Annotated in this window: 50 protein-coding genes and 1 riboswitch (1 of these 51 running past the window's edge); of the genes, 6 read left to right on the forward strand and 44 right to left on the reverse strand. The window is 37.1% G+C overall.

Features of this window, described 5'->3' with window-relative positions; translation table 11 throughout:
* Positions 1 to 142: 142 nt before the first annotated feature.
* The 6 genes from adhE to F7888_RS18135 form a co-directional block, all read right to left on the reverse strand.
* On the reverse strand, positions 143 to 2,746 hold the full coding sequence (gene adhE / locus F7888_RS18110) for a bifunctional acetaldehyde-CoA/alcohol dehydrogenase (RefSeq protein ID WP_191781946.1): 2,604 nt from the start codon (positions 2,744 to 2,746) through the stop codon (positions 143 to 145).
* Positions 2,747 to 2,944: 198 nt separating this feature from the next.
* Positions 2,945 to 3,172, reverse strand: a complete 228-nt coding sequence (locus tag F7888_RS18115; protein WP_191781948.1) for a hypothetical protein — start codon at positions 3,170 to 3,172, stop codon at positions 2,945 to 2,947.
* A gap of 154 nt (positions 3,173 to 3,326) precedes the next feature.
* Entirely contained in the window at positions 3,327 to 4,052 is a 726-nt protein-coding gene (treR, locus tag F7888_RS18120) for a trehalose operon repressor (protein ID WP_191781950.1), read from the reverse strand.
* A 25-nt stretch (positions 4,053 to 4,077) separates the two neighbouring features.
* A complete protein-coding gene (gene treC, locus F7888_RS18125; protein WP_191781952.1) occupies positions 4,078 to 5,745 on the reverse strand; it encodes an alpha,alpha-phosphotrehalase in 1,668 nt (555 codons plus the stop codon).
* A 77-nt stretch (positions 5,746 to 5,822) separates the two neighbouring features.
* Positions 5,823 to 7,235: a PTS system trehalose-specific EIIBC component gene (gene treP, locus F7888_RS18130; RefSeq protein WP_191781954.1), complete on the reverse strand. Its 1,413-nt coding sequence runs from the start codon at positions 7,233 to 7,235 to the stop codon at positions 5,823 to 5,825.
* Positions 7,236 to 7,450: 215 nt separating this feature from the next.
* A complete protein-coding gene (locus tag F7888_RS18135) occupies positions 7,451 to 7,822 on the reverse strand; it encodes a DnaJ family domain-containing protein (RefSeq protein WP_191781956.1) in 372 nt (123 codons plus the stop codon).
* 187 nt (positions 7,823 to 8,009) lie between these two features.
* Between F7888_RS18135 and F7888_RS18140 the strand changes: the two genes are divergently transcribed.
* Positions 8,010 to 8,531, forward strand: coding sequence for a hypothetical protein (locus F7888_RS18140; RefSeq protein ID WP_191781958.1), 522 nt, complete (start codon positions 8,010 to 8,012; stop codon positions 8,529 to 8,531).
* A 41-nt stretch (positions 8,532 to 8,572) separates the two neighbouring features.
* Positions 8,573 to 9,283 carry a hypothetical protein gene (locus F7888_RS18145; protein ID WP_191781960.1) on the forward strand — a complete coding sequence of 237 codons (711 nt, stop codon included), beginning with the start codon at positions 8,573 to 8,575 and terminating at the stop codon, positions 9,281 to 9,283.
* A gap of 61 nt (positions 9,284 to 9,344) precedes the next feature.
* Here F7888_RS18145 and hutG read toward each other — a convergent pair whose 3' ends face one another.
* Genes hutG through hutH form a run of 4 tightly spaced genes read right to left on the reverse strand, consistent with a single transcriptional unit; the run spans position 9,345 to position 14,768 of the window.
* Positions 9,345 to 10,301: a formimidoylglutamase gene (hutG, locus tag F7888_RS18150; RefSeq protein ID WP_191781962.1), complete on the reverse strand. Its 957-nt coding sequence runs from the start codon at positions 10,299 to 10,301 to the stop codon at positions 9,345 to 9,347.
* Positions 10,298 to 11,560, reverse strand: a complete 1,263-nt coding sequence (gene hutI, locus F7888_RS18155; protein ID WP_191781964.1) for an imidazolonepropionase — start codon at positions 11,558 to 11,560, stop codon at positions 10,298 to 10,300. The genes hutG and hutI overlap by 4 nt, the downstream gene beginning before the upstream one ends.
* Complete coding sequence (gene hutU / locus F7888_RS18160; protein ID WP_191781966.1) at positions 11,557 to 13,239, reverse strand: urocanate hydratase; 1,683 nt, start codon at positions 13,237 to 13,239, stop codon at positions 11,557 to 11,559. The genes hutI and hutU overlap by 4 nt, the downstream gene beginning before the upstream one ends.
* Positions 13,236 to 14,768: a histidine ammonia-lyase gene (gene hutH / locus F7888_RS18165; protein ID WP_191781967.1), complete on the reverse strand. Its 1,533-nt coding sequence runs from the start codon at positions 14,766 to 14,768 to the stop codon at positions 13,236 to 13,238. The genes hutU and hutH overlap by 4 nt, the downstream gene beginning before the upstream one ends.
* 915 nt (positions 14,769 to 15,683) lie before the next feature.
* Between hutH and mreBH the strand changes: the two genes are divergently transcribed.
* Positions 15,684 to 16,685 (forward strand): rod-share determining protein MreBH, encoded by a 1,002-nt coding sequence (mreBH, locus tag F7888_RS18170; protein ID WP_191782074.1) that lies wholly within the window; start codon positions 15,684 to 15,686, stop codon positions 16,683 to 16,685.
* Positions 16,686 to 17,067: 382 nt separating this feature from the next.
* Here the strand turns inward: mreBH and ilvA are convergent, their stop codons facing one another.
* The 6 genes from ilvA to F7888_RS18200 form a co-directional block, all read right to left on the reverse strand.
* Positions 17,068 to 18,276 (reverse strand): threonine ammonia-lyase, encoded by a 1,209-nt coding sequence (gene ilvA, locus F7888_RS18175; protein WP_191781970.1) that lies wholly within the window; start codon positions 18,274 to 18,276, stop codon positions 17,068 to 17,070.
* Positions 18,277 to 18,397: 121 nt separating this feature from the next.
* Entirely contained in the window at positions 18,398 to 19,117 is a 720-nt protein-coding gene (locus F7888_RS18180) for a TerC family protein (protein ID WP_191781972.1), read from the reverse strand.
* 97 nt (positions 19,118 to 19,214) lie between these two features.
* Positions 19,215 to 20,123, reverse strand: a complete 909-nt coding sequence (locus F7888_RS18185; RefSeq protein WP_191781974.1) for an ATP-binding protein — start codon at positions 20,121 to 20,123, stop codon at positions 19,215 to 19,217.
* Positions 20,124 to 20,243: 120 nt separating this feature from the next.
* Complete coding sequence (locus F7888_RS18190; protein ID WP_191781976.1) at positions 20,244 to 20,924, reverse strand: Na-translocating system protein MpsC family protein; 681 nt, start codon at positions 20,922 to 20,924, stop codon at positions 20,244 to 20,246.
* Between the two features lie 177 nt (positions 20,925 to 21,101).
* Complete coding sequence (locus tag F7888_RS18195) at positions 21,102 to 21,800, reverse strand: Na-translocating system protein MpsC family protein (RefSeq protein ID WP_191781978.1); 699 nt, start codon at positions 21,798 to 21,800, stop codon at positions 21,102 to 21,104.
* Positions 21,801 to 22,069: 269 nt separating this feature from the next.
* On the reverse strand, positions 22,070 to 23,398 hold the full coding sequence (locus F7888_RS18200; protein ID WP_191781980.1) for a polysaccharide biosynthesis protein: 1,329 nt from the start codon (positions 23,396 to 23,398) through the stop codon (positions 22,070 to 22,072).
* Between the two features lie 426 nt (positions 23,399 to 23,824).
* Between F7888_RS18200 and F7888_RS18205 the strand changes: the two genes are divergently transcribed.
* Positions 23,825 to 25,381, forward strand: coding sequence for an ABC-F family ATP-binding cassette domain-containing protein (locus F7888_RS18205; protein WP_191781982.1), 1,557 nt, complete (start codon positions 23,825 to 23,827; stop codon positions 25,379 to 25,381).
* A gap of 95 nt (positions 25,382 to 25,476) precedes the next feature.
* On the opposite strand, the gene desB is transcribed toward F7888_RS18205, so the two are convergent.
* From desB to F7888_RS18285, 16 genes are all read right to left on the reverse strand, one after another.
* A complete protein-coding gene (gene desB / locus F7888_RS18210; RefSeq protein ID WP_191781984.1) occupies positions 25,477 to 26,589 on the reverse strand; it encodes a Delta(10) desaturase DesB in 1,113 nt (370 codons plus the stop codon).
* A gap of 78 nt (positions 26,590 to 26,667) precedes the next feature.
* Positions 26,668 to 27,435: a sirohydrochlorin chelatase gene (locus tag F7888_RS18215; RefSeq protein WP_191781986.1), complete on the reverse strand. Its 768-nt coding sequence runs from the start codon at positions 27,433 to 27,435 to the stop codon at positions 26,668 to 26,670.
* 282 nt (positions 27,436 to 27,717) lie between these two features.
* Complete coding sequence (locus F7888_RS18220) at positions 27,718 to 28,932, reverse strand: DEAD/DEAH box helicase (RefSeq protein WP_191781988.1); 1,215 nt, start codon at positions 28,930 to 28,932, stop codon at positions 27,718 to 27,720.
* Positions 28,933 to 29,169: 237 nt separating this feature from the next.
* Positions 29,170 to 31,008 carry an ABC transporter ATP-binding protein gene (locus F7888_RS18225; RefSeq protein ID WP_191781990.1) on the reverse strand — a complete coding sequence of 613 codons (1,839 nt, stop codon included), beginning with the start codon at positions 31,006 to 31,008 and terminating at the stop codon, positions 29,170 to 29,172.
* A gap of 3 nt (positions 31,009 to 31,011) precedes the next feature.
* A complete protein-coding gene (locus F7888_RS18230; protein WP_191781992.1) occupies positions 31,012 to 32,733 on the reverse strand; it encodes an ABC transporter ATP-binding protein in 1,722 nt (573 codons plus the stop codon).
* A gap of 331 nt (positions 32,734 to 33,064) precedes the next feature.
* Positions 33,065 to 33,694 (reverse strand): response regulator transcription factor, encoded by a 630-nt coding sequence (locus F7888_RS18235; RefSeq protein WP_191781994.1) that lies wholly within the window; start codon positions 33,692 to 33,694, stop codon positions 33,065 to 33,067.
* Positions 33,695 to 33,703: 9 nt separating this feature from the next.
* Positions 33,704 to 34,735 (reverse strand): sensor histidine kinase, encoded by a 1,032-nt coding sequence (locus F7888_RS18240; protein WP_191781996.1) that lies wholly within the window; start codon positions 34,733 to 34,735, stop codon positions 33,704 to 33,706.
* Positions 34,732 to 35,463, reverse strand: coding sequence for a cell wall-active antibiotics response protein LiaF (gene liaF, locus F7888_RS18245; RefSeq protein ID WP_225228881.1), 732 nt, complete (start codon positions 35,461 to 35,463; stop codon positions 34,732 to 34,734). The genes F7888_RS18240 and liaF overlap by 4 nt, the downstream gene beginning before the upstream one ends.
* Before the next feature lie 121 nt (positions 35,464 to 35,584).
* The gene (locus tag F7888_RS18250) at positions 35,585 to 36,202 is read right to left on the reverse strand and encodes a PspA/IM30 family protein (RefSeq protein ID WP_191781998.1); all 618 of its coding nucleotides are present in this window, start codon (positions 36,200 to 36,202) and stop codon (positions 35,585 to 35,587) included.
* A 22-nt stretch (positions 36,203 to 36,224) separates the two neighbouring features.
* Complete coding sequence (locus tag F7888_RS18255; protein WP_191782000.1) at positions 36,225 to 36,572, reverse strand: lmo0954 family membrane protein; 348 nt, start codon at positions 36,570 to 36,572, stop codon at positions 36,225 to 36,227.
* A 162-nt stretch (positions 36,573 to 36,734) separates the two neighbouring features.
* On the reverse strand, positions 36,735 to 37,850 hold the full coding sequence (locus tag F7888_RS18260) for an alanine racemase (protein WP_191782002.1): 1,116 nt from the start codon (positions 37,848 to 37,850) through the stop codon (positions 36,735 to 36,737).
* Positions 37,851 to 37,960: 110 nt separating this feature from the next.
* Positions 37,961 to 38,914 carry a siderophore ABC transporter substrate-binding protein gene (locus F7888_RS18265; RefSeq protein ID WP_191782004.1) on the reverse strand — a complete coding sequence of 318 codons (954 nt, stop codon included), beginning with the start codon at positions 38,912 to 38,914 and terminating at the stop codon, positions 37,961 to 37,963.
* Between the two features lie 261 nt (positions 38,915 to 39,175).
* Positions 39,176 to 39,931, reverse strand: a complete 756-nt coding sequence (locus F7888_RS18270; RefSeq protein ID WP_191782006.1) for an iron ABC transporter ATP-binding protein — start codon at positions 39,929 to 39,931, stop codon at positions 39,176 to 39,178.
* Entirely contained in the window at positions 39,925 to 40,875 is a 951-nt protein-coding gene (locus tag F7888_RS18275) for an iron chelate uptake ABC transporter family permease subunit (protein ID WP_191782008.1), read from the reverse strand. The genes F7888_RS18270 and F7888_RS18275 overlap by 7 nt, the downstream gene beginning before the upstream one ends.
* Positions 40,868 to 41,818 carry an ABC transporter permease gene (locus tag F7888_RS18280; RefSeq protein ID WP_191782010.1) on the reverse strand — a complete coding sequence of 317 codons (951 nt, stop codon included), beginning with the start codon at positions 41,816 to 41,818 and terminating at the stop codon, positions 40,868 to 40,870. The genes F7888_RS18275 and F7888_RS18280 overlap by 8 nt, the downstream gene beginning before the upstream one ends.
* A 287-nt stretch (positions 41,819 to 42,105) precedes the next feature.
* Positions 42,106 to 43,467: an aspartate kinase gene (locus tag F7888_RS18285; RefSeq protein WP_191782012.1), complete on the reverse strand. Its 1,362-nt coding sequence runs from the start codon at positions 43,465 to 43,467 to the stop codon at positions 42,106 to 42,108.
* 215 nt (positions 43,468 to 43,682) lie between these two features.
* Between F7888_RS18285 and F7888_RS18290 the strand changes: the two genes are divergently transcribed.
* Positions 43,683 to 44,642 carry a D-2-hydroxyacid dehydrogenase gene (locus F7888_RS18290; RefSeq protein WP_191782014.1) on the forward strand — a complete coding sequence of 320 codons (960 nt, stop codon included), beginning with the start codon at positions 43,683 to 43,685 and terminating at the stop codon, positions 44,640 to 44,642.
* Between the two features lie 224 nt (positions 44,643 to 44,866).
* Here F7888_RS18290 and F7888_RS18295 read toward each other — a convergent pair whose 3' ends face one another.
* The 4 genes from F7888_RS18295 to F7888_RS18310 all read right to left on the reverse strand — a co-directional run bounded on the left by F7888_RS18295 (position 44,867) and on the right by F7888_RS18310 (position 47,677).
* A complete protein-coding gene (locus F7888_RS18295) occupies positions 44,867 to 45,706 on the reverse strand; it encodes a formate/nitrite transporter family protein (RefSeq protein WP_191782016.1) in 840 nt (279 codons plus the stop codon).
* A gap of 147 nt (positions 45,707 to 45,853) precedes the next feature.
* A complete protein-coding gene (locus F7888_RS18300) occupies positions 45,854 to 46,084 on the reverse strand; it encodes an excisionase family DNA-binding protein (protein ID WP_191782018.1) in 231 nt (76 codons plus the stop codon).
* A 30-nt stretch (positions 46,085 to 46,114) separates the two neighbouring features.
* Positions 46,115 to 46,957, reverse strand: a complete 843-nt coding sequence (locus F7888_RS18305; RefSeq protein WP_191782020.1) for a GNAT family N-acetyltransferase — start codon at positions 46,955 to 46,957, stop codon at positions 46,115 to 46,117.
* 99 nt (positions 46,958 to 47,056) lie between these two features.
* Entirely contained in the window at positions 47,057 to 47,677 is a 621-nt protein-coding gene (locus tag F7888_RS18310; RefSeq protein WP_191782022.1) for a GGDEF domain-containing protein, read from the reverse strand.
* A gap of 77 nt (positions 47,678 to 47,754) precedes the next feature.
* Positions 47,755 to 47,841: riboswitch (cyclic di-GMP riboswitch) on the reverse strand.
* Between the two features lie 480 nt (positions 47,842 to 48,321).
* Here F7888_RS18310 and F7888_RS18315 point away from each other — a divergent pair.
* Positions 48,322 to 48,750: a hypothetical protein gene (locus F7888_RS18315; RefSeq protein ID WP_191782025.1), complete on the forward strand. Its 429-nt coding sequence runs from the start codon at positions 48,322 to 48,324 to the stop codon at positions 48,748 to 48,750.
* Positions 48,751 to 48,786: 36 nt separating this feature from the next.
* Here F7888_RS18315 and tuaH read toward each other — a convergent pair whose 3' ends face one another.
* The 8 genes in view from tuaH to tuaB are tightly spaced (at most 25 nt apart) and all read right to left on the reverse strand, a layout consistent with a single transcriptional unit that may run on beyond the window.
* The gene (gene tuaH / locus F7888_RS18320) at positions 48,787 to 49,947 is read right to left on the reverse strand and encodes a teichuronic acid biosynthesis protein TuaH (RefSeq protein WP_191782027.1); all 1,161 of its coding nucleotides are present in this window, start codon (positions 49,945 to 49,947) and stop codon (positions 48,787 to 48,789) included.
* Between the two features lie 16 nt (positions 49,948 to 49,963).
* Positions 49,964 to 50,719, reverse strand: coding sequence for a teichuronic acid biosynthesis protein TuaG (gene tuaG, locus F7888_RS18325; RefSeq protein WP_191782029.1), 756 nt, complete (start codon positions 50,717 to 50,719; stop codon positions 49,964 to 49,966).
* 15 nt (positions 50,720 to 50,734) lie between these two features.
* Positions 50,735 to 51,385: a hypothetical protein gene (locus F7888_RS18330; RefSeq protein WP_191782031.1), complete on the reverse strand. Its 651-nt coding sequence runs from the start codon at positions 51,383 to 51,385 to the stop codon at positions 50,735 to 50,737.
* Between the two features lie 14 nt (positions 51,386 to 51,399).
* Positions 51,400 to 52,824, reverse strand: coding sequence for a teichuronic acid biosynthesis protein TuaE (gene tuaE / locus F7888_RS18335; RefSeq protein ID WP_191782033.1), 1,425 nt, complete (start codon positions 52,822 to 52,824; stop codon positions 51,400 to 51,402).
* 25 nt (positions 52,825 to 52,849) lie between these two features.
* On the reverse strand, positions 52,850 to 53,794 hold the full coding sequence (locus F7888_RS18340) for an NAD-dependent epimerase/dehydratase family protein (RefSeq protein WP_191782035.1): 945 nt from the start codon (positions 53,792 to 53,794) through the stop codon (positions 52,850 to 52,852).
* Between the two features lie 12 nt (positions 53,795 to 53,806).
* Positions 53,807 to 55,141 carry a UDP-glucose 6-dehydrogenase TuaD gene (gene tuaD, locus F7888_RS18345; protein ID WP_191782037.1) on the reverse strand — a complete coding sequence of 445 codons (1,335 nt, stop codon included), beginning with the start codon at positions 55,139 to 55,141 and terminating at the stop codon, positions 53,807 to 53,809.
* Complete coding sequence (gene tuaC, locus F7888_RS18350; RefSeq protein ID WP_191782039.1) at positions 55,138 to 56,343, reverse strand: teichuronic acid biosynthesis protein TuaC; 1,206 nt, start codon at positions 56,341 to 56,343, stop codon at positions 55,138 to 55,140. Before tuaC ends, tuaD begins: the two co-directional genes overlap by 4 nt.
* Positions 56,340 to 57,671, reverse strand: partial view of a teichuronic acid biosynthesis protein TuaB gene (gene tuaB / locus F7888_RS18355; RefSeq protein WP_191782041.1) — the 3' portion only. 132 nt of this gene lie beyond the right edge of the window; only the last 1,332 of its 1,464 coding nucleotides appear in the window; its start codon lies off the right edge, out of view; its stop codon occupies positions 56,340 to 56,342. The genes tuaC and tuaB overlap by 4 nt, the downstream gene beginning before the upstream one ends.

Genomic DNA, 57,671 nt, shown 5'->3' on the forward strand with positions numbered 1-57,671 from the left:
TTAAAATCATTGTACTACCAACGAAAATATAGATGCTATTAACTGTGCTAAAATGGATGCTAATCCATATGCTATTTTCAATGTTTCTCCACAAAAACTGAACTACTTAGATTTCATCCCTCTGGCTTTTACTTTCTAACTTTTAAACACCCTTGAAAGCTTGACGATAGATTTCTGCTAGTTCTGTTACTAATGGTAGCTTAGGATTGGCTGTTGTACATTGATCTTCGAATGCACGCTCTGCTAAATAGTCTACTTTATCCTCAAAAGCTTTCTTAGTTACTCCGTTTGCTTCAATACTCATCGGTATTTCAAGCTCTTTTGCTAGTTGAATAACCGCATGTATTAAGCTTTCAACCCCTTCTTCTGTTGTTCTAGCAGGTAATCCTAGTGTTCTAGCAATCTCTGCATAGCGCTGGTCTGCAACAAAGTGTTCATACTTAGGGAATGAAGCAAATTTCTTTGGCTTTGTCGCATTATAACGGATAACATGTGGCATTAGGATTGTGTTTGAACGCCCATGTGCAATATGGAACTCTGCTCCTAGCTTATGAGCTAAGCTATGGTTAATTCCAAGAAATGCATTTGCAAATGCCATACCAGCAATAGTTGAGGCATTATGCATTTTCTCACGTGCAATTGCATCACTGCCATCACGATATGCACGTGGTAAATATTCAAATACGAGTTGAATAGCTTTCATCGCTAATCCATCTGTATAATCATTTGCCATGATTGACACATATGCTTCAAATGCATGGGTTAATACATCCATTCCAGTATCAGCAGTAATCACCTTTGGAACGGTCATCACAAATTGTGGATCAATAATAGCTACATCTGGTGTTAGCTCGTAATCAGCTAATGGATATTTTATATTATTTACTTTGTCTGTGATAACTGAGAAAGAAGTTACTTCTGAACCAGTTCCAGACGTTGTTGGAATCGCAACAAACTGAGTTTTCTCACCTAGCTTCGGATATTTAACTACCCGCTTACGAATGTCTAAGAACTTTTGCTTCAGTCCAAAGAAGTCGGCATCAGGATGTTCATAGAATAACCACATCCCTTTTGCTGCATCCATTGCTGATCCTCCACCAAGGGCAATAATCACATCTGGCTGGAAAGCAGACATCGCTTCTGCACCCTTCATGACTGTATCAATTGATGGATCTGGCTCAACATCAGAGAAAACTTCGACATGAACCATATCAGGGCGTTGGCGTAGGTAATGTGTGACTTTATCTACATATCCAAGCTTCACCATTCCCGGATCCGTAACAATGAACGCTCTAGAGATATTAGGCATTTTTGCTAGATATTGAGTTGAATTTTTCTCGAAATAGATTTTTGGTGGAACCTTGAACCATTGCATATTATTATTCCTTCTCGCCATTCTTTTGATATTTAATAGATGAATTGCACCAACGTTTTGAGAAACAGAGTTTTTACCATATGAACCACAACCAAGTGTGAGAGATGGTAAGAATGCATTGTAGATGTCACCAATTGCCCCTTGAGAAGATGGAGCATTCACGATGATACGGCAAGCTTTCATTTTAAGAGCAAATGCTTTTTGAACGTCTTCATTTGTTGAGTGAATCACCGCTGAGTGACCTAGTCCACCGAACTCTAGCATTTCTTCGGCACGCTGTAAGCCTTCTTTCGTGCTATTTACTTTATAGCAAGCTAGTACTGGGCTTAATTTCTCTCTTGAAAGTGGATATTGTGCTCCTACACCTTGCAACTCGGCAATTAAGATCTTCGCATCAACTGGCACCTGAACTCCAGCCATTTTCGCGATTTCATAGGCTGGTTTACCTACGATATCAGCATTTACAGCACAAGTGTCTTCTCTAATTACAAGCGCTGACACTTTTTTCGTTTCTTCAGCAGATAAGAAGTAGCAGCCTTTATCAATTAGCTCTGCTTTTACTTCATCATAAATTTCTTTATCTATAATTACAGCCTGCTCAGATGCACAAATCATTCCATTATCAAATGTCTTTGATAGGATCAGATCGTTTACTGCACGCTTCACAATCGCTGTTTTTTCAATATAACAAGGTACGTTTCCTGGACCAACTCCTAATGCTGGCTTACCAGTGCTATAAGCTGATTTCACCATCGCCGCTCCACCTGTTGCTAATACTAGAGCAATGCCAGAATGATTCATTAATAATTTCGTTGCTTCAATTGATGGTACTTCAATCCATTGAATACAGTCAGCTGGAGCACCGTGCTTCACTGCTGCATCTCTTAATACTCTTGCTGCTTCACTGCTACATTTTTGAGCAGATGGATGGAACGCGAAGATGATTGGGTTTCTTGTTTTAATTGCAACAAGAGCTTTGAACATTGTAGTTGATGTTGGGTTTGTAACTGGTGTAACTCCTGCTACAACACCAACAGGTTCTGCAATCTGAATGACACCTTCATAATCGTTCTCATCAATGATTCCAACAGTTTTATCATATTTAATGTTGTTATAAATATATTCTGTTGAGAAGATATTCTTAATGACCTTATCTTCGAATACACCACGCTTGGTTTCTTCAACTGCTAGTTTTGCAAGTGGCATATGTTGATTTAATCCAGCTAACGCCATTTCTTTCACGATTTGATCAATGGTTTCTTGATCAAATTCTAGAAATTGCTTTAATGCCTTTTGTCCTTTTTCTACTAATGAATCAATCATTGTTTGGACTTCGTTTTGTATTTTTATCTCTTTCTCTTCTACTGCCATTTTAAACCCTCCTATTTGTGAAATATTTCACATGTTTAATTAAAAATAAAAACGTGTTGCAAGTTTGTAATTATTTTCACATGTTTGTTCAAAAAAAATATTTATCTTGTTGCAACTTCCATGTTTACATTATAAGGCTTGATTTTTCATTTGTGTGTGAACAGTTTGTGAAACATCGAGCATGTTTGAGTAATAAAATTAACCACAAACTGGGTTTCTTAGGATTTTAGTAATTGAAATATCATTGTACATTCTAGTATTCTGTTTAAGTAAGCAGACAAAGTTTGTTGTCCATATAGTCGTGGGGATCGCTTGCCCTTCTTCAATCATCATTGCTTCGAATGTATCACCAACTAGCCCTTCAAAGTCTTTTCGAGAATAAGTTTCAGTGTCGGTTGAAAAGTCTTTCCATTCGCATAAGATCATATTTGAATCCTCCCTCTTTGAATATCTTTTCTTACCTTCTACACTTATTATTATAGCATCTATTCACCTTGATAAAGGTACTAATAATGAACAATTTATGAAACATAAAAGAGCCTCTGCAAGCAATCTTCTGTTGCTTCGAGGCTCTTACTGTTTACGAATTCTTCTGTTCTCTTCTTGCAAAGTCAATAAATCGAAATTTATCAAGTCGATGTCTGGATTCAGTATACTGAAATAACGTTGCATCATCTAGGTACACATAATTTTTCACAACAACAATATGCTTGTACTCCTTTAAATCTAAATACTTCTCATCCTCAGGTGTACAATCCTCGACGACAATTTCTTTTTTTGCAAAACTTATTGTAAGCTTGATTTCATCTTCAAGATAGGCATAGATGGAGCCTTCACAAATCTCCTTTGATAAATAGGGAATGTATTTCTTATTAAAATAATCCTTATCTAGGATGATTCGCTCTCCATCAATCTCTCTAGCTCGAACGACCTTCCATACCTCATCCTTACTTGTTACATTTAATTGCTTTTTGATGAACTCATCTGGTTTCACTAAGCCAAATTCATGAACAATAGTATTTGATGTTTTACCAATTGTTTCTGAAACTTCTTTAAAACTAACTAAGCCTGATACCGGAAAGCTGAATTTATTTACATCAAGTACGATCGAGCCTTTTCCTTTAATTTTTTGAATTAGACCATTCTGTGATAATAAGGTAAGTGCTTTTCTGATCGTTTCTCTGGATGTCGAGTAGACTTCAGCTAATTCATGTTCAGAAGGGAGTTTTGTCTTTGCAGCAATTCTTCCAGATTGAATTTGTTCAGCAAGTTCATTGTAAATTGTAAGGTATTTATTTTCTCTCATATTTACCACCGAATCTATTGTAGCACTATTTTTTTAGATGATAAATAATCGATTCATATGGACGTAGGCTTATTTTGTTCACATCTGTTGGTGAATTTGAGTAATTAGATAGTAATATTTCTGATTGATAGCCGTCTAGCTCTATACCTTCTGGTAGTTCAAACTCTGTCTGCTCCCCGTAGAAATTGTTCACAACTAAGAGTTTCTCATCATTTCCATTGCGAATATAGGCAAAAACGTCAGGATGATCTTCAACTAATAACTGATAATCTCCATCTGTAATGATGTCATATTCTTTACGAAGCTTAATTAGGCTTTGATAATGATAAAATACAGAATCTTGATCCTTGAGGGCATTCTCTGCATTAATTTCTTTATAATTAGATGCGACATTGATCCAAGGAGTTCCGTTTGTAAAACCTGCGTGTGGCTCGTCATTCCATTGAACTGGGGTTCTAGAGTTATCTCTAGACTTGCTTTTCAGAATGTCGATAATATCAGTCTTACTCATTCCCTGTTCTGCCTTGATCTCATAGATATTTAATGATTCCACATCACGGTACTCTGAAATATCATCGAAATTTGGGTTTGTCATCCCAAATTCCTCACCTTGATAAATGTAAGGAGTTCCCTGCATCATATGAACTGTTGTCGCAAGCATTTTTGCAGATTCCTTTAAGTATTCCTTATCGTTTCCATATCTTGAGACAATTCTAGGTTGGTCATGGTTACACCAGAATAATGCATTCCAGCCGCCGCCCTTGTTCATTTCAACCTGCCATGTTGAAAGAATTTTCTTCAAGGCTTGGAAGTCAAAGTCAACAAGCGACCATTTATCTCCATCCTTGTAATCAACTTTTAGATGATGGAAATTGAACGTCATGCTCAGCTCTTTGCTTTCTGGATTCGTATATTTAATACAATGATCAATCGTTGTTGAAGACATTTCTCCCACGGTCATACTATCATATTTAGAGAATACCTCTTGGTTCATTTCCTTCATAAATTCATGAACTCTTGGTCCATCAGTGTAGAATCTTCTTCCATCACCAGGTGCAATTGTGCCGTCATCATCAGGGTAGTCTTGATCTTTACTGATTAGGTTGATGACATCTAGTCTGAAACCATCGACTCCTTTTTCAAACCAGTATGTCATCATCTCATATAATTTCCCGCGGAGCTGTTCATTTTCCCAGTTCAAGTCAGCTTGAGTGACGTCAAATAAATGGAGATAGTATTGACCTGTTGTTTCATCGTATTCCCAAGCAGATCCTCCGAACTTTGATTCCCAATTTGTTGGCTTATCCTTCCAAATATAGAAATCGCGAAATGGATTGTCCTTTGATTGCACTGCTTGCTTAAACCACTCATGCTCTGTGGATGTGTGGTTTACAACGATATCCATGATCAATTTGATGCCACGTTTGTGTGATTCTGCAAGAAGTGTTTCAAAGTCCTCAAGTGTTCCATACTCTTCATGGATATTATAATAATCGCTTATATCGTAGCCATTATCTTTTTGTGGAGATTTATAGATAGGAGTAAGCCAAATGACGTCGACCCCTAGTTCTTTTAGATAATCGAGCTTTTGAATGATTCCCTGTAAGTCCCCTACACCATTTCCAGATGTGTCGTTGAAGCTTTTCGGGTAAATTTGATATACGACTGCTTTTTTCCACCAAGGTTGTTTCATCTTTCACGCCACCACCGATTTTCATTTTAAATGCGAATGAGGATGACTCATAAATGAGCCAGCCTCATGATGTTGTATTAAGCTTTTGCACGTTTGAATTTTGATAAGAGTAAGGTTAATACGAAAGGTACTATAAGTACAATTCCCATTCCGATAAAGAATACTCCCCAGAACTGTGGATAAATCGATAAGAATCCTGGTAATCCACCAACACCGATTGACGGAGCCTTAACACCATTAACTGCAATGAACATTCCAGCAATGGCTGTACCGATGACTGCAGCGATAAATGGGTAACGGAAACGCAGATTTACACCAAACATCGCTGGTTCTGTAATCCCTAAATAGGCAGATACAGTCGATGTCATCGCAAGTCCTTTTAACTTCTCATCCTTTGCTGCAACCATCACAGCTAGAGCTGCAGATCCTTGAGCAATATTTGATAGTGCAAGAATTGGCCATAAGAATGTCCCTAATACCTTTGGATCACCAATTAATTGTAGATCTACTGCTAAGAACGTATGATGCATACCTGTAATAACAAGTGGTGCATAAAGGGCACCATAGATTAATCCACCTAATAATGGAACAGCTTCAAAGACTGAAACAACAGCTGTCGTAATCCAGCCACCAACAGTGAACGTAACTGGTCCGATTAAAATGAATGAAGCAAAGCCTGTTACTAATAGTGCAATAGGTGCAACTAATAATAACTGGAACGCATCAGGAATGCGTTTACGTAAAAACATTTCAATCTTCGCTAACACATATGATGCTACTAATACTGGTAAAACTTGACCTTGATATCCAACTTTTTGTATATCTAACCCGAATAAATGCCAAACAGGAACTTCCTCTGCTGATCCATAACCCCAAGCATTAAGTAAATCTGGGTGAACTAGCATTAAACCAAGCACCATTCCGAGGAGCTCACTACCACCAAACTTCTTCACTGCGGACCAACCGATTAGACCTGGTAGGAACACAAAGGCGGTATTAGCTATTAAATTAATAATGCTTGCGAAATCAGCCCATTGTGGGTGCATATCAATAACAGATGCTTCATCATAAAAGATTCCGGCTCCTGTTAGAATGTTGTTAATCCCCATTAATAAACCGGCTGTAACGATTGCTGGTAAAATTGGGATGAAAATATCAGCTAATACTTTTATCGCTCTTTGCAAAGGATTCAAGTTCTTCTCTGCTGCATCCTTTAGCTCTTGCTTTGATGACTCACCAATTCCTGTTAGATCAACTAACTCTGCATATACTTTATCAACAGTTCCTTGTCCAATGACGACTTGAAACTGACCGTTTGTTGAAAATGATCCTTTTACTAGGTCGATATTTTCTAATGCTTCTTTGTTTACCTGTGATTCATCATTTAAGGCTAGACGCAATCTCGTCACACAATGTGTGGCCGCAGAAATATTGTCTTTGCCTCCGATTGCATCGATTATTTGCTGTGCTACTTCTCGATTATTACTCATTTCTCAACCCTCCAGATTGATGTCTACTAAGCGCTCGAAGAAAATCAGCGATAATAACATCATTTTCCGTCAATCGCTTTCATTTTATTCTATCGCACCACTTGTATATACATCTTGTATTTTCACTCTAACTTGTATATACAAGTTAGTCAACAGTTTTTTCGACAATTTTTTTAAGCAGTCATAAAAAGAGGAACCTAATCGGCTCCTCTTTTTTAACGAAATTTATCATTTACTTTTGTTTCATAGTTTTTAAAGATGGATGAATTGGATCCTTTTCGATTCTTCATCACTTGATTTAATCTTATTTTTTTCTGAGTAAGTTTTTCATTCAACAGCACTCTTTGCTCATCGTCGTGACATTTATCAATTAAGTCTTCAATCGTTAGTAATTCTTTTCGAAGCTCTGTTTCCTCATTGATGACACCAGCATTTTTCATAATTTTGTATGCCATACGAAGCTCTTGTGGAATCGCTGATAAATCTTCATGCTTCAACTTTTTCCCATAACCGGGCAAATTATCGAATTCCCCATTTTCATAGGCCCTACGTATCTTGTCCTCTGAAACAATCTGTGAAAAATCCATCCTATCCTCTCCTTTTTATAGAGTAGGTACTTTAGAAGTCTTTTATCTTATTTTACTTCATTTTCACAGTTATTTACAGTTTTAAGCTTACTAAGAACTCATATAGTTATTTTATATAATATTAAGTTTATATCGCAGTTTTCTAATAGTATGATGAATTTAAATAATTAAGAAAGGGGTGAATATAATGAAAAATAAGAAGGTTTATTTATTTACTTTAATATTATTTTTTTCTTCAACATTTTTTTCCGGTTATACACATGCTAACACTGATACCCAAAACGAACTAAAAGAAGAAATAAATAAGGTTAATAATGAAATAATCGAGAATACTGATAATGTTGAGATTACACCTCAGTATCTAGTTGGAGGAGGATTATTAACATGTAAACAGGTAGGAACTAGTACTGTAGCAACTTGCGATATTACTTTACAATCTACTCTAATGATTTATTCGGGACATATTACTGTAGACGTTTACAGAATTGATAATTTTGGTAACAGAACTAAAGTTCAATCAAGAGCAATGAACCACGATGATAATCCTGCACCTTATACTTTTCATGATCAAGCCGACTTTAGTCTAGCAAAAAGCACAGATCCAATCCTTTATAGAGCTGTAGCAAATGGTTATCTAAATACATCTGGCGACTCTCCTACATATGTTAAAAGCCTTTGGTCAGCAAATTTCTGGATGGGAAGTAAATAAGATAATACTTAAATTCCAATAATAATGAGGAGCGAAAGGTAATGGACAAATGGACAATAAAAACTATAAAAAAAACAGAAGATCTTTTACCTTCAAATGAATTCTTTGATCCATATTTCAACTCAACTATAGAAACTTTTGATGCAACTAAAGTGAGAACACCACCCTCTACATTATCTAACATTGAACAATTACTTCTTGTACTTCCTTATCTATTCGAAGGTAAGAATTTTGTCCAAGCTATCTCAAACTTTGATAACTATGGTATTGAACGCTTATATACATTTGCTTCACATTTCAATAAAGTTCAAAATATTAAAAGTGGAAACATTCTGGTTAAAATACAATTTATGAAACCAAAGCATGAATCTCTTCAATTGTTTAACCACCTCGATTCTATAAATAAAATCAACAAATTTATTAGTTCCTTATATCTAACACCAAATCCAAGAGTTAATTACCATCAATCAATAAATGTTAATCCTAACCTTGGCACTCTTTTTCTATTAAATCGCAATATGATACATCCATTAAATGATTATGAATTATTACAAGCAAGAGATTTTATTGAATTCTTTTCAGAGTGTTATCCTAGGTCATATATTATTAAATCTAACGATATTTATTTTGAAAAAGAGCTATTAAATAATTTTGGAGTGAGAGTTCTTTCACACGTTTATGATACTCTTATTTGTAATGTACTTGAAAATACAGTTTTATTTTTTGGTGGGGCTAACTTATCTAAAATTTGAAATTCCCCACCTATGCTTTTCTTATATGTCATAACAATTATTAATATATTCTTAATATTAATTAAATCATAAAACTTCTCTTTAAAAATGATAGAATAAGCCATGCTGCGATTTTACTTGTCATATCACGAAAATCGATGGTTGGATCGATTTCAACGATGTCCATAGCTTTCACAAGTGGGTTTGAGGCTAACAGTTCAAATGCTTTTATCAATGAATGACTATCCATACCTCCAGGACCAATGGCTGGACATCCTGGTGCAAAGGCTTGATCTAACACATCCATATCAACCGATACATAGATCAGATCCACCTTTTTCTCCTCAAGGTAGCTCATCGAATCCTGAACAATTTTTTCGATTGAATGGTCTTGGACGTCTTTCATCGTGAACACTGTAATCCCCTGTTCCTTCGCATATTTGGAGTACGCTTCACTATTCATAAAATCACGGATTCCAATTTGAATTAGATGTTCTCCCTGAATTCGCTTATTCTCGATTAAGCTGCGAAAAGGGGTACCATTTGTTGGTCCTCCATCCTCTAGATTACGCAAATCATGATGGGCATCAAATTGGATGACACCTACTGTCTTTGACATAGAAAAAGCGGATATCGCTGGATAACTAATCGAATGGTCTCCACCAAGGATAAATAATTGCTCCACTTGATTTTGCTGCAAGATTTCTTCAATCGATTCTCTAATCCGTTTTTGTGATTCTAGAATATCTGTTGCATGCATGACAATATCACCATAATCTACGACAGACTCTATAGGAAGATTTCGAGCATCTTCAACGGAGTAATTCGTGTAAGCTTGGAACATTCTGCGAATAGTACTAGGTGCAAAAGCTGCTCCAGAGTGACTTATCGATGACTTGGATAATGGTGCCCCAATCAGTCCGACTTTTTGCTGCTGACGATGAGTTTCTTCATATGGAACGAAGATTTTCTCTGCTTTTGTCACATGTCGATCATGAAAAGGAGTACCCGGCTTTTTGACATATTCAAAGGAAGTCACCCCTGACTCCCCCTTTTAAATACAACCTTACCTTGCTTGAGCACTGTATTCACATGGTTTACTCCATAATGATAAGGAATATAGGAATAGTTAGGTGCATCCCAAATCACCACATCCGCAGGGCGGTTTAGTTTAATCTTCCCAGCTACACTCTCTCGTTTAATCGCGTATGCCGCATTAACAGTGACAGCGTACCAAATCTCCTCTGGGGTCATTTTCAGCTTCAGTGCCGCTAATGACATAATCAATTGAAGGTTTTCAGTTGGTGAACTACCTGGATTAAAGTCTGTTGATAAGGCGACTGCTACTCCAGCATCAATCATTTCTCTTGCACGGGCATTTTTCTCCTTCCCTAAGTAGAATGAAGTTCCAGGTAATAACACAGCCATCGTGTTTGATTCTGCTAACCTTTGGATACCCTCATCAGATGTCCCAACAAGATGATCACCACTAATTGCCTCTAGCTCAACTGCCAGTTCTGTCCCACCTAAAGGATCAATTTCGTCAGCATGGATTTTCACATCAAACCCATTTTCCTTAGCAGTCGTTAAAAATGCTCGTGATTGCTCAACTGAGAAAACACCCGTTTCACAAAAAACATCTACAAACTCAGCTAATTCCTCTTCTTTAATTTGAGCAAGCAGTTGCTCCATGAAAATTAAAAATTCAGTCGCCCTTCCCTTATACTCCTCTGGAATGGCGTGCGCGCCAAGAAACGTTGACACAAGGTCAATAGGGTGAGTTTCATTTAATTTCTTAACAACTCTAAGCTGTTTAAGCTCTGTCTCATGATCTAAACCATACCCACTTTTTGCTTCTACAGTGGTGATCCCGTAACTCAGTATTCGATCTAAGTGCAACCTGGCTTTTTCCAATAATTGCTCTTCACTTGCTTCTCTTGTCGCCTGAACTGTTGAGAGAATGCCTCCACCACGCTCTAAGATTTCTAAATAAGGAATTCCCTGTTGCTTTAATGCCAGTTCATTTTCTCGTGAGCCACCAAAGACAAGATGTGTATGAGGGTCGACTAATCCAGGTGTGACAAGCTTTCCTTTTGCATCTATTTTTGCTATCGCTGCAAGCTCATGGGCTTCATCATGAGTTCCGATAAATGCAATCCTTCCGTCTTTTATTCCAATGGCTGCATTCTCAATAATTGGTAGCTTTCGTAATTGTTCTCCTCTAACCGGACCAGTTCCTTGGTGGTCCATCGTTAACATCTGTCCTATATTTACAATTAATGTATCAAACGTAGTCATGCTTTTTCCCCTTCCTTCCCATCTAGCATTGGAACTACAATGTCATTTTCGTTCGCAACCTGTACCGCACGTTCATACCCAGCATCCGCATGACGAATTACACCCATTCCAGGATCTGTTGTTAACACCCGCTCTAGTCGTTCCTGCGCAAGCTCCGTTCCATCAGCAACAACGACCATCCCTGCGTGAAGAGAATAACCCATTCCCACTCCACCACCGTGATGAAAGGAAATCCATGATCCCCCTGCTGCAGTATTAATCAATGCATTCAATACAGCCCAATCTCCAACCGCATCACTTCCATCTTTCATCGCTTCTGTCTCCCGATTTGGTGAAGCAACTGACCCACAATCCAGATGATCACGACCGATTACGATAGGTGCCTTTAATTCCCCTTTTTTAACTAACTCATTAATGGCAAGACCCATTTTCACTCGTTCTCCATATCCTAACCAGCAAATTCTTGAAGGTAGCCCTTGAAATGTAACCTTCTCACTAGACATATCGATCCAACGCAGTAATGCTTCATTCTCTGGAAACAGCTCCTTAATCAATTGATCCGTTCGTGCAATATCACTAGGGTCTCCTGACAAAGCTGCCCATCTAAACGGTCCCTTCCCCTCACAAAATAGCGGTCTAATATAAGCCGGTACAAACCCAGGAAAATCAAAGGCATTCGTCACCCCTTCATCTAGCCCGACTTGACGAATGTTATTTCCATAGTCGAAGACAACTGAACCACGATTCTTGTACTCTAGCATTGCTTGCACATGTAGAGCCATGCTCTCCTTTGCTTTTTGTACATATTGCTCTGGCTCAAGCTCTCTTAATCTCGCTGCTTCCTCAAGTGAAAATCCTACTGGAATATATCCATTTAGTGGATCATGAGCAGAGGTTTGGTCTGTCACAATATCAATTTCCACACTCCGTTTAAGTAGATCATAATGAACGTCAGCTGCATTTCCTATTAACCCAATTGAAAGAGCTTCCTCTTTGTCCCTCGCTTCATATGCCCACATCAATGCCTCATCGATTGAATCTGTCATTCGGTCACAATACCTTGTATCGATTCGCTTTTGGATTTTTGCTGGGTCAACTTCAACAGCAATGACAACTCCACCGTTCATTGTGACAGCAAGTGGTTGAGCACCACCCATTCCACCTAAACCCGCTGTTAAAGTAATCGTCCCCTTCAGTGAGCCGTTAAAATGCTTTGCCGCCAGTGCGGCAAAGGTCTCATAGGTGCCTTGTAAAATCCCTTGGGTTCCAATGTAAATCCAGCTTCCTGCTGTCATTTGTCCATACATGATTAACCCTTTTTTATCAAGCTCATGGAAATGCTCCCAATTGGCCCATTTAGGTACAAGCACAGAATTCGAAAGTAACACTCTAGGTGCACGCTCATGAGTTTTGAACACTCCAACCGGCTTCCCAGATTGAATTAACATCGTTTCATCATTTTCAAGCTTTCTTAACGTATCTACGATGGCATCAAATGCTTCCCAGCTTCTAGCTGCCTTTCCAATTCCGCCATAGACGACTAACTCTTCTCCTTTTTCCGCTACCTCAGGATCTAAATTGTTGTACAGCATACGTAATACCGCTTCTTGTTCCCAGCCCTTACACTCAAGCTCTAAACCCTTCTTAACTCTTACTGTTCTTCCCGTTTTTTTATTCATCTTCTTTCCTCCTTCGCATTTTTTTGAGGTGAATTTATTAATGGAGTGATATCAACATTCCTCAACCAATCGTTCACCTTCTCAATGTCCTTAGAAAAAATACGATCCTTCGTAATCGCTGAAACCATCTTTCGCGCTTCCAGTAGAAATCCCTTTGTCTTTGTTGCCATGTTCTCTACACCTCGGTATTCAGTTGCTTGCAATGCACATATAAGTTCTATTGCAATCACTCTTCTCGCATTTTGAATGATTTGATATGCATGTCTTGAACCAATCGTTCCCATGCTGACATGGTCCTCTTGATTGGCTGAGGATGGAATCGAGTCAACACTTGCTGGGTGTGCCAATGTTTTATTTTCAGATACTAGTGATGCCGCACAATATTGCATAATCATTGCACCAGATTGAAGTCCTGGCTGCGGACTTAAGAATGGAGGTAAATCATTTAATTGCGGATTCACTAATCGTTCAATCCTTCGTTCTGATATATTTGCAAGCTCTGCGATAGCGACCTTTAGAAAATCCATCGCAAACGCAATCGGCTGACCATGAAAATTTCCACCTGAGATGACCTTCTGACCGTCATCAAAAATTAGAGGATTATCTGTCGCAGCATTGACTTCAATTTGTAGCTTTTCTTTCACATAATTCAGTACCTGCCAAGATGCACCATGTACTTGTGGGATACATCTTAATGAATAGGCATCCTGCACCCGAAGTTCACCCTGCCTAGTAGTTAGCTGACTATCATGTAAGTATTCTCTTATTCTCTTAGCAACCTCGACCTGCTCTGGATAGCCCCGAACGAGCTGAATATCCTCATCAAAGGCATCAATAATTCCCCTTAATCCTTCAACTGTTATTGAGGAGATTAATTCACTCTGATAAGCTAGTTGCTCTGCTTCTAAATAACCAACGACGCCCATCGCTGTCATTGCTTGTGTTCCATTTATAAGAGCTAGCCCTTCCTTTGCTTTTAGAATGAGTGGAGAGATTTTTTCTTTTGATAAGGCTGTGACTGCATCCACTTTTTCACCCTTGTAGATGACCTCGCCTTCCCCCATCAGCACTAATGCTAGATGTGATAATGGCGCCAAGTCTCCACTTGCACCCAGTGAACCTTGACTAGGAATCACTGGGTGAATTTCAGCATTAAGTAAATCAAGTAGCTGCTCAACCACCACTCGTCTGACACCTGAATATCCTTTCAATAAGGCATTGGCTCTTAACAGCAACATCGCTCTTGCGACAACCTCGGGAAAAGGATCACCCACCCCACAAGCATGCGAGTGAATGAGATTTAGCTGTAATTCCTCCACATCCTCTTGTTCAATCAGAACATCACTAAATTTTCCAAAGCCTGTAGTAATCCCGTAAACTACTTTTTTAGAGGACACAATTTGTTCCACTGCCATACGGCTCTTCTCGACGACCTCCAAACTTTCTGCCGAAGCAACAACGATTTCTTTTTTATACAATACGCGTTTGATTTCATCCATCGTTAATGAATTCCCTGTCAAAATAACCACCTAGCTTCACCCCTTTATCAAAATAAAGAAAGGGGCTGTATGACTAGAACATCACTTGATGCTTGTCATACAGCCCCTATTAACTACTTTAGATAGATTTTTTTCATGCATTCGCATTTTAGATCACCTATTATCTATGAAATGATTACTTCTTTTCTCTTACCTTATTCTCATTGTATGTGGGGATAAAATTGTCTGTCAATTAAAATTTTCCATATTTTAACAAGTTATCAATCTACCAAAGTAGTACATTAAAGAATTTAGTTCATTTTTCAAACATATAACCATTTGTAATATTTAGGTGACATGGTATATTTATCCTATTAATAGATTTGTAGAAAGGAAGATGTTTCGGTGGATTTTATCTTTAATTTGGTATTTCTCCTCCTATTTTTGAGTCCTTTCCTTTTTTTATATTTGAACAAAAAGCGTGTTGCCTTAGTAAATGTACTAACAATCATTCTTTATTTAGGAATGTGGGGATATGTTCTTAGCTATAAAGGAAGTGAATTTACTCTTAATCTCCCTATTTTCATTTGGATTGTCCTCTTAGTAGGATTGATTGGATTTTATCTTACTGGAATTTCCCTGCTTTTCAAGACAAAGGTGGCAGTAAAATCTCCGGCTGTATGTTTTGGCCTCAATATTCTAGGTACGATTGCAGTGTGCGTGCTTATCGTTTCTATGGATGGGTTATTGTTCGAGTGGAGTTATCTCTCTATTCGAAATCTCCTGCTGGTATGCGTGGTACCTGTGTATTCGTTGTTTCTCTTATTTACAGGACTAAAGTTCTCGAGGAATAAGAAACAGTTTTAATTAAATTCTTTTTTCCTTTTTCCTACAAAGACCCCCATAAATCGACAAGGACTTTAGAACTCTATGTTGGGGTCGAGTATGAAAGGGTTGAATGAACGAATGTTTAGTACATTTGAACTAGGAATTGATTTAGGAACGGCTAATATACTCGTATATAGTAAAAATAAAGGTATTATATTGAACGAACCTTCTGTGGTGGCTGTAGATACAGTAACAAATAAAGTCATCGCAGTAGGTACCGAAGCAAAAGAAATGATCGGTAAGACACCAGGAAGAATTGCAGCAGTTCGTCCATTGAAAAAAGGTGTGATAGCCGACTATCATATGACATCAGAAATGCTTCGCCATATTATGTTGAAGGCGAGCAAAAAGCTAGGTTATTCATTACGCAAACCAAGTCTTGTTGTTTGTACTCCATCAGGAGCTACTTCTGTTGAAAGAAGAGCGATTCAGGATGCAGCAAGAAACAGTGGTGCCAAGCATGTTCACCTAATTGAGGAGCCAGTTGCAGCAGCAATTGGAGCAGACCTTCCAGTTGATGAGCCAACAGCCAATGTGGTTGTCGATATTGGTGGCGGTACAACAGAGGTTGCCATCATCTCATTTGGCGGTGTGGTCACATTTCAATCAATTAATGTTGGTGGAGATCAATTTGATGAGGATATCATCCAATATGTACGAAAGAACTATAATGTCCTTATTGGTGAAAGAACGGCTGAGCTTATAAAAATGGAGATTGGCTATGCGCCGATTGACCATGAAAAAGAAACATTAGACATCCGTGGTCGTGATCTTGTCTTGGGATTACCAAAAACAGTGACACTCTCATCATTTGAGATTCAAAAAACATTAAAGGACTCCTTAGCAAATATATTAGAGTCTGTCAGATCCACATTAGAGGGCTGTCCTCCTGAATTAAGTGGTGACATAGTCGACCGTGGAGTGATCCTAACAGGTGGAGGAGCTTTGTTGAAGGGTATCCAAGAATGGCTGAGCGAAGAAATTCACGTTCCCGTTCACATTGCACCAAATCCACTAGAAGCAGTAGCCATTGGCACAGGTCGTTCATTAAGCGTGATTAAAAAACTACATGCGATGTAGAAACAAAAAGCACTAACAGGTAAACTTCTACCATTAGTGCTTTTTTCATCTATTAATAGTTAGTGGCTAGATTGGTAAGGTCTCAACTATCTAGCAGACTGAATACACTCAAGACTCCCGCGGGATTAATGGCTAAAGTGAGACCCCGCAGGAGTGAAGCGAGGTCACTGAAAAAGTCCGATTTTTTTAGAATAAAAAATGATGTTGAAAAAACGGGACTCCAGATTCGCTTCTAAGCGACGTTTGAAGGGTAGGGAGACATTTTTGACCCCCTAAAAAACATCACTTTTCAAAAACAATGACTTTTTCAGTGGCCTCAGTGAAGCGACGAGGAGGCTCACCAGTCACCCCGCAGGACGAGGAGTGTATTCAGGCTACGGGTTTACAAATCAATCTCTATTACATATCCAGCATCTTTGATCTTTTGAACAATCTGCTCAATATGTGCCTGGTTTTTTGTTTCGAGCGATAATTGAATTTTCGTCTGTCCAGGAAAGACATTCGCACCAATGCGATGATGATTAATATGTAGGACATTCCCGTCTAATTCTGCAATCAGTTGTAAGAGCTTATGCAAGTGTCCTGGTTTGTCTGTAATATAAGTAACTAGTGATAAGAATCGCCCTGACTCCACCATTCCATGCTCAATAATTCTCGAGATAAAGTTCATATCTACATTTCCACCAGTAATGATTGGTACAATTTTTGCATTTTCAAGTGGAATTTTATTATAAATCAAGGCAGCTAAAGAACTTGCGCCAGACCCCTCAACTAACAATTTATTACGTTCAAGTAATAAAAGCATCGTCCGTGCAATTTCCATTTCCTCTACTGTGTAAATTTCATCTACATATGTTTGAATCAACTCAAATGTAAGATTTCCAGGACGTTTAACAGCTATCCCATCGGCCATACTTGGTAAGATATCGATTGTCAGTGGCTTATTAGCGAGTAATGACTCCTTCATGCTTGGACATGCTGCTGATTCCACACCATACACTTTAATTGAAGGCTTAAGTGTCTTTAACGCAAGAGCCACACCAGCAATTAATCCACCACCACCAACTGGACAAACAACTGCATCAATTGATGGTAATTGCTCATAAATCTCAAGTCCAATTGTACCTTGCCCGGCAATCACCGCTTCATCATCAAACGGGTGAACAAAGGTGGCCCCCATTTCTTTTTGTAAGCCTAATGCGTACTCTAGTGCCTCATCAAAAGTTGCTCCCTGAAGTTCAACATTCGCACCATATTTTTTCGTTGCTTCGACCTTACTCAAAGGAGCTCCCTTAGGCATGACGATTGTACATGGCACATTTAATTGGCTACTAGAATAGGCAACGCCTTGAGCATGGTTTCCTGCTGAAGCCGCAATCACCCCTTTTTCAAGTTCACCCTTACTTAGAGACGTCATCTTATTATAAGAACCTCTTACTTTAAAAGATCCCGTTTTTTGAAGGTTTTCAAGCTTAAGGTAGATGTCATTATTGCTTAGCTGGCTAAATGTATGAGAATGATCCAAATGTGTGTAATGCACAATTCCATTCATCTTACTTTTAGCTTCTTCTATTTCTTTAATGGTTATCATATGTACATCCTCCAATGAACGGAAAAAGTTTGTGACACTTAGTTTTTACAGTCTATTCATGATTATTCTATAACTTTCCATACACAAAAGGCTACCAATAAGGTAGTCGTATCATAAGATATTATGCTGTTTTTTGTACTTGTTGCTGTGTCATTCGTTTTTTTCGATTTTGAATATATCCAACACCTAAAAGTGAAGCAGTAATCACAGCAATAATTAAGTAGGAAATAGGTCCGTGACTGATGTGTAAGAAATTTGTTAATCGTTCTTCCTTTAGCATCATCTCACCTGCTGTCCAGGCTAAAATCCCAGAACCAACATAAGCAATCCAGACAAATTTCTCCATTGCTTTTACAATAAGCTTTGAGCCGAATATCATAATTGGAATACTAATAGCGACACCAAGTGCAATCATACCAATATGACCATGCGCTGCTCCAGCAACCGCCACAACATTGTCAAGACTCATCACAGCATCCGCCATGATAATTGTCCCGATTGCTTGTCCAAATCCGGTGCTAGATTTCACATGAGCTTCTCCCTCATCACCGATTAGTACCTTATAAGCGATGAATAAAAGCAGTGCTCCTCCAATTAAATTAACAAAAGGAATTTTGAGAAGATAAACAATAATTGCCGCAAATAGAATCCTTAAAACAACTGCTCCTGCTGTCCCCCAAAAGATCGCTTTGTTTTGCTGTTCCTTGGGTAGATTTCTGGTTGCCATTGCAATCACAATTGCGTTATCACCAGATAAGATGATATCAATTGCGATAATTTTGAGAAGAGCAACTGTCGCTCCTGTCGAGATTGCTATTCCTAGGATATTTAAAACATCCACTTGTCATGCGCCTCCTACGAAACTATTAAAATATGTTGCAATAAATAAGTATAAACAATAGTTAATTATAGCACTTTTCATTCATTTGCTATACTTTTTATTTTGCGATAGGAAGCCACACCTTTACATTTGTTCCTTTATTCACAAGACTATCAATCTCTATTTCTCCCCCATGGTCATTAATAATTCGGTGACTAACCATTAACCCTAATCCCGTCCCGTTTGCTTTCGTAGAGTAGAACGCTTTTCCGATAGATTCTAGCTTTTCCTTAGGAATACCTACCCCTTGATCAGATACTTCGATGCAGACCTTGTCATCTATTGCATTTACAGTGATTTCAATATTTCCACCGTTTTCCATCGATTCAATACAATTTTTAATCAAATTAATAAAGACCTGTTTAATCTTCGTTTCATCACAATAAATCTTCACATGATTTTCTTTTAACGGACTGATTAAATGAATTTGAATATTGTATAATATCGCCTGTGTATTTAATAGGAAAACAACCGAATCTAAGATATTTCGTAGATTTGTAAACTTAAGCTCCATTTTCTTTGGCTTTGATAACAGTAATAATTCTCCTACAATTTCATTAATTCTTTCAATTTCATTTAGCATGACCTTGGAATAACTTTTTCTAGTTAATTCGTTTGTTCCACCATGTTCAATCAATTGAAGAAATCCTTTTAAACTTGTTAATGGATTTCGAATCTCATGTGCAATTCCAGCTGCTAGTTCACCAATGACAGATAGATTCTCAGATCGACGGATTAAATCATCATTTTTCTCTATGAATTCAGCTTGACTTCCTTTTTCCTTTTTTTTGTACAAGGATAAGAAGAGACAACTAAATAAGCAAAAGAACAGGAGGCTAAAACAAATTAACCATGTCCTCACTAACGGTAAATCACTTATCATATAGATGATGAGTAGATTCGCAAGTAGAAAACCTCCTCCAACAATCATCCATACATGGAAATAGCATAACCTGTGTTCTTTCACTACTAAACCCCCTAATAACTTAAATGATGTTCCAACTTATCCAAATAAAAAGACCTAGCTCCTTGTTTAGAAGCTAGGTCATGTTTAAGACGTTTATTCTCACATTTACCCATTCATTATTCACTTTAAAATGAAGCATATTAAGCTATTATCGTGCTCTAGTTGCCAGTCGATAAAAATATCTGCGACTTCTTCCTTAAATATATCATCAAAACTTCCATCTTTATGGAAATAGAATTTTTCAAGCTCATCCTTTGTGACATATAGTTCATCCTTGAACCCTTTTTGTAGGAGTGCTTTCTCAATGGGTACCAAGATGCCATACCTTTTCACAACAATCATTTTTTGTGTGATTGATTTAATTTGTAGTCTTTCTGGTGCTTTTTGAACTAATTTACTCAATCGAATCACTTCTTTTTCTAAAAGTGAATGATCGAAATGGGCGTCCTTCTCAGCTGGAATCAAGACATCTTCAAGCTCTAGAACAATGATTCCTCTATTATTAGGATAATTCCAATCATGATAAAAAGTAAAAACCTCTGTCTCCAGCGTTACCTGTACCACACCACGTAATTCGTTCATTAAGCTATTAATAATCGTTGTCCTTGTTCGATCAACATCTGCAGATTGACCATTCTTCACTAATACAACTTCCATCGGAGAGATAAATCCCCGAATGTACATAATCAAATAATTATCTGAAGTTGCTGCAAAGCAAGACTCTGGCCCTCTACCAAATGTATTTCGAAGCAGTTTACTTGTGTAACTACTTATGTACTTTAATTGATCCTGTATGTTCATCTTATCCCTACCTTGTTGGGACAAAGAATATAATAACCATTGACTTTAATGACACTGGTCTATTCAATTGTAGCATAGTTATAAGCGTTGTCATATGATTTGGTTATATTTACTAATCCCAACTAAAATAAATAACTGTCTTTTAATATTATTTGGTTATTTTTGGTTATTTATACCTTAATTGAGAACTAGTAAAAGATAATATGTTTCTTTTTCATAATTCCAAAAGAGAAAAAGCTGTTCAATCTCTTTCTTGAAAATGCTTGTTAATGATTTCGTTTGTGAATGATAAAATTGCCGAATTTCTTTTTCCCGTTCTTTCATAAGTTCAACTAGTCCTTTTTTTAAGAGAAGTTTTTCAATCGGCATTAAATCAGCCTTACATTTCACGACATACATATTTTGACTGAGTTGATCAAGATCCACCTCTTTTATTTGTTGAACTAACTGATCTCCATATAACCTAAATTCACTTTCAACTTTAAGTTCAAGCCCTGGTTCTGCATTAGAATACGTTTGTTCTTCCCATTCACCCAAGATTACCCCTGTATTATTTAGGTAATTCCAATCTGTATAGAATGCTTCTACCCTTTTTCCAAAAGTAGACATTAGCATATCATTTAGTGAATGATAGATATCCTTCATCACTGTATTTCGAATACTTTCTGCTACCTGGATCTTTCCTTCACTAATAAGTGCTTCTTCAATTGGAGTTATGTATTTTTTTAAATGAATGACTATAAATTGATCTGATATTTGAGTGAAGCAATTTTCAGGGCCTTTCCCAAACTTCTTTTTAATAATTTTACTAGTATAGCTGCTTAGTGCTGTTAATTCTTCATGTTGGTTAATGCTGATAACCGTTTCTCTTCTCATGATACCCCCTACTTCTTCCTTTTCTAAAAAAAAACATAAAAAGGCCTAACCTCTATAAAGAAGTTAGGCCATGGATAGACTATATAATTTCTTCCATTTACCATTCAATCATCATATTTCATTTAATGTAGTAATTTCTTAAATCTGATAAAACAAGAATCAATGACGGATAGACATTAATCATTACTAATATATCATGTAAATCCATTTTCAACAATAAAAACCATTTGAATTTTCATTATGATGTGAAGAGATATTACATAGAAAGCCTAATTGTAATTTTTAACCGGTACTTTAAGAAAAACGGTTAATCCAATTTTTTTACAAATCGTCACATAATGCATCAAAGTTAATAAGACAGCCCCCATGTTCATTCCAATAATGATTCCTTCCATTTGTAATTCTTGCAAGGACCCTAGGATGAACATGACTAGAAATGCAATCAAATGTGACCAGACTGTATGAAATAGCGCATCCTTTAGTAAGCCAAGTCCAATTAAGTATGCTTGCATTGGAATTACAAAGAAATGGAATAAGAAGTACGGCCAAAGCATTTGTAGGTACACAGTAGCTGCAGATGATTCAAAGAACAAATGGGTTAATGGCTCTGCAAAGAAATAGAAAATCACCACTGCTGGTACTCCATACAGCATTGTAAATCTAAGAACCTTTTGTAATAACTGTTGTAGCTTGAATAGCTCTCCTTTTGAATAGGCCTCTGATACCGTTGGAATCAATACCGTTAATAATGAGTGAGCAATGAAGGCTGGAAAGAAACCAATGGTTAATGCTACACCCGCTAATAATCCATAATGCTCGGTCGCAACCGCTGCAGGCATTCCCGCTCTAATGAGCGCAGCTTTAATCAGAAATGGCTGAATCGCATGTGTAACCGAATGAAAAATCCGAAGACCGGTTGTCGGAATAGAGACAGACATGAGCTGCTTACTTATACTTCTTTTATTTACTCTCTCACTAGGTTGTCTATTTAAAAAGCGAACTCTAGCTCCATATTCGTAAATTAAGTAACCAAATACAAATATATCACTAATTACTAACGTACAAAGGGCAATCATCAGAGCCGTTTCCAAATTAAAATCGAACATCTGATAAATGAAGACGAGTAGAATCAATTGAATCGCTTTTCTTAAAAAATTCGAGAATGCGATTTTCCCCATTTTTTGAACCCCCATAAAATAGCCTCGAGCGATGGAGGTAAATGAGATGATTGGAATTAACGCAACCACTAACCAACGAACATATGGATGATAGTCATCAAATACTGAAATAAATGGGAGAATTAGCACACTTAGAATGACAAAGATGATTGTCATGATGATCGTTATTTTCATAATATGTTGAAGCATGCTGCGATGATATTTTTGCTCATGTTCGGCAATTAGTTTAGAAACTGAGATTGGTAGCTCTAAACTAGCGAGAATGACCACCAAAAAAATCGTCGGTAGGATGGTCATATATAATCCCATGCCGACCTCACCAAGTTCCTTTGCAAGAACCATGTTGAGTAAAAACTCTAAACACTCACCAATAAATGCGACCAATATCAGGACAATTGTTCCTTTTAGGAATGTACTCATGTTGTCATATCTCCTTCACTAAATTGCTTAATAATTAATGAATATGAGACAAGTCATCATTTTATTGTATAAATTTATGATTTTTAGTGAAAATTTACAAACTCAAATTTACTTTGCTAGCTTTTATCTAGGAGAAAACTCATATATAATCGTATATGTGTATTTCTTATAACAATAATTATATGGTTATGTTTAAATGAGAAGTTTCCTATTAGATAATCAAATCTAACCCGCAGCTTGAATACACTTCGCGTCCGGCGGGGTGTCTGGTGAGCCTCCTCGTCGCAAGCTCCTGCGGGGTCTCACTTTGGCCACAAATCCCGCAGGAGTCTACGTGTATTCAATCTGCTAGGATTTTCTCTCTCTTTTTACAATAAGAAAATTTTAATAATTAATTATCCTTCATAAGATAAAGGAGTTTTATAGATGAGTGTATTATCGGTAAAGAATTTGAGTCATGGTTTTGGGGATCGTGCGATTTTTAATGATGTTTCGTTTCGATTATTAAAGGGTGAGCATGTTGGGCTTATTGGGGCAAATGGTGAAGGGAAATCTACCTTCATGAATATTATTACAGGTCAGCTTCAGCCCGATGAAGGGAAAGTTGAATGGTCCAAAAATGTTCGTGTTGGTTATTTGGATCAGCATGCCGCATTAGAACGTGGTGCTTCGATTCGTGATGTACTTAAAAGTGCCTTCAAGTATATGTTTGATCTTGAAGCTGAAATTAATGATATTTATAACAAAATGGGTGAAGCGACACCTGAAGAATTAGAGCAACTTCTTGAAGATGTAGGTACTCTTCAAGATATCTTAACGAACAATGATTTCTACACAATTGATGCAAAGGTTGAAGAAATAGCTCGTGGTCTTGGATTAGAGGACATTGGCTTAGAGCGTGATGTCCATGACTTAAGTGGTGGTCAGCGTACAAAAGTGTTGCTTGCTAAGCTCCTGCTTGAGAAACCAGATATCCTTCTACTCGATGAGCCGACTAACTATTTAGATGAACAGCATATTGTTTGGTTGAAACGTTATCTGCAGGAATATGAAAATGCATTTATCTTAATCTCACATGACATTCCATTCCTAAATAGTGTTATTAACCTTATTTACCACATGGAAAATCAAGAATTGAATCGTTATGTTGGTGACTACGATAACTTCTTACAGGTTCATGAGATGAAAAAGCAGCAGTTAGAATCTGCTTACAAGAGACAACAACAGGAAATTTCTAAGCTAAAGGATTTCGTTGCTCGTAACAAAGCCAGTGTTGCTACGAGAAATATGGCGATGTCACGTCAGAAAAAGCTTGATAAAATGGACGTCATTGAGCTTGCAAAGGAGAAGCCAAAGCCAGAGTTTCATTTCAAGGCAGCACGTTCATCTAGTAAGCTAATTTTTGAAACAAAGGATCTTGTTATTGGCTACACAGAGCCACTATCTCGACCATTGAATTTAAAAATGGATCGTGGACAAAAAATAGCTTTAGTTGGTGCGAACGGAATCGGGAAAACAACACTTCTAAAGAGTATCCTTGGAATCAATAAGCCGCTTTCTGGAGAAGTTGAACGTGGTGACTATCAATATATTGGTTACTTTGAGCAAGAAATTAAAGAAGCGAATTACAACACTTGTATTGAAGAGATCTGGAATGAGTTTCCGTCCTACAACCAAGCTGAAATTCGCGCGGCTCTAGCAAAATGCGGACTAACGACGAAGCATATTGAAAGTAAGATTGAAGTATTAAGTGGTGGAGAAAAAGCGAAGGTTCGTTTATGTAAGCTGATCAATAATGAAACAAATATTCTTGTCCTTGATGAGCCAACAAACCACTTAGACGTTGATGCGAAGGATGAACTAAAGCGTGCATTGAAAGAATACAAAGGTTCGATTTTACTTATTTCACATGAACCTGAGTTCTACCAGGATATCGTAACAGACACGTGGAACTGCGAAACTTGGACAACTAAAGTGTTTTAAGGCATCATAAAAATTTAAACAAACGTTTGTTTAGTGTTTTATCTTTAAACAAACGTTTGTTTAATTGTTCAGCTGACTAGTGATTAGTCAGTTTTTTATATTGTTTTATCATTCGTTTCATTCGTTACAAACTTAGCCTTTGTTTCCAATTCTTCTTTTATCATTGTGGATCTAGCTTGAATCTGAGATGGGTCTAGCCCATTTCCAAGTGAACCATACAATGCCCCTTTTCTAGGGTCAACTAGCTCATTTCCTTGGAAGTATAAGCGTGGTGTTTTCCATAACGCTATTAATGCTTTTATCATAGGCATCTCATGATAGCGATCTGGCCACCTTTTTTTGATCTGCTCCTTCACCAAAGGATAATACTTTGAACTCATTCCTGGAAATAAATGATGCTCTGTATGATAAGAGAAATTAAAATGTAATACATCAACCCACTTTGGCACAGTGACAGTTAAACTATTAGCCAATGGATCATTTACTGGTACCAGTGGATTTAATCTGTGATTTGTTGAAATATAACTCATCACGATAAAATTAGCAATCAACAATGGGATTAAAAAGGCAAATAACCATTTTATCGGTCCATATATGAATAGTAAGCTAATCCATGTTGCCCAAGGTAGGATTAATTCCAACCATACCTTTGGTCTTTTCTTAACATTAAATTCTTTTATATATACTGTGAACATTTTCGCAGAATGTGCAGAAAACTGAATCGCTAATGAACAAAAACTGAAAACTGCACGAACTGATAGTGGCAGGCGATAAACCCATCGGAAAATTGGTTTTTTTAACATTCTTTCTAACGTCGGCCATGAGTCAGGGTCATGTTCGTCATCTTGTGTATGAACATGGTGGGTAAGATTATGCCATTTACGCCACAGACTTGGTCCCGTACTAAGTGGAAAAAATGCGATGGCACCAAGAAGATCACGTAGCCACCCTTTCCTAACGACCGTTCCATGGAGAATTTCATGACCTAAAAACCCCATTGCCGCAAAGCAAGCACCTAATATAACTGCAATGGCTCCATATATCATTACATGTAAATCTAAAAGCCCAATCACTAAAAAACCTGCAATCGTTACTAACAAATAGGCTAGTCCACCCCAAAGTCTGGCTGGTACTGGCTTAAATGCTTCCTTTGGAAGATGTGGTTTAATTCGTGCTGCATACCAACCAAAAGTATGTAGTTCTTTCATTTGCTACCTCCTAAAAAACGGTATTGATTCATATCTTTGGTTTTATTTCCATATTAATGTACAACAAAAGCCTTGTTTTTATTCAACAAGGCTTTTATCATTATTCGCTTCAATTGGAATTGCTTCATAGACTCGCTGTTGGAATAGTTCCTTTAATTTCTCGTCAAACCCTATGTGCTCACATAGAATGATGTTTTTATCGGGATTATTTACTTGGTACTGTTTCGTGATATTTTCGATTTCAACTGTAAATCCTCCTGAATACAGTAAATAAGGGATTATATAAATTTCTTCATATGTTTGCTTTAGAACATTCCCTAATTCATCTTTAAATGAAGGCTTAGACATATTCATATAACATGTAAATACATCAAACGGTTTATTATATCTCAAACGCTGTGCGATTTCCTCAAATTGCTTTAAAGAATGTACATCATAGCTCCCATGACTTACTAAAAGAACTGCTTTAAATCTTTTATTGTTATACTTTTTAGCCTCTAAACGTTCATTTAGGATTTGAATCATTGAGTCATCCTGACCAAAGGGTTGACCATAATAGAAGGGAATGTTGGGGTAGATTTTCTTAGCTCTCATCATTTCATTTGGGATATCTTCTCTTACATATGTTCCTGTTAGAAGGAGAATCGGCATGATTGTAACAGAAGTTGCCCCTTGTGAGATTACCGTTGAAATCGCCTCGATTATCGAAGGCCTTGTCCCTTCTAAAAAACCATAGCCCTGTAATGGGAAATCGACTACTGACATCATTTCCTTCACAAACGAAATAAATTGTGTATTACCAGACTCTGTTCTACTTCCATTACCAACATAGATCAATGCATCCATATGATTTCACTCCTTACATTACCAGATTGCAGAGGGATGCTATCTCCCTACCCTTTTGTAACATATAGTTAAATATACTATTCTCTTATAATCATTTATAGAGGGTTTACTTTCTTTAACCATAACAATTGACCGCTTTTCACCAGATTGTAACTAAATGTTCATACCTCATTCTTTAATCCTAATCTATATCTCGTCAGTAATAAGTGAAGTTTGTCACATTTACATTTTGTTTTATTACCCATTTCACATAACTGTCAAAAAAAAGAAGATAACACATGGTTATCCTCTCGTTTTCTTCGTATTTGTTTTGAATTTCTTAGGCTTATTTACAGATCGTTTGGCTACTTCGCTTCTTTTCTCTACAATTTGCCCTTTAAAGAAGTCTTTTTCTTCAACCTCTACATTCACCTTACGAGCAAGCTGCTTCAGTTCTCTCACTTCCCTGCCTGAGACAATTGAAACAACCGTACCAGAAGATGATCCAAGTCGCCCTGTTCTCCCAGATCGATGGGTATACTCTGTTACATCCTTAGGTAAATCATAGTGAACAACATGTGTAATCCCTTGGATATCTAGCCCTCTTGCTGCGACATCCGTTGCTAATAGCAGATTTGATTTCCCTGATCGGAAGTTTGATAATGCCGTCTGACGATCAGTCTTATTTGCATCACTATGTAGTACCTCGACTGGTACTCGTTTGAACTTTAGTTTCTCTGATAACACACTTAGATTTCCAATATCTCTTACAAAGACTAGTCCTCGTATGCCTTCAACTCTAGATAACTTTGCAATGACCTCAATTTTATCTCTTGATTCAGCAACAAAATAAATATGGTCAACCTGTGATCCTGTATTTACCTCTGTTCGCTCTACCCTAATTGTCTTTGCATGTTCAGAAACCATCTCTTTTACAATCGATTCAGCCTGCTCTGTTAAAGTCGCTGAGAAAAGAATGATTTGTCGATCCTTCAAAGTGGACTTAATGATGTCCTTCATTGTTTGTAGATGTTCAGGGACAAGAAGCTGATCACCCTCGTCTAGTACAAGCGTCTTTACTTCATGCATTTTAAACTTCTTTTGTTTGATTAACTCCAATACTCTTCCAGGAGTCCCAAATACGATTTGTGGCTTCTTTTTAATTTTTTCAAGCTGTCTCTTCACATTTGCTCCACCAATGAAGCTTGCTCCGTAAATGTCACTACCCTCAGACCACTTCTGAAACTCGCCAAATAATTGCATAACAAGCTCATGAGAGGAAGCAAGAATGACTGCTTGTATCTCTTTCTTCTCAACATCTATTTTATCTAAAATTGGAAGTAAGTAAGCCAAAGTTTTCCCTGTTCCAGTTGGGGATTCAGCTATTACATCCTGACCTTCTAATATGTAAGGGATTGTCTTTTCTTGAATTGGAGTTGCTTCCTTAAAGCCTGCCTTTGTCCAAGCATCTTGAATAAAAGGCTTCATCTTTTCTAAAACTGGCCAATTTGTAACCATGTAATTCTCCTTTAACTTCTTAATAATTCTTATTTTGTTCTATCTAGATCTTAACTATGAATATTTCTACGCTACTCACTATACCATACTTAAATGAATCAAAGAATATATGTTCACAGTAGTTGCTACTTAAAATTAATTAAACAAACGTTTATTTAATTAGCTGTTTTTCGTATAAATTGTTGCTTAGTCAGACGCAGCCTTAATAAAAAAGGTGGTGCCAGGCACCACCTTTTTCTAAACCATTTCTTCTGTTAGTTGATTTTCATACAGGTCTGCATAGAAGCCTCCTGCTTTAAGCAAGGAATTATGGGTCCCTTTTTCAATTAATTGACCATCCTTCAAGACAAGAATTTGGTCTGCATTTTGAATCGTATTTAACCTATGGGCAATGACGAAGCTTGTTCTGCCTTCCATTAATCGCTGAAGTGCTTCTTGTATTTTCAGTTCAGTAATCGTATCAATGCTACTTGTCGCTTCATCCAACACAAGCAAGGTTGGATTTGATAGAATTGCTCGTGCAATCGATAATAGCTGCTTCTGCCCTTGGCTAATTCCGTTCCCATCCTGGGTCAGCATCGTATCATATTTGTTTGGTAGCTTCATAATAAATGAATGAGCATTTGCTAGCTTTGCAGCCTCTTCAATTTCTTCATCTGTAGCATCCAATCTTCCATACCTGATATTTTCTCTGATCGTCCCTTGAAATAAATAGGAGTCCTGCAAGACAAACCCCATATTTGCTCTTAGACTTTCTCTTTTTATATCCTTAATATGATGTCCATCAATCAAGATTCTTCCTTTGTCTACCTCATAGAATCGTGATAACAGGTTAATGATCGTTGTTTTCCCAGCACCAGTCGGTCCAACCAATGCAACCGTTTCACCCTGTGCGACTGAGAAGCTAACTCCATTAACTGTATTCCCTTCTTTTTCATATGAAAAAGATACATCATCAAACTCTACATTCCCATGCTGAATTCGAAGATCCTTAGCATTTTTCTCATCACTTGCTTCTTCCTTTTCATCAATCACTTCAAATACCCGTTCTGCACCTGCAACAGCGGATAATAACGTATTGAACTGATTAGCAAGATCATTAAGTGGTCTAGTAAATTGTCTAGAATACTCCGCAAATATGACAATAACCCCAATTGAAATATAGTCATTTATCGCTAAGATCCCACCGATTGCAGCAATCACGGCAAAGCTCAGATTATTAAGCATATTCATTAGTTTAGGAATAAACCCTGAATAGGCTTGAGCCCAATAACCTGCTGCTCGTAGGCGTTCACTTTTTTCACTAAATTCCCGCTTCACCTTGTATTCCTGTGAAAAGGTTTTGACGATTCGTTGACCTGAAATGGTTTCTTCGATATACCCGTTCAAATCACCAATGCTTTTTTGCTGCTCCTTGAAGAAGACACCTGTACGATTAGTAATCCACTTCAACCCAAAGAACATCGTCGGAACAATAACCAACGTTAATAATGTCAATAATGGACTAAGTAATAACATCACTGTTACAGTTCCAATAAGTGTTAAGATACTCGAAAATATTTGGATCACTGAGCTATTTAAGGTTGAGCTAACATTCTCGATATCATTTGTTACTCTACTCATAAGTTCTCCATGCTGCCTTTTATCAAAGAAAGGAATCGGAAGCTTATGTAGATGTTTAAACAGCTGTGTCCTCATTTTAAAAACGGTATTTTGAGCAATCCCTATCATCCAATAAGCTTGAAACCATGTTGACAAAGAATGGAATACGTATATAAAAACAAGACTTAGTCCTAGCATAAGTAGACCATTTGTATTTCGGTCAACAATATAATCATCAATGGCCATCCCAACTAAATAAGGACCTAATAGCCCTAGAGCAGAGCTGATAATCACCATGAACAAGACAAGTGATAAGAGAACCCTACTTTCCGCTAAATAAGACCAGATTCTCTTAATTGTTCCTACCCAATTTTTCGTTTTCGGTTTCTTTTTGCTATCGCCTGATTCTTGATTAGCGGAAGCAGTTATAGCTATTTTCTTATATTGAAAAGGCGTGACAAGTTGTTTTAACATGCGTTACATAGCCTCCTCTCGATATTGCGATTGATAGATTTTCTGATAAAGACTAGATTCCTTTAATAATTGTTCGTGACTGCCTTTAGCAATGAGCTTCCCTTCTTCAATTAATAATATTAAATCAGACTCCACAGCCGTACTAATTTTTTGAGTAATAATCAAAGTTGTACATGTATATTGTTTCAACGCTTCTAATAATCTCGCTTCTGTTTTCAAATCAAGCGCACTTGTACTATCATCTAATAACAGAATCTTAGGCTTTCTGACCAGTGCTCTTGCAATGGATAGACGTTGTTTTTGTCCACCGGATAAGTTGACGCCTTTTTGACCAATGATCGTATCATAGCCTTTGGGCAAGTTCATTAGTGTATCATGAATTTGTGCATTCTTGGCAGCTGATATCATTTCATCAACTGTAGCATCCTCTTTTCCCCAGCGAATATTCTCTTTGACAGAACCAGTAAATAATAATGCCTCTTGTGGAACATAGCCAATCTGATTTCTCAAAGCAATCGATTGCATCGTTCGCACATCCTGGCCATCAATTAGAACTTCACCCTCATCAACATCAAACAAACGTGGAATCAGTTGAAACAATGAGGATTTACCTGATCCAGTTGCTCCTAATATCGCAACGGTTTGACCTGGTTCAACCTTAAATGAAAGATTCTCCAGAACCTTTGAATCTGTACCCGGATATGTAAATGATACGTCGTTAAATTCAATTTCACCTTCAAGGGAGGAAGACTCTAGTGATTCCTGCTGATCCTCAATCTCATCTATTTCAGTTTCTAATACTTCTGCAATCCTTCGAGAAGAAGCCTTCGCTCTTGAGAATGCCATGATGATGAATGAGAAAATTGAAAACGCTCCAGTAATTCTTGTTGCGTAATTGACGATTGCTACAACCTCCCCAACTTGTGCATCACCTATATTAACCATTGAGCTACCAAACCAAAGAACAGCTAAGATTCCGAGATTCATTACCAAGAGAAGAACTGGCATCGTTACTTCCATCAATCGTAATGCTGAAACAGTTTTGTCCTTTAACTGTTCATTTGTCTTTGTAAATCGTTTGACCTCATACTTTCTTCGCAAGAAAGCCTTTATTAATCTGATTCCTGTGAGATTTTCTCGCATAACGCCATTCACTCGGTCAAGTCTCTCCTGCACAGCTTTGAATAATGCATCTCCTTTGTTCATTACCCAATACAGGAAAATAAATAAAATTGGCATCACAATCAGGAAAATCAGTGACAATTTAAAATTCACGATGAGAGCCATAATGACTCCACCAATAATTAAAAGCGGAGCACGAAGCATAATCCGTAGGCTCATAAACACTGTATTTTGAACCTGTACAACGTCATTTGTCATCCTTGTTATTAGAGAGGATGTTGGAAATAAATTAAATTTACTAAATGAGAAGGACTGTACCTTATCAAAAATGGCTTTACGGATATCTAAGCCAAAGCTCTGACTTACATGGGCAGCATAAAAGGAATTTACAATCCCTGAAATAAATGCAAGAAGTGACATACCAACCATCACGATACCCCAATGAATAATGGTGGAAATATCTCCGGTCATAATACCGTCATCCACAATCTTAGCCATAAATAATGGCTGCAGAAGCTCGACAGTAAGCTCGACTAACATTAAGAATAATGCAACAAATACAGCTATTCGATATGATTTTAAAAATGACATGACTTTTAACATATGTATCCCCCAAACAGTCTACCTTTGATGTCTATTGTTATTTCATTAGCTTTACTAATATCTTGAATTTTATCTATTTATTATCATACTCCTTTTTTTGTTATTTTTAAATAGTTTGACATTTTTATTCTTCCAATGAAAAAAAGCAAAACCTGGACTCACCGGTTTTGCTTTACTTGGGATTATTCCGCAGCCTGAATACACTCCGCGTCCAGTGGGGTGACCCGTGAGCCTCCTCGTCACAAGGCTCCTGCGGGGTCTCACTCTGGCCACTAATCCCACTGGAGTCTCCCTGTATTCAGACTGCTACTTTTCAATTCTAATGTACAATTTATTTAACCAACGAGTGTTTAAATGCATAGATGACTGCTTGTGTGCGGTCATTTACTTCTAGCTTAGACAAGACATTGCTCACATGAACCTTGACTGTTTTAAGGGAAATAAAGAGTTCATCCCCAATTTCTTGGTTCGTTTTCCCTTGGGCCATTAATAGTAATACCTCAAGCTCTCGATTCGTTAATTCCTCGTGGAGTGGGACTTCCTGTTTACGCATTTTCATCATCATTTTTCCTGTTACCTCTGGTTCGAGAACCGTTTGACCTTCATAGGTAGAACGAACGGCATTAGCGATTTCACTCGCCTTTGACGTCTTAAGCATATAACTAGTGGCTCCCGCTTCTAGTGCCGGATACACCTTCTCATCGTCTAAAAAGCTTGTCACAATCACGATTTTTGCTTCTGGCCACTTGGCAATGATTTGTCTTGTTGCCTCGATTCCATCCATCTCTTTCATGACTAAATCCATCAAAATCACGTCTGGACGTAACGTAAGGGCGAGTTCGACCCCTTTTTTCCCATCCTCAGCTTCTGCGATCACTTCAATATCTGGCTGTGCTGTTAAATAAGAGGATACTCCGATTCTTACCATTTCATGATCATCAACGAATAATACCTTAATCATTTTCTACCTTCACCCCATCATTGGCACTTTTACCTCAAGCTTAGTTCCACTGTTTTTGACGCTGACTACTTTTAATGTTCCACCTATTTCAGCTGCTCGGTCCTGCATATTCTGCATTCCGTAAGACCCTGGTGTAGAAGCATCATTGTTCATTTCAAAGCCGACACCATTGTCAACAATTCTTAAAATTACAAAGTTATCTCTTAAAATGAGCAAGATTTCAACCTTAGTACATTTGGCATGTCTGAGCGTATTAGAAACCGACTCTTGAAGGATACGGAATAAATGATCCTCGATCCCTTTATCTAACTGCATCTCTTCAATCTTCCAAGTAATTTCCATCGGAACCTTTTGGGTCAGTTCAAACAATAGCTCTTTGATGCCCTCTTGTAATGATTTCCCCTTTAATGCAGCAGGACGTAGATGTAATAGTAAGGCTCTCATTTCCAATTGTGATTGGTGTATCATGTTTTCTACTAGCTTTAATTGCTTGCTTTCGGAATCTTCCACTTGTGCTCTAGATTCTGTTATGGCTGACATAAGCATCGATGCAGCAAACAATTGCTGGCTGACTGAGTCATGTAATTCTCTTGCAAGACGATTTCTCTCTCTCGAAATAATTTCTTGAATTCGTTTTTCTTGATCTTCGGCTTTTTCTGTTGCTAGCTTTTGAGAACGTCTAACTTGCTCAGCCATTGTCAGCTTGATATTATTGATTTTCTTAATAATGACCTCTTCTTCTATATCCGTCCCTAGCGGCTGAAGCTCTTCTGTATTTCCTTCTTCTACTAAACTAAGACGATTTGCGATTTCTCTTAACTGGTTTCTTTTAGCAAGCCCATTGAAAAAACCAAACATGATACCTATCACAATGCAAATACTTGGTATGATAATAATGAAGGGAACATCTAATATTTTTTGTTGCCATAATAATGACCAATTGTCTAAAGGAAAGGTTAGAAAAATCCCAAGTGATGATATAAGCAACAGTAATACTGATAGGCAGGTAGCAAGTAAAATTTGTCGTTGAAGTATACTCATTGTCGCTTCACCTCAAGGTCTCCATAAATCATTGAGGTTACGATCTTAATTTTCTGACTAGAAGCTTGATAATCAGCGGTTTCAAAAGAAAGTGTTTGATTAAATGCCTTTGACTCCTTATGCTGAAATACAGATGTTCCTCCTAAGATGGCTGAATGATGGATTGTTACTTCTAATTCATAAGGAACAAGAATTTTGATATTTCCTGCGATGCCTCGAATGAAGATAATTGATTCACCCTCAGGTAACACTGTATTACTTAAATCAATAACGGCTTCTCCTATCCCCATTTGTATGTTAATATCATTCCATTCATATACCTGTTCTGGGGTTTCGAATCGACCGAATATTGGATTCTTAAATAGAGGTTGCTTTTTAACGACTTGCTCATTACCCTCTGACTGTGAGTTCTCAATGATAGGCTCCACCTTAAGAGGGTCTTTTTTTGTTTGATAATACTTATGAACAAAATAAATAATAATGGCTAACAAAAGAAACTTGAAGGCACTACTACTTAGAATCGCAACAATAATTGTTACGACACCAAACCAAAACATGACTTTCCCGAAGGTGCTTTCATATTTCGTACTACCAAAATAAATACACAGACCAGAAATTAATGCTGAGAACATAACCCCGTGATTAAAAAAGGTCACTTCTATGATTAAAATAGCAATACCAACCATCGCAATCCAGCTTCGGAAATCTTCTTTTTTAAATTGCAGCATGGGGCTATCCCCCTTAATTTATTATCTTCTCTGAAGTTTTTTTGTCTACTAAAAGGCATAGTTACCTATGCCTCTAGCATACCATGATTAGATTATGAAAGAGTATTAGTTTCTTCTTTTTTTACTCTTTTTCTAACTGAGCAATTCTTGAATCAATCGTACTTCGATAATAAGATGAGTTGACCTGAGTTTCTAGTTGATCGATGTAACGATCCATTTCAGTGAAGCTAATAGAGGCCTTATCTTCATAGACTGACCCTGAATCAAGCACTTGGTTCATGCGAAAGTTTGCTCTTGCGATATTCTCACGTCCCATTAATTCCATTCTTCTTAGGTTCATATCCTTTAGCTTATGCTTCATTTCCTGATATTTTGTCTCAAGCTCTACTAGGTGTTTTGCTGCCTCTTCTAGTGTGGCCTTTAAGCGAGCTGAACGTTCTTCATATTGGAGCTGCTCTTTGAAAGCAAATTGATATAATTCTTCTTCGCCAGCTTTTGATGCAATTTCTGCTTGTTGCTTTCGTTTTTCTGAAAGCTGTGTTGAATGATGAAGCTCTCTTGTAAATTCCTCTTTCAATCGATGTTGTCTCTCCACTAGTTTACGTACTTTTTCAACTTCCAATTCACATTGACGAAGATGCTGATTTAGTGCAGCAATTGGATTTTTCTTTTCCTTTTCATCTAATACCTCATGAAGGTCTGCTGCAATTGTATTCTTAATTCGATTAAATAAACCCATTATTATCGCTCCCTATCTTTTATTAGAAATTCTTCTTTAATTGCTCCCATTCTTTTTCAAAGTTGGTGAAAGGGTCGCTTTCCTCTTTTTCCACGTTCTCTGTTTTATTCCAATTCTTATACACTAAGTAAACAACGATGGCTGCTGCAACTCCAATTAGTGCTGGTACATTTGACAATGTGATACTAATCGCAAAGAATCCTAGAATCCCCCATAACACTTTTTTTCCGGTCGATTCTGCTTTGATGAATCCTTTGAAAGCATAATACAAAACAGCTAAACCAATGATCATTCCTAAGACAGGGCCTACATGAGCTAGCATGATGATTCCTGCGGTGATCCCAATTAGTAATAAACCAAATTTCTTCATCCTGACTTCCTCCTTTCATTTCATGTCTTTATTCTAACTTGATTCAATATTCACCATAATGATCCTCAGTTATATTTTTGAATAGGACTTGAGACGTATCAAACGTAAGACTGATCCATAATAAAAAGACAGCTTTTCAGGCTGCCTTTAAGTTTTACTTACTTATTGATTCATTCCTCTTGCATCGACATTCCAGATGTCTACAACAATTCCTTTTTGATGTACGATATAGTGGTTGAATTGATTAACGACAGTGCATGCATGGTTCGGAATGATTTCTACTATGTCATTTCTTTTTAAAGTGGATGGTGAAGTGAAAATTCCGACTCCATGCTCTTCAGATAAGCGCTCAATCTCAATCTCGGGATGACCAATAACGGTACCAAACCCTCTTACTGTTTCATTCCCATGGGCTCCCTTATCTAAGCATAGCGTCTTACTACCAGAATCAAAGACCACTCGATCCTTATAGACACCAACAACTGACGCTAGCACTGATAGAGCACATTTCTCAATTGATGTCACACCAAGTCCTACTTGAATCGAATCAAAGAATGCTGCATTTCCGGGGCGAACCTCATTAATCCCTTCAATCACCCCCGCAAGCTTATATGTTGGAGTAGACCCAACACTTCTTACTGGAATAGGTATCCCCATTCGTTCACATTCTTGCGCACTATCTACAACTGCGTTTGCCTCTTGAATGGCAATCTGTTGGATCTCTTCTGTAGTTTTTGCAGCATAAGAATGCCCAGCATGAGTGAAGATTCCACCTAGCCTTAATTTCGATAAGAACAGGATGGCTTGAGCTAATTTGACGACCTCTTCCTTCGGCTCTACCCCACATCGATTTAGTCCTGAATTGACCTTAATCCAAACCTCCAATATATACGGAGAACTTTCTAATTCTTGTTGAAGTTCTTTAAGCTGGTCAATATGATCCACAGCTATTTTTAATTTAACTCCTTTAGCTAATAGCCCTTTGATTCGTTCAATCTTCTGTTTTTTTGAAATAGGGTAGGCGACCAGGATATCAGTGATTCCTCCTGCAGCCATTACCTCAGCCTCAGATAACTTTGCAACAGTAATTCCTATAGCTCCTGCCTCCACCTGCATATTCGCAAGTCTTACAGATTTATGTGTTTTAATATGTGGCCGAAGAACCAATTGATTCTCTACCGCAAAAGTAGTCATATCGTCTATATTTGCTTGTAGTTTATCCAGATCTAGCAATAACGAAGGTGTATCAAGCTCTTTGATTAATTGTCCTGTCTCCATCACAATCCCCACCTGACTATGTTAATAGTTCCATCATAACTAAAAAAAGGACAAATAATCTAGAGATTTCATAGATCATTTGTCCTTTTTGTAAAATAAATTATAGTGATTTACTTAAGTCCAGCTTCAATTTCGTTAGCCATTTCACCAACAGAAATTAAGCCTCCACCTGATAAATACCAGAAATCAGGATTTAAGTATACGATATTGTCATTTTCATATGCTTTAGTCTTTTTAACTAATTCATTTTCAATTAATTCTTTTGCAGCTGCACCATCACCAACAGCTGAATCGCGGTCAATGACGAATAAGTAATCTGGATCCATTTCAACAATATATTCGAATGAAACTGATTGACCATGTGTAGAAACTTCAATGTTCTCATCAGCTGGTATTAATCCAAATACATCATGAATGATACCGAATCTTGATTTTGAACCGTAAGCACTGATGTTACCTTCGTTTGCTAATACAATAAGACCAGTTGCACCTGTAGCAGTAGCCTTTTCATTTAAAGAAGCAACAACTTCCTCAATCTTAGCAATTTCAGCATCTACTTCTGCTTGCTTGTCAAAAATTTGAGCTAGTAGATCCATGTTTCCTTTAAATGATTCCATGTAATTTGCTGCATCTGTTTCAATATATAATGTTGGAGCAATTTTGCTTAACTCTTCATATTGCTCTGCTTGTCTACCAGAAATAATAATTAAGCCTGGATCGATTTCAGCAATCTTTTCAAAATCTGGTTCTTTTAAGCTTCCAACATTTTCATACTTCGCATCTTCATATTTTGATAAGTATGAAGGAACGTTTGCTTGTGGAACTCCTAATACTTCTACACCTAGCTTATCTAAAGAATCTAACATTCCAAAGTCAAAAACCACAACATTCTTAGGATTTACTTCAACTTTAGCTTCTCCAAGCTTATGTGTTAATGTGATTGTCTTTGCTTCTGCCGTTTCAGATCCTGTTGCTTCATCTGTGTTAGCAGTTTCTGTTCCACCACAAGCTGCTGCAAAAACAACTAGTAGCATTGTTACTAATAATAAAGTAAATTTCTTCATCTTCTACACCCCTATAAATCTATTATTTTATTAGAATTATTTAGCGGCCTATGACTGATGAGATACTCAGACTGTACGTATTGAAAGTTGTCACATGTTAATTCATGTAACTTACTTGAAAATTCTTGTTTTTTCGTGTACATTTAAAGGTGTTAGAGTCCTTCTTGAACGGCAGACTTAGTCTGCTATTCTTGGAGGCCTTTTTTTTGAGTTCTCATCATCATCGACTGAAAAATAAGTTCAACCAAAGTGAAAGTCTTTCTAATAATAAACGCAAATTCTACATTTGTTAATGTCGCGAATTTGGATGTCCATTTCGTAGATATCCTTTAGAACCTTCTGATCTATTATTTCAGCTGTTGCACCCTCTTTAACGATTTTTCCATCTTTAAGTGCAACAATATAGTCTGAATAGACTGAAGCAAAGTTTATATCATGAATAACGATAATAACTGTCTTACCAAGCTCATCAACTAATCTACGTAACACCTGCATAATTTGAACAGAGTGTTTCATATCTAAGTTATTTAAAGGCTCATCGAGTAAAATATACTCAGTATCTTGAGCGATAACCATTGCGATATACGCTCTTTGCCTTTGACCACCACTTAATTGATCCAAGAATTTGTCTTGCATATCATCTAATTCCATATAAGAAATGGCTTCGTCAACATGTCTCCAATCTTCTCGTGTTAGCTTCCCTTGTGAATAGGGGAAACGTCCGAAGCTTACTAACTCGCGAACTGTTAATCTTAAATTAATATGATTGGATTGTTTTAGGATTGATATTTGCTTTGCAAGATCAGTACTTTTACATTGACTAAGCTCTTTTCCCTCAATTGTAATTTCACCTTGATCCTTTGTGATTAACCGACTGATCATTGAAAGTAATGTACTTTTTCCAGCACCATTCGGCCCAATAAACGAGGTGATTTTACCTTTTTGAATTGTAACTGATACATCCTCTATTACATTTTTATTTCCGTATTTTTTGAAAACCTCTTTTACTTTTACCATGCTTTACTCCCCTTTAATAGAAGATAAATAAAGTAAATCCCACCGACGAAATTAATGATGACGCTTAATGTCGTACTAAATGTAAACACTCGTTCAACAATAAATTGTCCGCCAACTAAAGCAATAATACTTATTAACACTGATCCGGCAATTAAATAGCTGTGTCTAAATGTTTTTAAGAACTCATGAGCCACGTTCACTACTAGAAGTCCTAAGAAGGTGATAGGCCCTACTAATGCTGTCGAAATGGAAGTTAGAATCGCAACAATGATAAGTAGGCGTTTTACTACATAATCATAATCTACACCTAGATTAACTGCTTGCTCCTTCCCCAACGAAAGAACATCAAGATACTTAATAAATCGGAAGAAATAAAGCATAACGAGAACAATAATGATACTAGAGAGCACCAATAAATCTGTATTTACATTATTAAAGCTAGCAAACATTCTATCCTGTACAATCATAAATTCATTTGGGTCGATTAGAACCTGCATGAATGTTGAAATACTTCCAAAGAATGTACCAAAGATTAACCCTACTAATAGTAAGAAATAGATATTTTGTCCTTCACCCTTGAAGAGTAATTTATATAAAATACCTGCAAACAGTACCATTAGTACAACTGAGATTAAGAAATTTATATTTTTATCCATCGCCGTTAAGCTTGTTGAACCAAAGGCGAAGATGATCACCGTTTGAATTAATAGATAGAGAGAATCTAGACCGATAATGCTCGGTGTTAAGATTCGATTATTGGTAATTGTCTGGAACACAAGTGTCGAGAAGGCAATAACTGCTCCTGTAATGACAATCGCAAGAATTTTCTTTCCTCTGCGAGATAGGACATATTCCCAATTACTTCCTACATCATAAAATAAAAACAACGATACTAATACGATAGTTATTACGAAAAGAATTCCTAATTTAATCTTATTATGCATATGCCCTTCTCCTCATCAATAGGTAAAGGAAAATTCCGCTTCCTATCACCCCTACTGTCACACCAATTGGAATTTCGTATGGGTAAATAACGATACGTCCAAAGATGTCACATACTAGTACGAATACTGCACCAAGAAGTGCGGTATGAGAAAGACTCTTCTTCAGATGGTCTCCCATATAGATGGTTACAATATTAGGAACAATTAGTCCTAAGAATGGAATCATCCCTACAGTTAAGACAACCACGGTAGTAACTAAAGCAACAATCACTAATCCGATATTCACTACCTGTTTATGATTAAGCCCTAAATTCGTGGAAAACTCTTCACCCATTCCTGCAATTGTAAACTTATTTGCGTATAAATAAGCAATAATGACAATTGGTATACTTATATACAAAAGTTCATATCTCCCTTGAATACTCATGGAGAAATTACCTTGTAGCCATGAAGACATATTCTGCACTAAATCATTTTTTAATGCGAAGAATGTGGTAATTGACCCTACAATATTTCCAAACATTAATCCAACTAAAGGTATGAAAATAGCATCCTTGTATTTTACTTTATCTAATATTTTCATAAAGACAAACGTACCTAATAGTGCGAACGCAAATGCTACTAACATTTTCACTAATGGACTAGCTGCTGTGAAAAACATAAGTGAAACGAGAATCCCAAGTCTTGCAGAATCCATTGTCCCTGCAGTTGTTGGAGAAACAAACTTATTTCTCGTAAGCTGCTGCATGATAAGACCACATATACTCATACTTACGCCAGCGAGGATTATACTTATTAGCCTCGGAAATCTACTGACAAGTAGAATATGTAGCTGATCTTCAGAAAGCTTAAAAATATCTAAAGGAGTGATGTCTTTGACCCCAATAAATAACGATATGAATGATAGTATGACTAGACTAATTGCTAAGTATCTTTTTTTCATGTTATTTATAAGTTCCTTTATTTTTTTAGCATGCATTCTAACAATGAGATTCATTATCACTGAAGGTCAAACCATTACAACCTTGAGAATGATGAATACCATACACACTTAGTAATGAGATTCATTATCATTTAACAAGTTTCATTATATCACCCCACTATATTTTGTCAACGAAATCAGAAATGTTTTTTTATTCTCATTTTTTATCTGTAAAAATAAAAAGTGCTAGACCTCAAGATTAGGCAGACTAGCACTTCCTCAATTTACCTATTTACACAAAAATTACTTTAGACTCTAACAGGTATAAAAAATTCATTATAAATTGCTTGAACAGCTCTCTTTTCATCAATTTCTTTAATGCCGAACATCATACTTACTTCTGATGAGCCCTGATTTATCATTTCAATATTTACACCAGCATCTGCTAATGCTTTCGAGGCTCTTGCAGTAGTTCCTACATTATGGCGCATGCCTTCTCCAACAATCATAATGAGGGAAAGATTATGTTCAATTCTCACTTCATCAACATGTAATTCTTCTGTAATGCGTGCAAGAATTTCTCGCTCAGTTGCAGCATCCATTTGATTCTGTCTTAAAATCAAGGTAATATCATCAATTCCAGACGGAATATGTTCATAAGACATACCGTATTCCTCTAAAATTTGAAGCAGCCTTCTTCCAAATCCGATTTCTCTATTCATTAAATATTTACTTATATAAATACTACAGAATCCCTTATCACTAGCAATTCCAATGACAGGTCCATTTGAATTCTCTCGATGATTTACAACCCTTGTTCCAGGGGCTGTCGGATTATTTGTGTTTTTAATATTCACTGGTATGCCTGCTCGAAAAGCAGGTATCAAAGCTTCATCATGAAACACCGAAAAACCCGCATAAGAAAGCTCACGCATTTCTCGATAAGTTAATTCTCGAATCTCTTTAGGGTCCGCAACGATGGTCGGGTTCACTGAATACACAGCATCCACATCGGTGAAGTTCTCATATAAATCAGCCTTCAATCCATTTGCAAGGATTGAACCTGTGATATCAGAACCACTTCTAGAGAACGTAAGGACATCACCTTGCTTTGTATAACCGAAGAATCCAGGGAAGATAACGATTCCATCAAGCTCTCTTAATTTATATAATTGCTCGTATGATTCTTGTAGTACCCTCGCATTACCTGGTTCATCGCTTACAAAAAGTCCAGCATCTTTTGGATTGATATATTGTGCATCTACTCCCTGATGTTGAAAATAGGCTGCTATTAATTTTGCGTTATTATCCTCACCACTTGCCTTAATAGCATCAATATAGCGATCTGGCTTGCTTTTATCACCATGAAGTAATGTTTGTAAATCCGACTCAATTTTCGAGATGATTTCATTTGTTAAATGAAGCTCTTTTGCGATACTCTTGTACCTCTCCAAAACAGCTACAAATAGGTGATCGGCATTTTTCCCATTCAAATGATGCAGTGCCAGGTCAATTAATAAATCTGTCACCTTTACATCATCTGAGTACCGTTTACCTGGTGCAGAAACAACAACAACCTTTCTAGTTGGATCTGATAAAACAATTTGGAATACTTTTTCTACCTGTTCTCCAGAAGCTAGAGAACTCCCACCAAACTTGACAACCTTCATCCTTACATCCCCTAAGTATTTATATTTTCAGTCAATTTAGTATCTATTATTACTCTTTTATAATGAAGAATCAAGGGATTTCTTCCTGATAAATACATTTGTATTCCTAAGAAGAACAAAATAATTCGAAAATAATTTCAATAATGAGTTTATTTTTACCATCTTTCATGATTTCTGCTAAGATGGAGTTAACTAACTAATTAGGAGGGTGAAACATGTCAAAGAAGCTAATTGTCACTCATGAATTAGAAGAAAAGTTGCGTAATCAGATAGTAGAGCTCGTACCTGAGTGGGATGTTATTATCAGTAAGAATCCGTTAGATTGGGAGAATGAACTTCAAGAAGGAGAAATCATTGCTGGCTGGAAGAAACAAATAGTGCAGCAATGTATACATAACCCTTCCAATCTAAAGTGGCTTCAAAGCTGGAGTGCTGGAGTAAACAGCTTTCCTCTTAATGAAATGGAACAAAAAGAGATTCTTGTTACAACAGCAAATGGAGTGCATGCATATCCCATTTCAGAAACAATCTTTGCTCTCCTATTAGGCTTAACAAGAAAAATTAGTGATTATGTTCGAAACCAACAGACAAAAACTTGGAATCACTCAAATATTAAAGGGGAAATTCACGAAAAAACGATTGGTATTCTTGGTGTAGGGGCGATTGGAAAAGAAACGGCTAAGATTGCTAAAGCCTTTGGCATGAATGTCATCGGATTTCGTCAATCAGGCAAACCTGAGGAATACGTTGATCACATGTACAAAATCGATCAATTAAATGAAATCCTTCCAACATGCGACTTCGTTGTTATCACATTACCATTAACTAATGAAACCTCAAGGTTAATGGGAGCAGAACAATTTAATCTAATGAAGCCTTCTTCACTATTAATCAATATTGGTCGAGGTGAAATCGTTGTTGAGGATGAATTAATTGAAGCTCTTCAGCAAGGGAAAATTGCCGGTGCTGGCCTAGATGTATTTGAGAAGGAACCACTAAGTCCTGAGAGCCCATTATGGGACTTAGATAACGTTATTATTACACCCCATACTTCAGGCTCGACTGAATATTATAACCAAAGAGTGATTGAAGATATCTTTATTCCTAATTTGAAGAGTTATCTTAAAGGAGAACAGCCGTCTGTTAATCTCTTAGATTATAAAAAAGGATATTAGAATAGGATGTTAGAGAGAAGTTGAAGATCCCTTTTCTCTAACATCCTATTTATTATCTAGGATGTTTTCGTATATATTGTTGCTTTTGATACCGCAGCCTGAATACACTCCGCGTCCTGTGGGAGCCAACTAGTCCCACGGGAGTCCCCCGTGTATTCAGTCTGCTAGAAATCTATTCTCAACTAATTCACCTGAAAAAACAACAAACTTTGAGAAAACAGCCATTATCTATTACCATCTCTTACTAATGAGACTGGACTTTCAATGACATTCTTTTGTGTTGTTTCTTTGCTCTCTTGCTGTCTTAAGTAAGCAGCCCAATAAATACCTGCTACAAACAATCCACCACCTACTGCATTACCTAGTAAAACAGGCACGAAGTTCTGGATATATTGTAACCAAGTAAAATGCCCCTCAAAGATCGCTGCTGGAATTAAAAACATATTTGCTACTACGTGCTGAAATCCTATTGCCACAAAAGCCATAGTTGGGAACCAAATGCCAAGCACCTTACCTCCAATATCCTTTGAACCATATGAAAGCCAAACAGCTGATGCAACTAACCAGTTACACCCAATGCCTGACACAAATGCTTGGAGAAAGCTGTCATCGATTTTATGCTCAGCTAAATAAATCGTCGTTTCTAAATAAGGTCCTTGTGCTGTTAATCCAACGATATGCCCAAAGAAATAGGCAACAAAGATCGCACCGAGAAAATTACTAATAGTAATTAACGTTAAATTGATTAAGACTTGCTTTGAATTTATTTTTTTTGCTAGTCTTGCTAACGGAACTGCCATCATATTCCCAGTTAACAGTTCTCCACCAGCGATTAATGTTAAGATTAGCCCTACTGGGAACAAAGAAGCACCAATGAAGCTTGAGAAGCTTCCCCATTCAACTGGAAGGTTTGCAGTTACTCTTATATATAATAGAAATCCTAGTGCAATAAAGGCTCCAGCTTGAAACCCTAGAATCACAGATTCCGTCCATTTTAAATTTGCTTTTTTATACCCAGCATCGACTGTATACTGTGCAATTTCTTGAGGCTTATAGTAACCCATATAAATCAAATCCCTTCATGTCAAGTTTCAATTGACTATAAATTTAATTATATAGGTTTTTCCTTGTGAAATAGTGAACAACTTTTAAACTTTTTTCTGGTTCGTTCACATAATTGTCTTAAGTTGAAGAAATACGAAAAGGAATACCTAGTCTTCATCCTTCACATCTATATCTTCTGGAATCGGTTCATTCAAAACTTCCTCAACGTACACCTTGTATTTCTCAAGCTGCTCCAGGTGTGTGTTGAATTGTTCCTTATAAATGAGATACTGTTGTCCATCATGAATCGTTCGAATCTTATTCTGAAGGATAAGACTCTCAATATACGCCTCAGAAGTGGATAAATACTCTGCCGTTTCTTTTATTGTTAAATACATTATTCTCTCTCCAATTCTATAATTCCTATTTCACGAAAAGTGGATCGCAATTGAATCCATAATCGGTGTATAGCCTATTTCCATATAAATTTTATTTGACGTTGGATTTGCTAAGTCTGTGTACAATGACGTGGATTTGTATCCTTGTTCAAGCATCATTGTTGTTAAAGCTGAAACACAGCTAGATGCATATCCTTTTTTCCGTTCCTGCTTCGGGGTATATACCAAGCTGATATTAATATTTGTCTTAGTTGGACGTGACGCCGCTGCCATTGCCACACACCGTCCCTCCATGACCCATGCATGGAGTGTTCCCTTTTCGATGAATTGAATCGCTTTTTCTTCTGCTTCCTCATAGGAAATAGCCATATCAACTTCCTCACAAAACTGATAAACCCAGTTTTTTATTAGTGGAAGATCTTCTCGTTCAACTATCCTCAAAACACCAGTTGGAGCTGCTTCTTTTTTCACTTCATCCAACCGATAAATTCGTTGATTCATATTTATTGTTAAATCACAATCAGTCAACTTAACAATTTCATCTGCTAGTCTCTTCGTGAGTTTATTTTCCCCAATAAGGCCGGGAATGTCCGATGGATATACGCTAACCAACTGTTTTGCTAATCGCTTTACTTCGTCTTCTTCGTTGATTAAGTGACGAGATAAAATAATTTGTCGTGGGTGTGTTTGAAGCATCACAAGAGCCAATCCCTGATTTACTGTTGCTGTCGCCATAAAAGTTGGTGTAGCATCGGTTGATAATGAATGCAATACGCCTAAAATCAAATTATTTTCAACTTCATACTGTTCAAGATATCCTAACACATCTTTTTTAAACAAACGTAGATGATCATACCTTGTTAATTCCAACATACTCTTCACCACTTTCCCATTTTTACTAGTTTACTACATTCTACTAGCTGTTCTACAACATTTTTTCACTCACAAAAAAAAAGCCTTCATAAGAAGGCGTTAGTAATTGTTGGTTAAGGATTGTTTTTTCCTATTCTTATCCTTATACATATTTTTATCAGCCAAATGAAACAACTCATCAACCATTCCCATTGAATAATAGGAATAGGCGTAACCCATGGACAGCTTTACTGAAAGCACCGATCTATTACTCTGGTTATACTGAATCACTTTGTTTGATATGTCATCAACTAGCTCTTCAATCTGCCATTCTTCTTGACCAGTAATCACAATGGCAAACTCATCCCCACCGAGTCTAGCAACAATGACATTGTCTGCTGAAAAACTCCTCAGGATGTTCGCGGCCTCTATAATTAGACGATCTCCCATTTTGTGTCCCAAACGATCATTCACTTGTTTTAACTCATCTAGGTCACAAATGATTAGCCCAATCATTTCATTACACTCTTCATCAAAATTATCTAATTTCTTTGCTAGATATCTTCGGTTATAGAGACCTGTTAAATAATCATGTGTAATCTGATATTCCAAGTCTTTTTGTAGTTTGATTTGGTCTGACATCTTTTTATTTCTAGCTTTCTTTCTGTCAAAAAATATGTAAATACAAAGAATAATAGCACCTAACATAAAGCCTGTCGAAAAGAACAATAAATTCGTCATCTCTTTTTCCCCATTTAAATGACAATAGCCCACAATCTTATGAAGGTGGACGCAAGTAAAAGAACATATTATTCCCTCTTGGTAGCTCGGCGATCATGACTTTTCACAGTTTTAGACCCGTAGCTTTGCGTCTCTATCTTTCAATAGATTTGCCATTATCATTAGGTATTTTGTTTGTTAGGTTAAATTACCTACTTCCATTATAAAGAAATAAGGACAATTTTACTATACAAAAATGAAAAAAATTACAGAAAAATCCATTCCCAAATACCTTAACTAAACATTAACATTCACTTCATTCTTCCTTAGCATTAAAAGTTTACTATATTGATATGAAGTAGAAGGTTCACACAATAAAGATTTTCCTCAAGTTCAAACTAATAACACTGGAGGTCGTCACGTGAGTCAATTTCTTAATTTCATGGTCTTATTCTATATCTCCATCTTTTTTATCATCATCTTCTACCACTCTTTTTTCACACCAAATACGAAGAGAAATAATTAACTAGTTCACTTACCGCAAAAATTCATAAAACCACAAAAAATACCTAGCAGACCTAGGTATTTCTTTTTGTATTTTACTTTAGAAGGGTTAAATGAAGACATGCAGAATATATTAAGGAAGATATACTGGAGGTGCTTGAATGAAAAAACATCTTATTAAATTAACGATCGCTTCGCTCACCCTAATAACTCTTATAGGCTGTACGAAAGGCGTACCTACTAAATTTGATTTAAACCAACTTACAAGAGTTGATGTGCAGATAACAGCTGAAAACAGTAACAATGAAATAATTATTTTTGAGGAAGAACAGATTAACATGGTTAGAGAAATATTTGCAGGGATTAAGTGGGAAGAGAATGTAGAAAGTGAAATGGATCGAGCTGAGGATATGAAAGCAACTTTATTCTTCAGATATGATAAAAACATGCCTGAAAGATTATTAGAATACTTTATATGGTTTAATCAAGAAAACGAGACAAGCATAATTATTGATCGTGAAAAGAATTCGTTAGGATCATTAGACAAAGAAAATACCCAAAAGCTAAAAAAAATTCTTCTAAATAACTAAAAGAGCAGATATCCCTGCTCTTTTACTCTACTAATCTCACCTAACTAGCATTAGCATTTCTTCAAAAATACTGCCCCAGTTTTTTTCTTGAGCAATTTGTTTTCTCCTGTCAATCTGCATTGGGTCATCAATACCACTTAAAAAATACTCACATGAATCTATGAATATATCTGGTTGATTTGTATCAAGATGTTCATAGACCATCCCTTCTGCATATTCGATGGTTGAAGGTAAATGAACACCAACAACTGGTTTTCCTGCTGCTAAAAACTCAAATAACTTCAATGGGAATACTGCATTATTATACTGAGATGGTTTGTATGGCATGATGCCTATATCAATTAGATTCATATACTTTGGAACATCCTGAGGTGCTACACTCCCCGTCCAAATCACATTCTTCTCTTTTAACAATTGTTGAAAATCCAGGTCACCATTTGTCCCATCTGGCCCTACAAATAGAAACAACCAATCGTGACGCTGTTGTGCCACTTGTTGAATAAGCTTGAAATCAAGCTTCGGTTTGATGCCGCCAATGAACCCTAATACCTTTCCATCAAACTCGGATGGTAACACACTCTCCATCTCAATATCATTCTCTGCAAATCTAGAAAACTCCACACCATTTTCGAAGGTAAAAATGTTTTTTTCAGTTCCCGCCTTTTGCGAGATTCTTTTTCGTAAGTACTCAGACGTACAAAATATGGTATCAGCTCTATCAATCACTCGATTTTCTGCACTTTCAATAATCCGCTGTCTGACTGAAGATACAATGGAATGTCGGCCACTAATCGGTGCTCCCCATAAATCGCTACAATCATAGATCACCTTATCAAAAGGAAACAAATCTGCTAGTATTGGAAACCCCGGGAAAGTATACCAAAGCTGTACCCGTTCAGAATGACTCCCTTTTTTCAAATAATTCAAGAAAGGTTCAAGCTTTGCTTTGTGGAAACTATCAAGATATCGCCCAAAGCGAAATGATTTTTGTGGAAGGAGATCCTGAATGGTCCATTGTTTAATCCCGTTGGGAAGAAGAGAAATAGATTCATTCGAATGAGAAGGTGTTGGACAAAGCCAAACCACTTCTTTCGTATCTTCTTGCTCAAGTAGAAATTCTGCCAATCTGTGACGACGGTAACGAAGCTGATCTCCCCCCCATTCACCGGTAGCTACTATTACATGCACAATGCTCATTTAATCTTCATTCCTTTTATAATCTCTTTGCTAATGCATGAAAGGCATAATGAGTGAAGCACCAGCAAGCCATAAATACATTCAATTTCTCAATTTTACGATAGACAAACCAATTCATCTTAGCAGCCTTCCACTTATTTTTAGAAATGGAGGGATTACCAATTCGATAGTTTGCTAGGGTTTCATTTAAACCATAGGCTGTATACCCCTTTTTTAAGATAGCCAACCATGTCGCCATATCCTGACGTGTTCTAATATTTGGCATCTGAACTCGCCCTATTTGCTGTTGGTCAATCATCACTGTTAGACAACCAATAATTGTATTCTTTAACAAATCATGATAGGTGATTTGTGCTGGAGCAGAAACATGCTTATTCAAACGCACCCCTTTATGGTCCATCATCTCGTAGCCAGTAAATGTGAAGGCATAGTCATGTTCCTGCATAAAGGATAGCTGTTTTTCTAATTTCTCTGGAACCCAGCAATCATCACTGTCTAAAAAAGCGATATACCTGCCTTGCGCAAGTTCTAACGCACAATTCCTTGCAGCCGCCGCACCACTATTCTCTGTTAAGTAAATGACTCGAATTCTCGCATCTTCCTCTTCATGCTTTTTTAGCCGTAGAGGAGTATCATCAGTTGAACAATCATCTACAATGATCATTTCCCACTCACCAAAGGTTTGCATTTTCACAGATTGAATCGTGTCCTCTATTAACTGACTTGCATTATAAGATGGTGTTATGATCGAAACAGTCGGCTTATTCTTCACAGGATTAACCTCCTCCTACGTTGTCTCTCTCCTCACGATTTCTGGTAGTACCACCCACATTAGCGAGATAGTCATTCCTACTAGAACCCCTAACACGCCTCTTTGCTTGGAAGATATCGCAACATGTTCAATGACTTTACTTTCAACGGCTTTAAGAATTGATGCTTGCTTTAAATGAAACAGCTCTGTCTGTAATTCAAATAGAAACTTCTGTTGTTCTATTTTCGTTTCCTCATTTGGCACTTCTTCTTTTAACGCTTGAATCAAATCTTCAATGATTGCTTTCTTCTGTTCGTATCTTAGTTGATCCATTACTAGAAAATCTTCGATCACTTCATTCAATCGTTGAACAGTGCTCTCGTTCGAAGAACCACTAATTGATAGAGTGATAACATCCTCTGAAGGGGTCATTATCACTAAATTTGAAGGCTCATCCTCATCTGAGTTTAACGGTTGATGTGTTAACATCCTTTGTACTTTTTTTGCATCATTCATATCTGAATCATCATATCTCCCTAGTGATACCATTGCTTCAGCGATATAGATTGGCTTCTCCTTTTCAACTGGAAGAAACCAACCGACTAACCCTAATATCAACGGTATAACGGCAAGAATGATAATGTATCTTTTACTTCTTGTGATCATCCTACGAATAATCGGTTCCATCCATGCAAACTCCCTTAATCGTCAATTTCTGCTCGTATAGCCTTACTTTTAAACACAGACACCATGGCAATGACAAAGCCCAAGAATACCCAATGGAAATATAGATTGCTCACGGAACTAGGACTGATGCTTGAAACGAGAAAGGCCACTAAACTTACCATCGCTGCTTCTGCAAGCATTTTTTGATGCGAATTTCTCTGTGCTTCTTCATTAAGTAATAAGCTGAAGAATAAATAGACATACATGATGATGTAACCTACTATAATCACAATCCCGAAATTCCCAGCAATTTCAGCTAACCAGTTGTGCACCTCAAGAACTCCAGCCGTATTGAAAATGGGTTTGTACTCTAGATAAAATGGTAGATTTCCTGCTCCCACACCAAAGCCATATGTATTCAAAAAATAATGAAAAGTATTTTTGAGCAAATTTAACCTCACATGGTTTGAGGAAGGGTTCTCAGTCATTGTTAGCGGTGGCTCAAAAGAAACCATTTGTAGTAAGAAAGCAAGCCCTCCTACTCCAGCAGCACCCGCTACCACCAACACTATTTTCTTTAAATATCTTGGTAAAAGAATCACCATATACACAAATAACCCGATAATTAGAGCTAATAAGCTAGCACGTGATTCAGTTAAATAAATAATATAGACACATAACAAAGCAAGTACTACTGATGATAGTCTTAGTAACTGATTGCTACTATTCTTCACTGCTGAACAGTAAAAGAAAAAAGAAATGGTTAGAAACGTCGCAAAGTCATTTTGATTAAAGAATACTGCTGTTGGATAAGCTTGCTTATATTCTGGGCCTCCATATAATGTTGAAGTTGGAAGCTGAATTTGGCCAAAATGATTGATTAATCCAATAATTAACAGAAAGATCGTCATCACTAACCAAATGCCATAGAATACCAAAAGCTTTGACACTCTTGTAAATGTAAACACCGCTAAGTACACAAACAAAATGCCAATCGCTAATAAAAGTAAATACTTTATACCATCAATCATCGATTTCACCCATAATAGCGAAATCGCTCCATAGACTAACCAGCCTAGCAAGAAGAGAAGGACACCCTTCACCTTCACCTGGTTCCAATAATCTGAGAGATTTCTTTCTCTCAATACATAGACAATAAATAAGAAAAGCGCCGCAATTAGAAGCATGCGATACAAAAACAAACTAAAAAAGCTAAGTTGAAGCTTAATAAATGATTGATTAAAAAACGTTGAAATCACAAGTATGTACATGACGCTCGTAAACAATTTGTTCATATCAACAGAATGAATGAGCAAGGTTGCTATCATGATTAAGGTCCATAACCCAGCAAAAAGGAGAAAGGGTTGAGACATATCGATCAAATAGAATACGAGGAATAATGCAGATAATGTGATAACGGCCACTCCTGAAGCTAATTTTGCATTCAGATTTATTTCCATCAAACCTCCTACCCACTCTTTCCTACTAAGAAATGAATTGCTTGATTTCCCTCTGTTTATTAGCGTATTGAATCGTTTCTTTTAATCCTTCATATATATCATAGGAAGGTTCCCAGTTTAGCAAAGCCTTCGTCCCTACATTGTCTAATAGACTATCTCTGATATCGCCAAGTCGACTCTCTTTATAGATTGCCAACACGTCTGAACCAGCCACTTCCTTCATTACTTCAAACAAACGATTGATTGAAATAGATTGACCACTCGAGACATTGACACAGAGATTGTCCTTACATAGCATCGCACGCACATTCGCTTTGGCTACATCTTTTACGAAGATAAAATCTCTTGTTTGCTCTCCATCACCATAAATCATTGGTGAGATATGCTTAGAAAGGCATTCTGAAAAGATGGCAACTACCCCACCCTCTCCTTTGGCGTCCTGCTTTGGACCATACACATTACTATATCTAAGAATGCTATATGGCAATTGATAGAGCTTACTACACATGTCTAAATAATGTTCTACCGTTAACTTGGACAATCCATAAGGTGATTCAGGCACAGTTTCATGTTCTACTGAAATGGGTAAGCTAGATGGGTTCCCATAGACTGCTGCTGAAGAAGCAAAGACAAACTTTTTCACATTTGATTGTATCGCCGCTTCAATCATATGTAATGAACCTTTGATATTGACATGTTCATCATTCAAAGGGTTCTTTACAGATTCCACTACACTAACTTGAGCAGCTTGATGAATAATATAATCTGGCTGTAGCGACACAATTAGTGGAATGACTGAAGGATTAGTAATGTCATACTCTAGAATGTCGACATCTACATTCTCAAGATTTTCTCTATGTCCCGTTGAAAAATTATCAATCACAGTTACATCAAATTGATGCTCAAGTAACTCTTCCACGATATGAGAGCCGATAAAACCAGAACCACCTGTTACGATTACCTTTGTCATCAGAATTTCCTCCTAATTTGCTTTCGTTACACTTGTTTCAGATTTTATAGCTGGTCTTCCCACAGACACGTAAGTAAATCCTAACTCTCTCATCATTTCTAAGTCATATAAATTCCTTCCGTCAATGATAATTGGGTTGTGTAAGAGCTCCTTTGCTCTTCTTAAATCTAAATTCTTTATTTCCTTCCAATCCGTTAATACTAAGCATGCATCTGTATCCGTTATTGTTTCATAGAGATCCTCAGAATACGTACACTCATATCCTAGCTTACGTTTTGCTTCCCCGATTGCGATAGGATCAAAGGCTTTGACCACTGCACCTTGTCTAACTAAATGAGGAATAATATCCAGTGCCGGAGACGATCTTACATCATCTGTATCAGGTTTGAAGGCTAACCCTAATACACTTATTGTTTTTCCCTGCAGATTGCCTAAAGCTAGCTCAAGCTTATTAATCAATTCAATTCGCTGATTTTCATTGGTTTCCATTACCGCTTCAATTAATTTAAAGTCATACCCAATTTGTTTTGAGGTATGTAACAAGGCTGCTGTGTCTTTTGGAAAGCAAGAACCACCAAACCCAACACCAGCTTGTAAGAACTTAGGTCCAATTCGTGAGTCTAAACCAATTCCTTCAGACAATTTCGTGACATCAGCACCTACTCTTTCACAAATATTAGCCATGTCATTGATAAAAGAAATCTTCGTAGCTAAAAAGGCATTAGCTGCATACTTAATCAATTCCGCCGTCTCAACAGTCGCTCTTACAATGGTTGATGTAAAAGGCTGGTGTAGCTCTGACATCACGAGATAGGCATGGTCACTGGAGGTACCAATGATTGCACGCTCCATCTTCATTGTTTCTTTAATTGCAGCCCCTTCTCTAAGAAATTCTGGATTAGAGACAATGTCAAAGGTTTGCTGATTTGGAGCATGCTTTTTGATGAGTTCTTGAACGATTCTCCCTGTTCCAACTGGTACCGTACTTTTGGTTACAATGATTTTATAGTTATTTAGATTCTCACCAATGGTTTTAGCTACTTGTTTTACATAACTCAAATCAGCTTCACCTGTTGATAACATCGGCGTACCAACAGCAATGATCACTACCTCTGCCTCCTGAATCACTGCACTAATATGGCTAGTGAAATCAAGTGTGCCTCTATGTACATTTTTTTCGACAAGCTCCTTTAAGCCCGGTTCATAGATTGGCATTTCACCTTGTAATAGACAATCAATCTTGTGTTGATCAATATCACAACAAGTAACCTTATTCCCCACCTCAGCAAAGCATGTGCCTGATACTAAACCAACATATCCTGTACCTATAACTGCGATTTTCTTCATAGACTTTGCTCCTCTCTTCCTTCAGTGAATTCTACGATCCCCTTATATTCATCAACTAGCAACCTAGCATTTTCATTGGCATCATAGTATTTCTGAACATGATGATAGAGTTCATGCTGAACCTTCATCGTATAAAGATCTCTAAAAAGAATGTCTTCAATTCGCTCCACTAGACTGTCGACCGATTGTTTTTTTATTAACAGCTGCTCATGCTTTCCAAATAGATCTGGCACACTTCCAACATCTGTACAAATCACAGGTATTTTTAACGCCAATGCTTCAATCACTACCGTTGGCATCCCCTCAGAATAAGAGGGTAATGCGAAGACATCACTAGCAAGCATGTAATCTTTTACCTTGTCATTTTCAACCTGCCCAGCAAGAATAATTCTTGGGTTCATAGCCTCAAGCTTTTTCAATCTATTTTTTTCTGGACCATCACCTACAAAGACAACAGTCGTGTCCTTTGAGATTCGTTCTACAGCATCGACAAGTTCATCAATCCCTTTTGCCTTTGTCAGTCTTCCCACAAACAATATCAGCTTTTTATCCTCCGGAAGCTGAAGTCTTCTTCTTAATTCAAGCTTCGTATTGCTTGGCTGCTGAAATTTAGTGAGATCAACTCCAATCGGTAGCACCTTACTTTCCAGTCTTATTAATTCCTTTGCTTTTTCACTGAGCATTTTCCCAACAGATAGCACCTGATTCGCCTCAGCCACCGTTTTTCTAAATACCTTCATTGCCCCAGAGCTATAATGCGGATAGATATTCACGTCACTACCATGTAAGGTAAGAATCCAAGGTAACTTTTTAACCTTTGCTACATGTCTTGTTGCACCACCTGAGGGCATCGCAAAATGCGCATGGATCACATCTGCTTGAATTCGCTCTTGATCCATTGTCTTTAAAATGGCTTTGGCAATTCGTTTATCTGGCTGAGCCCATCTCAATTGCCCTGGTATGGCTAAATAAGGTGGTCGATAGACATGTACTCCCTTTCGCTCATACTTAATCGGTATTTGCTTTCGTTTCCGATAATCTGATTTAAGAAAACGAAAGAATGAAAATGGAACAGGAACTGGACAAATAATCGATACTTCTATACCTTGCTTGATTAACGCTTGAACCTGAGTCTCATGAAAGACTCCACTCCCTGGATGCAAATCACTTGGATATGCACTTGTTACCCATAAAACCTTCATATAGATCTACCTCTTATCCGTCTTTTGGCGAATTTAGTAAGATGTGCTGGATAAAGAATCGATAATAGCAGCATGTATAGGCATGCACTACTACTAACCGAAATGATGAGTGGCCAATAAGCCGGATTCGGAATGACTGCTGCCATCATTTCTTTTATGACATAAGCAAAGATGGCAATGACGACTGATAAAACAAATGGAACCACAATTGTTTTCAGATAACGAGACCACTCTAACTGAATTAGCCACGCTAAGAGCCATCTTCCAAAGATAAAGTTCAGGATTGAAACAATGACATACGTCCATGCAACTATTTCTAATTGGTTTGTTGTCACTGCAATTAATAACGAACCACCATATAGAAGTAGAACAACGGCATCCCAATAGAAAGCAATATTTGCCTTACCCTTGGCTAGAATAATCGAGCCATTCGGATTCATTAACACTCTCAGAATTCCAACGATTGCCATGATTTGAAGAATTGGAACAGCTGCAGTCCACTTTTCTCCAAAGACAAAAAGAATAAATTCATCAGCAACAGCGATCAATCCAACAAGGAGCGGAAATGAAATGAAGCTTAAGATCTTTGTCATGTGTAAGAAACCCTCATTCAGCACACTATTGCTATGCTGGTTCTTTGCAAACACTGGAAATGCAACTCTAGTTACAATTGGATTGATCTTCAAAACAGGTATCGTCACAATTTGATATGCTAAATGATATATCCCTAATGCCTCAGCCCCCATGAATCTTCCTATTAAAATCAAATCAATATTTGCACCGATTCGATTCACTAATCTCGATAAGAGCTGATAAAAGCCAAATGAAAGAATGTCCTTGCATTCTGATAATTTAAATACAAACGTTGGTCGCCACTTATGCTGATACACCACAAAATAGAGAATTCCTTTGCCTCCATAAAAGACCAGTTGAGAGATCACATAAGCATAAATGGGACTAACAAAGCAAAACAAAATGACTAAAGAAATAAATGAAATCAATGTCACCGCTGTTTCAATCATGCCTAATACCTGAAATTGCAATTCCTTCTGCATCATATATTGGAATTGCTGTCCGATTGGGGCAATGAGAAACATGAATGCCATAATTCGAATTAATTCGACCAATTCATCTTGCTGGAAGAAACCTGCAATAATTGGACTTCCAACATATAAAAGAAGGAAAAGGACCATTCCAATCATCATGTTTAGCCAAAATAATGTTGAGAACATCGTTTTCGATATGTTCTCTTTTTGGATGATGGCAGACCCTATTCCAAAATCAAGTAAGATTTGTGCAAAGATAATAATGGTTGTCATCATGCCAAC

Source organism: Litchfieldia stipae, assembly GCF_014837155.1.
Lineage (GTDB): Bacteria > Bacillota > Bacilli > Bacillales > Bacillaceae_L > Litchfieldia.

Coding starts and splice junctions, on each gene's coding strand:
- F7888_RS18290 (WP_191782014.1), top strand. CDS start 43,683: ATGTCAAAGAAGCTAATTGTCACTCATGAATTAGAAGAAAAGTTGCGT.
- F7888_RS18225 (WP_191781990.1), bottom strand. CDS start 31,008: ATGTTAAAACAACTTGTCACGCCTTTTCAATATAAGAAAATAGCTATA.
- liaF (WP_225228881.1), bottom strand. CDS start 35,463: ATGCTGCAATTTAAAAAAGAAGATTTCCGAAGCTGGATTGCGATGGTT.
- F7888_RS18295 (WP_191782016.1), bottom strand. CDS start 45,706: ATGGGTTACTATAAGCCTCAAGAAATTGCACAGTATACAGTCGATGCT.
- tuaE (WP_191782033.1), bottom strand. CDS start 52,824: ATGGAAATAAATCTGAATGCAAAATTAGCTTCAGGAGTGGCCGTTATC.
- F7888_RS18330 (WP_191782031.1), bottom strand. CDS start 51,385: ATGGAACCGATTATTCGTAGGATGATCACAAGAAGTAAAAGATACATT.
- tuaH (WP_191782027.1), bottom strand. CDS start 49,947: ATGAGCATTGTGCATGTAATAGTAGCTACCGGTGAATGGGGGGGAGAT.
- F7888_RS18200 (WP_191781980.1), bottom strand. CDS start 23,398: ATGAGTACATTCCTAAAAGGAACAATTGTCCTGATATTGGTCGCATTT.
- tuaD (WP_191782037.1), bottom strand. CDS start 55,141: ATGAAGAAAATCGCAGTTATAGGTACAGGATATGTTGGTTTAGTATCA.
- F7888_RS18205 (WP_191781982.1), top strand. CDS start 23,825: ATGAGTGTATTATCGGTAAAGAATTTGAGTCATGGTTTTGGGGATCGT.
- tuaC (WP_191782039.1), bottom strand. CDS start 56,343: ATGAAGGTTTTATGGGTAACAAGTGCATATCCAAGTGATTTGCATCCA.
- F7888_RS18145 (WP_191781960.1), top strand. CDS start 8,573: ATGGACAAATGGACAATAAAAACTATAAAAAAAACAGAAGATCTTTTA.
- F7888_RS18275 (WP_191782008.1), bottom strand. CDS start 40,875: ATGCATAATAAGATTAAATTAGGAATTCTTTTCGTAATAACTATCGTA.
- F7888_RS18300 (WP_191782018.1), bottom strand. CDS start 46,084: ATGTATTTAACAATAAAAGAAACGGCAGAGTATTTATCCACTTCTGAG.
- F7888_RS18280 (WP_191782010.1), bottom strand. CDS start 41,818: ATGAAAAAAAGATACTTAGCAATTAGTCTAGTCATACTATCATTCATA.
- F7888_RS18305 (WP_191782020.1), bottom strand. CDS start 46,957: ATGTTGGAATTAACAAGGTATGATCATCTACGTTTGTTTAAAAAAGAT.
- F7888_RS18310 (WP_191782022.1), bottom strand. CDS start 47,677: ATGACGAATTTATTGTTCTTTTCGACAGGCTTTATGTTAGGTGCTATT.
- F7888_RS18260 (WP_191782002.1), bottom strand. CDS start 37,850: ATGGAGACAGGACAATTAATCAAAGAGCTTGATACACCTTCGTTATTG.
- treC (WP_191781952.1), bottom strand. CDS start 5,745: ATGAAACAACCTTGGTGGAAAAAAGCAGTCGTATATCAAATTTACCCG.
- F7888_RS18230 (WP_191781992.1), bottom strand. CDS start 32,733: ATGTTAAAAGTCATGTCATTTTTAAAATCATATCGAATAGCTGTATTT.
- treR (WP_191781950.1), bottom strand. CDS start 4,052: ATGAGAGAAAATAAATACCTTACAATTTACAATGAACTTGCTGAACAA.
- ilvA (WP_191781970.1), bottom strand. CDS start 18,276: ATGATAACCATTAAAGAAATAGAAGAAGCTAAAAGTAAGATGAATGGA.
- adhE (WP_191781946.1), bottom strand. CDS start 2,746: ATGGCAGTAGAAGAGAAAGAGATAAAAATACAAAACGAAGTCCAAACA.
- F7888_RS18195 (WP_191781978.1), bottom strand. CDS start 21,800: ATGAGAAGAGAAACGGTTATCAGCATTAACCAACATGAAGAATTAACA.
- hutI (WP_191781964.1), bottom strand. CDS start 11,560: ATGACTACGTTTGATACATTAATTGTAAATATAGGACAGATGTTAACG.
- F7888_RS18220 (WP_191781988.1), bottom strand. CDS start 28,932: ATGGTTACAAATTGGCCAGTTTTAGAAAAGATGAAGCCTTTTATTCAA.
- F7888_RS18285 (WP_191782012.1), bottom strand. CDS start 43,467: ATGAAGGTTGTCAAGTTTGGTGGGAGTTCTCTAGCTTCTGGAGAACAG.
- F7888_RS18315 (WP_191782025.1), top strand. CDS start 48,322: ATGAAAAAACATCTTATTAAATTAACGATCGCTTCGCTCACCCTAATA.
- F7888_RS18215 (WP_191781986.1), bottom strand. CDS start 27,435: ATGGATGCATTGATCTATGTTGGTAATGGAAGTAGAACAGAGTCTGGT.
- F7888_RS18250 (WP_191781998.1), bottom strand. CDS start 36,202: ATGGGTTTATTTAATCGAATTAAGAATACAATTGCAGCAGACCTTCAT.
- F7888_RS18255 (WP_191782000.1), bottom strand. CDS start 36,572: ATGAAGAAATTTGGTTTATTACTAATTGGGATCACCGCAGGAATCATC.
- desB (WP_191781984.1), bottom strand. CDS start 26,589: ATGAAAGAACTACATACTTTTGGTTGGTATGCAGCACGAATTAAACCA.
- mreBH (WP_191782074.1), top strand. CDS start 15,684: ATGTTTAGTACATTTGAACTAGGAATTGATTTAGGAACGGCTAATATA.
- F7888_RS18115 (WP_191781948.1), bottom strand. CDS start 3,172: ATGATCTTATGCGAATGGAAAGACTTTTCAACCGACACTGAAACTTAT.
- hutU (WP_191781966.1), bottom strand. CDS start 13,239: ATGAATAAAAAAACGGGAAGAACAGTAAGAGTTAAGAAGGGTTTAGAG.
- F7888_RS18140 (WP_191781958.1), top strand. CDS start 8,010: ATGAAAAATAAGAAGGTTTATTTATTTACTTTAATATTATTTTTTTCT.
- F7888_RS18240 (WP_191781996.1), bottom strand. CDS start 34,735: ATGAGTATACTTCAACGACAAATTTTACTTGCTACCTGCCTATCAGTA.
- F7888_RS18135 (WP_191781956.1), bottom strand. CDS start 7,822: ATGGATTTTTCACAGATTGTTTCAGAGGACAAGATACGTAGGGCCTAT.
- F7888_RS18340 (WP_191782035.1), bottom strand. CDS start 53,794: ATGACAAAGGTAATCGTAACAGGTGGTTCTGGTTTTATCGGCTCTCAT.
- F7888_RS18265 (WP_191782004.1), bottom strand. CDS start 38,914: ATGAAGAAATTTACTTTATTATTAGTAACAATGCTACTAGTTGTTTTT.
- F7888_RS18190 (WP_191781976.1), bottom strand. CDS start 20,924: ATGAACATACAGGATCAATTAAAGTACATAAGTAGTTACACAAGTAAA.
- F7888_RS18270 (WP_191782006.1), bottom strand. CDS start 39,931: ATGGTAAAAGTAAAAGAGGTTTTCAAAAAATACGGAAATAAAAATGTA.
- treP (WP_191781954.1), bottom strand. CDS start 7,235: ATGAGTAATAATCGAGAAGTAGCACAGCAAATAATCGATGCAATCGGA.
- F7888_RS18235 (WP_191781994.1), bottom strand. CDS start 33,694: ATGATTAAGGTATTATTCGTTGATGATCATGAAATGGTAAGAATCGGA.